This is a genomic window from Amycolatopsis sp. NPDC031561, assembly GCF_055580625.1.
Window position 1 is genome coordinate 136,397 of sequence record NZ_JBVILA010000019.1, and the last position, 55,206, is coordinate 191,602.

A 55,206-nucleotide genomic window follows, 5' to 3' on the forward strand; every position below is an offset into this window, starting at 1 on the left:
GAGTGGGGAAGACCTCTCTTTCTTTCTTCCAGATCGAAACTTCCCCTGAAACAACCCCCCCTTCAGACCCCCCACCCCCCAAGAGGTTTCCCCCCCCCACTCCCCGGGGAGGCCGGTGTGGTCTTCACGGTGGTGGGGATCGGCGGCTTGGTCGTGCGTGGCGATTCGGGTTATCAATTAGTCCTCTGAATGCGGTCGAGCGCATTCAGATCACCGCACGAGAATGTTGGAGAACTGCCAGGGGTCGTCGGGCGGGGTCAGTCCGAGGTAGTCGTCGAACGGGCCCGGTCCGGTCGCCTGGGGCGTCCAGTCGCTGCGCACCGAGGGGGTGGGGCCGAGATAGGGCGCGGCGATCGAGAGGATCTCGTGGTGGTCGAGGTCGTCGGGCCTGCACAGACCCCGGTCCGGATGGCGTACGGCGGAGAACACCGCCGCCAGTACCGAAGCCGCGACCTGCAGCGTGGTGGCGTTCTGCCCGGTCACCAGCTTCCGGGTCTCCTCGATGGTCAGCTGCGAGCCGGTCCACCAGGCCCCGAGGTCGTGACCGAGCAGAAGCACACCGAGCTCGTCGGCGCCGGTGAGGATCTCGTCGGTCATGATCCGCTGGCGCTCCTGGAGCCGGAACCCCCGCATTTTGCACTCGTGCACCGAGGCCAGCGCCGCGTCGGTGGGCAGGTACGCGTAGTGCACCGTCGGGCGGTAGACGACCGTTCCGTCGTCATCGGTGACGGTGAGATGGTCGCTGATCGTCACGGCCTCGCCGTGCCGGATCAACATCCCCTGGATCGGCCCCGACAAGGGCACCCACGAGCGCACCCAGGTGGCCATCCCCGGACGGGCGAGGCAGATCTGGTTGCCGGTGCCGTATTCCGGGACCACCGCGCCCGGCGGCAGCTCACATTCGTGGGTGCCCCACCCGAGTTCGGCGGGAGCGACGCCTTCCTCGTAGAAGCCCTCGACCGACCAGGTGTTGACGAACTCCTCTGGCTCTTTGGGCAGCGATCCGATCTGGGTGTCGCGCTCGGAGATGTGGATGGCCCGGGTGCCGGTCTCCATCGCCATCCGCGCGTGGTCGGCCTCGCCCAGCGCCCGCTCGATCCGGGCCCGGCGGTCCGGGTCCTCGACGCCTTCCTCGAGCATGGCCGTGGCGACGTCCTCGAGCCCGACCTTGGCCCAGTGGCTCACCAGGCCCGGATTGGCGCCGTGCTCGATGATCGCGGTCGGCCCGCGGCCGCCCCAGTCGCGGCTCAGGCGCCGCAACGAGTGGTGGCGGGCGTAGAGGGTCTTGTCGGTCGGGTGCCGGGCGTTCATGTCGGCGTAGGGATCCCACTGCTCGACCGAAGTGTCGACGTAGAGCACGCCGTTGTCTCGGCACCAGCCGATGATGTCCTCGGTCCCGATGTTCCAGGTCAGGTTCACCAGCAGATCGCCGGGACCGACCAACTCGGCGAGGGTCTCGGCGAGGTTCTCGGGAGTCAGCCGCCGCTGGACGAACCGGCATCCGGCCTCGAGCGTTTCCGGGATCTCCGGGCGCCGGTCGGTCATGTCCAGCACGGTCAGCCGGTCGTGGGGCATGTCCAGGTGGGCGAGCAGCAGCGGCTGCAGGCACTGGGACACCGACCCGCAGCCGAGGACCAGCACCCGTCCCTGGACGGAAAGGCGTTTGTGTTCGGTCATGATCCGCCTCCGATGCAATGTGTCGGCAACGGCGGGAAACCGTTGAAGCCGATCGAGGAATAGCTCGCGGTGTAGGCGCCGGCACTGAGAAAGTCGACCCTGTCACCGATCTGGAGTTCTTTGGGCAACGCGTAGGCGGCGTCGCGGTAGATCACGTCGATGCTGTCGCAGGTCGGCCCGGCCATGATCACCGGCTGCGTCGGCCCGCCGCGCTCGGTCTCGACCTGGTACTGGATCGCCTCACCCTCGGTCTCGGCGAGCCCGCCGAAGCGGCCCGCGTCCAAGTAGACCCAGCGTTCGGCTCCCTCGAACGGTTCTCGCACCGAGACCACCTGGGTGCGCAGCACGCCGGCCTCGGCACTGATCGAACGGCCGGGCTCGGTCACGATTCGCGGGCGCCGGGTACCGGGGAACCACCGGTCGATCGCCTGCTCTATCGCTTGTCCGAAATGGATGATCGGGGGGACGGGTTCGGCGTAGCGGGCCGGAAAGCCGCCGCCGAGGTTGAGCATCTCGAGTTCCACGTCGTTGGCGCGCAGCTTTTCGAACGCCTCGGCCGCGGCGGCGATATTGGGCTCCCACCGCGCCGGCTCGAGTTGCTGGGAGCCGACGTGGAAGGACAAACCGTAGGGACGCAGACCCAGCTGCGCCGCCTGTGTCATCAACTCGACGGCGTACTCGAGTGAACAGCCGAAGTTGTCGCCAAGCCGCCACCGCGCCCCGGCGCTCTCGCTGAGCAACCGGCAGAACACCGCCGCCCCAGGGGCCGCTTCGGCGATCTTTTCGAGCTCGCGCACGTTGTCGAACACGAACATCGACACACCCCGCTCGTGGGCATAGGCGATATCCGCGCTCTTCTTGATGGTGTTGCCGTAGGACAGCGAGCCGGCATCGGCTCCGTTGGCGAGACACAGGTCGATCTCGGCCCGGCTCGCGACGTCGAAGCAGGCGCCCAGCTTCACGAGCAGGGCGATCACCGCCGGTTGCGGGTTCGCCTTCACCGCGTAGTACGGGGTCGCGTACGGCAACGCGGCCTGTTGTTCGTGGTAGCGCCGGGCCACCACGTCGAGGTCGAGCACCAGGCAGGGGGTGGACGGATCGTGGTCGTGGAGCCACCGCGCGATGCGGGGGCTGAACGCGGCCACCGTCATCCGACCACCTCCGCGGTGAAGGGAGCCGCCGCTCGGTCCAGTTCCACGTCGAGGGCCAGGGTCAGGCACCGGCAGCCGCCGCCGGCCTTGCCGAACTCGGAGACATCGCACACCGCCGGCTCGAAGCCGCGGCGCTCGAGTTCGCGGCCCAGCCGCGGTGTGCAGTGCGGCATCACCACGGTGCGCCCGGCCACCACGGCGTTCGCGCAGAACGCCGCTCCTTCTTCCGGCGTCAGAACCACTGGATCCTCGACGAGCTCGGCCAGTTCTGCCCGACCGGCGGTGGTGAAGGCCTCCGGCAGCACCATCGCCGTCCGGTCGTCGAGCGGGCAGAATCCCAAATCGACGTGGTAGTAGCGGGGATCGGTGAGCTCGAGCGCGGTCACCGCCCAGCCGCGGCGTGCCCGCAGGCCGTCGTAGGCCGACTCGGCGGACCGGGGGCCGTAGCCCGCCACGAGCCCGCCGCCGAACGCCACCGCGTCGCCCGCGCCTTCCTGCGGCGCGGCGGGTGGCGGCTCGATCGTCCAGCCCAGTTCCTCGAACCGGCCGCAGACGTGCTCGATCTCGGGGGCGCGTTCCGGGTTGCTCATCCGGGCAGGCGTGACCGTCGTGCCGTCGACGATGCCGGCATTGGCCGTGAAGACCATGTCCGGCAACCCCGGTTCGGCGGGCACGGTCCGGACCTCGGTACCGGCGGCCTCCAATGTGGACACTAGGTCGTCCCACTGCCGCCACGCCCGATCGGAATCCACTCGCACGTCCGGGTCCATCCAGACGTTGATGGAATAGGTGACGTCGAAGTGCTCGGGCGAACACATCAGAACGCCGCGGCCCCATCCGGGACCACCTTCTATTGCCTCCTCAGGTGCCTTGGAAGTCGGTGTCATTGCCATCCTTTCCTGTCGGTTCGGCGTCGTCAGCTCAGTACTCGAAGAGCTCCTCGTTGTGTGCCACGCGCGGGGGCCACGGGTTGTGGTACCGGGCGCACTCCTCGATGGGATGTCCGTGGAACAGTCCATAGTTGACGTGGTCGGGCGGGAACTCCTCGGTGGAGATGTAGTCGAGGATCAGATACGGCCAGACCTCCGCGTCGACCTCGTCGAAGGATTCGTGCACCGTTCGCGAGTCACTGGTGACGTCGGTGGGCACGAGGACGTCGGTGTGATAGACGGCGGAGTAGCGGGTCGGGTCGAAGTTGTCCGGGATGTAGTGCGGCCGCTTGCGTTCGGCCACGTCGCGGTGACCGTCGGAGCTCTCGTTGTGCCAGCTCGCGCTGGGCACGTGCGGGCATCCGATGCCGCCGTTGCCGATCGACCGGAACGCCGTCTCGCGGACGAACTCGGTCGCGTCCTCGAACGAGTCCTGCAGCCCCCGTTTGGCCAGGGAGTTGGCGTAGTGACCCGGCGAGTTCATCGAGAACATCAGTCCGCCGGGGATGCGCCGATCGTGATTGACCGTGCGGTGAGCGCCGGAGTAGAAGATGTTGCAACCGGCCTTGAACACGGTCAGCACCCCGTCGGGACGGCGGAACGGGACCGCTTCGGTGTAGATCACGTCCTGCTCGATGGGCGCGTGTTCGACCAGGTAGAGATTGGACAGCTCCACGCAGACGTCGACGAGTTCCTTGCCTGGCCGGGCGTAGGCCAAGTCCCTGCTGTTGACCATGATCAGGAACCCGCTGCTCTCGCCGCGTTCGGCGCGGTCCTTCCATTCGCGGCGCTCTCGCTGGATCTTCGCCGCGACGTGATCACGACCCGCGTCGAGGTCGCCCTCGCTGATCCAGCACACGTTGGCGCCGAGTCCTTTGGGGCCGTCGGATCCCTGCATCGCCAGGCGTCCGAACAGGCACGGTTGCTTCTGGCCGAGCCACTTGAACAGCGCGGCGCGTTTGTCCATTTCGGACACTTCGGGTGCCAGCAGTGTTTCGTGTGCCAGCGCGATGTCGTCGCCGAGATCGACATCCGGGCTCATCTGCGGGAGCCGGGCTATCGCCTCTCTCAATGACCTTGTGGCGGCTGGAGTTTCTCGCGTACCGGCCAATGTCGTCATCAGACTTGTCATGGTGAATCCATCCTCTCGTCGCCTCGGTGTTCCATCGACGTTCCCCGCATGCAGGGGGTTGCATCCCCCAACCGACACCGTAGTGGGCAAATACGTCACTCGCTGACGTGGATACGACAGGCAATTTCTTGTTGATACCGCCAGTAGAGTGGAGTGCCCTGGGTGAAAAGACCGGTACCCGAAATCATGATCAGGCGGCGAATTCGGCTCCACAGCAAGGAAAACTCAGGTGACAACGGGTGAGCGAACACGCTCCGAAGTCGACGGACTTGACAGGGTCGGGCATGGTGGAGGCATCGTCTCTAGCCGATTCCCAGCAGGATGCGGAGGAGCTTCACCATGATCACCGAAACCGCCTCGCAGAAAGCTCAGGCTTATTACGAGCAGGCCGAAGCCATGTACGTCAGCCTGTACGGGCCGAACTTCCACCACGGCTACTGGCCCCGTCCCGACGACGGCACGACCTACGAACAAGCGCTGGAAAACCTGACCGGGCAGATCATCGACCGGGTCGGGGCGAGCCCTCGCGACCGGGTGCTCGACGTCGGCTGTGGTATCGGCGGACCGGCCATCCGGCTGGCCCGCACGACGGGCGCGCACGTGGTCGGTATCTCGAACGTCGCCACGCAGGTCGAGCAGGCCACCGCCAGGGCGGGCGCCGAGAACATGGCCGGACAGGCCAGGTTCGAGCAGGCCGACGCGCTGGAGTTGCCGTTCCCCGACGATTCGTTCGACGCGGCCATCGCCATCGAGTCGCTGATCCACATGGATCGCGACCCGGCGTTGCGTGAGATCGCCCGCGTTCTCCGCCCCGGCGGTGTCCTCGTCGCCGCTGACTTCTGCCTCAACGCCGTCGTCACCCCCGAGCGCCAGCGGGTGCTCGACCGGTACCGCGATCTCGATTCACTCAGCTCGTTTCACCGGCTCGACGAGTTCCCGCCGATGCTCCGCCGCGCCGGCCTGGAGCCCGTCGAACTCCTCGATGCCAGCAGTCACGTCGAGAAGTCCGTCAAGATGTGGTGGGAGCGAACCGAGGCCGACCTCGAAAACCTGACGAACCAGTACGGAAAACAGGAGCTGGACGACTTCATCGGGCTCTTCGACGACGTCATCAACCACGGTGGACCCGAGTACCTGATCTTCACCGCCCGCAAGCCCCTCGGCCCGCCGCGGGACTGACCTGCCCGATTGTCCACAAAAGACACTCGGGTAGTTCGGTGCTCGTAGTGCGTCTGCGCGGGAACGAGCGCCCGCAACACTTTCCCCGCTCGCACACGCCAAGAGAATGACGGTGTCCCCGACGCCATTTCCGGGGACACCGTCATCCACGCATTTCCGGGGTTTCGGCCCGGGAGGCCAAGTGGTTCTCGAGTCCGATTTCTGGCAGGCACGCGCTAAACGGGATACGGCCCAAGGCGTTTGTTTCCCGAATCGAGCGGCTGCGGCGGCGTCGTGTCCTCGCGCCGAGCACGCACAGGACCACCAGGATCAACCCGAGATGCAACGCGAATCCCAGCATGAGGTTCGCCACGAGCCGCCCGAGCAAGCCGCCCACCGACGTCACCGCGATCAACGCGACCAGCAAGGGCCAGCGGTACAACGGATATGGCCACGCGTCCCGCAGCAACGATCTCATTTCGGCCATCCCCGCTCCGCGGACGTCCCCGGATGCGCGACGGCGCGAACCGGGTGTGGTGATCCGAAGACCATGGAAACATTACATCAGACCTGCCCGCGCCTGTCGCCCGACGCGAGTGCCGGAAGACAGGGGTATCGCACGTTCGGCCAGGGCCAGGATTTCGGTCGCGGCGCCACCTTTCTCCGGTGAGTAAAACCGGATGACCTTGTTCGGCCCGGCCAGTAATCTCCGGTGGACGGCAGAACAGGGGAGTGATCGTGTCCAGCCACTTCGAGGCGATCGGAATCGGTGTCACCGGCCAGGACGAGTTCGGGGAGAAGGTCGTCTCTCTGATCGGTGCGGGCACAGCCCGGCAGATCACCGCGAAGATCAGCGAACATGTGTGGACCGATCCCTCGGGCGCCCGTCTGGTCGCGCAGATCCGCAACCGCGAGATCGAGTTCCTTCTGCCGTGCCTGGCCGGCACGACACCCGCGGTACCGGTGCGAGAAGTTCGCCTCGTCGATGACGAGACCGCGATGCTCGAACTCCTCGACGGCGTCGACGGGGAGATGGTCTGCCCCATCGCGGTGGAGCTCGAAGACCGAGCGGTCCTCGCCCATTCCGGCGGGCGGCTCGAGATCGGATCCCTGGTGCTGGCGGCTCTGGCCGAAGAGGTCACCGTGCACGCCGATGCCGAGGCTTACTTCGCCTCGCAGGACGATGACGGGCCGAAGTTCGCCGCCGACTTCTTCATCCCTTCCGGGACGTTCTCGCTCGCGGAGCGCTCGCCCAACCAGACGCCCTCCGCGCACGCGCTGTTCGCCGGCGAGGTCATCGAGGTCGATACTCCGGTGAACACCTTTACCGATAAGGCTTTTCATCGGATCCGGGCCCGCACCATCGCCTCGATCGAGCTCGATGTCGCCATCGCGACCAGCGGCCTCGATCAGCCACCCGCGCGCGGCAACATCGTGACCGGGACCTTCTTCCTGACTGGAAGTTTGGGACTGGAGCCGACCGAACCCGCGGAAAGCTCGCCGAAGCGACGGCGCTGGTTCAGGCGATAGTCTCTACCGCAGGTGGAGTCCTTGTCGCCGCGGCAGGGCCACTTCTCCTGGGTGTCCTCCACGACACGACCGGCAGCTGGACGGCGCGCTTCTTCTCCTCGCCGGGAGCCCTGATGCCGAACGCCGTGCCGATCCCGCACCGGCCCCGGCCGGCACCGCGCGGGCGCCAGAGGCTCCGGTCGTTCGTCACGATTGTCGTGGAGGGCTTGGCCCTGGTGGGCTACGCGATGACCGGATTCCAGCCGATACCGCCTCCGCCGGAGGGAGCCATCCCGCGGCAAAGGACGGGATCGGACTGAGCGGCCCGGTCCCCGTATCCTCTCGGCGTGGCGACACTTGATGATCTGGTCCGGTTGGTCACGCCGCCGGAGAACCCGGTCGGTTTCGGCGGAGACTGGCAGGCGGTCGAGGTCGAGCTCGGGCTTGTTCTGCCGTCTGACTTCAAGGAACTGGCTGCTCGCTATGGGGAGGGAGTTTTCGATGACATCTCCCTGCTGAGCCCCGATGATCTCCTCACGAGCGCGCGTGATTTCCTCCCGATGGCCGGAGGCTTTCGAGATGAGTTTCCGGAAGCAGTGCCGTTCCCGCTGTGGCCGGAACCCGGGGGTGTGCTGGAGTGGGCTCGCACCGGCAACGCCGACTCGCTGTGCTGGCTCACCGGCGGCGAGCCTGACGACTGGACGACCGTGGTCTGGAACCCGCGGGACAGCGCGGATCGCTACGAGTTGAGTGCGGTGGCGTTTCTTTGCGCCTACTTCGGCGGGGAGCTCGACGTGCCCTTGCTCGGATCACCGCCGCCGGTGCCGTGGTTCGACCCCCATCGCGATCGATCCCACGTCCTTGTCGGTCTTTCCGGCGGCGAGCAGTCGTATGAGCAGAGGCTCCGGATCTTGCGCGACGCTGTGAGACCCACCGCCGACCGAGGCGCGTTCGACGGAGGAGAAAGTGGCCGCCAGGATCATTTCAAGGCCGTCGACCGAGACTGGTTGCTGACCTACGAAAACGCTTACGGGCACGGGATACGGGTCGCGTACCCGCCGGAAGACGACGAGGAGGCACGCACCGTGATCCTGGACGCCGTCGACGCGATGGGCTGTCAGGTGCGGTCGATCACGACGTACGAGGGAGAACCCACCTGGTCACGAGGCGAGTGACACGTCGGCTGGGTATCGGCCCGACGAACGAAAAGCCCGCGCCTGGGAGCGGGCTTTTCGTTGGCCTCACGGAACTAGACGACCTCCAGCCCGATCACGTAGCCGTCCGGGTCGAACAGGTTGCGGTCCGGCGCATACGGGCTCGGGCCACCGTTCTGGCTCGCCCACGGCGTGAACTTCGCATCTCCGTCGCCTTCACCGACGTCGCGCGCGAAGATCATGAACCGGAAATCGTTGAACCCCGCGCCCGGTGGCAGCGGCCGGGTCTCGAGGAACAACTGGTACTCGTCGGGATCGAAGGCGTTGGAGTCGGTGATCATCGCGTCGGTGTTCCCGCCGCCGTCGCTTGCCCAGGGCGTGTAGACGATGGCGCCGAGTTCCCTGCCGTTGTTGTCTCGTGCCCGGCCGCCGATGCGGAAGTCGATATCGCCCCTGAGCAACCCGCCGCCGAACGCGGGGTTGAGGAAGATGCGGGCGCAGTCCGGATCGAACCTGTTGGTGTCACTGACCCACGGGGTGGCGCTTATGCCGCCGAAGTTGGCGAATCTGGTGAACCCCGGGGTGCCGAACTCGGTGCGGCAGCCACCATCGCTCAGCTGGAGACCCACCGAGAAGTTCGGTAGAGGCGCCGCGCTCGCCGATGGTGCCAGTGCCACCGCCGCCGCCGCACCGGCCACGAGCAGTGCGGCGATCTTCCCTTTCATGGTACGCATAGCTTCTCCTTTGCGAGTTGAATCCGTAGCACCACGGTTTCAAGAACCGGACGGCACTCGCTATGTGGCCGGAGGTGAATCTCGGCCGGAGAAGCAAGATCGAGTTGTCACTTTCACGGTTTCGGAGTCCTCTGCCACAGACCTGACGTGCTGCTGCCCGGACCAGGTGCACCAGAATCAAGCAGGTGAGCCGGTCATCCCGCACCGCCATCGAGTAGCCAGTGGTACCGCAGCCGCAGCGCTCGTTCCGTGCTGGCCAGCGCCGTGACGACCCCGACCGCGATGTTGAGCCACACCGGAAGGTCCACAGGTGAGGTGAAGGTCCCGATATGCGCGGCGATCGGCGCCGGCTGGGTCAGCTTCTCCAGCAGCTGCATGATCAGGACGGCCAAGGAGACGAGGAGCACGACCGAGGAGAAGAACCTGATCCCGCGGCTGAGCGAGGGGTGGGCGTGGTCGAAATGGGCGCGGCGCCCTTCGGCCGAGGCGCGATCCGGGTAGAGCTGGCGCTCGGCTCCGTCGGCGGTGACGTAGTGACATCGTTTGAGCCCGAAGGCGCTCTGCTTCACTTCGATCGTGCCGCCCCGGACGGGGAAGGCGGCCGGGAGCCGGGATCGGGCGTGATGCCTCCCGTCGAGGTACAGATCGGCGTTGGCGTAACCGGAGGAGTCGGTCCGTCCTTGCCGGACGTCGACGGCGTAGACGGTTTCCCCGCCGTCGTCGTCGGCCAGCCGGAGGTAGAACAGTGCGCGGCCGACCTGCTGCCACCAGCGGAACCGAGGCAGCGCGTGCCCGTCGCCGGGCTTGACCCGCCGGGCGATCTGGCGGCTTCGCACCTTCTTGAACATGACTGGCCTCCCGAAGGACGTTCCCGGCTTTCTGGTTCGGCGACGAGTCTGTCCATTCAGCTTCGGGAGCACATCGGGCCGGCGGCTGGACCGCATTAGACCGGGGTCGAGTGCGGTGGTGCGACCTTGGTCGGAGGAACGCCGCACTGCGCCGATCAGGCGAAGATCGGTCCCACTTGCGGGTATGCGTCGATCAGCTCGGTGCGGAGCGCGCTGAGCCTGGAAGGGGCCGCTTCGCCGGGACGTGCTTGGTAGCCGGTGTCGAGCAACATGGGTTTGCCCCACGCGAACAGGCTCTCGAAGTCGTCAGCCGCGTCGTGGCCGACAAGCCGGTGTACGAGGTCGTGGTGTCCGTAAGCGATGTCGCCGCCGATCATCACGAGCTGAACGTGGGACGGGTCGGCCGTCGCGACGTTCTCCCACGGGTCGTCGTGGTGTCGTTCGAACACGGCCAGATCGGCCGGACGGCCCGCGGCGATGGTGCCGAGCATGTCCTCGAGACCGGCGATCCGTGCGGCGTCGCGGGTGACCATGTCGACGAGTTTGCGGGCTCCTGGATCGTGCCCGGTTTGGGTGGCGAGGGATCGCCGGGCGACTTTCATTTCGGCGAGCAGGCTGCTCGATCCCGAGGGGAGCCAGTCGGCGCCCAGCCCTACCGGCATTCCCAGCCGCACGGCGTGCGCGGCCCGGGTGGTTTCGCCGTAGAGGCGCAGATTCGATTGCGGGGACCACACCAGCTTCGCACCCGCGTCGTGCGCGTCGCCGAGTTGGGCTTCCGAGAGGGCGGTGCCGTGGATGACGACGGTGGCGGGAGTGAGGCCGCCGAGTTCGACCAGGGTGTCGAACTCGGTCGCTGACCGCGCGTTGGACGGCTTTCCTTCGGCCAGGTGCAGATAGAACGCCTTCACCGTGCCCGCGGAGATGCCTCTGAGGATGCTGGTGAGACCGTCCGCGCCTCGCGTACCGGACGGCAGGTCGATCATCGCGCGGCCCACTTGCCCGCCGAAGATCCATTTGTCGACGTTGCGGACGAGGGCTTCGTCCTGATAGCGGGAGGCTTGCTGCCCGGCTCCTTGGATCGCGGTCACCCCGCCGACGAGCGCGCGGATCTCGGCGTACCGCAGCTGGGTCCACGGCGACAGTTTCTCCATGAGCAGATTTTGTGGCCCACGAACCAGTTTCGCGTAGAGGTCGCTGCCTCGCCAGGCGTACCGGTTGACGTACAGCTGCGGCGGTTCCCACGCGGCGAACACGTTGAACTCGGGATGGCCGTGCAGGTCGATCAACCCGGGAACGAGCACACCGCCGGTGTCGATCACTTCCACTGCCTCGGGCGCGACAGGCTCGACGGCCCGGACGACCCCGTCTTCGATCACCACGTAGCCGGGATCGATCGCCCTGTCCGGCGTCAGCACACATCCGCCGAGCGCGATCGCCGCCGTTGGCGCTCGCCGTAGCCTCAGTTCGCGACCTGGCCGCTCCTGCGCCACCGGCTCCGGTGGCAGTGCCTCGGACACGGCCGCCGTGTAGGCGTGCTCGAACAGGTCCGGAGTACCCATGGCCACCTCGCGCTCCACCCGTCACCCGGGCTGCGTCAGGTAGTCGCCGGGACCGAGCGCGCCGTTACGGACCTCGAGGCAGGCGAGTCACCTTCGCTGCAAGTCCTCTCGCATCGCTGACTGCACGGACTCCAAGGTGTGCCTGTCCTTGCGCGCCTGCACTCCCAGTGAGGTTCCCATGGCGATGGACGCTCCGACGAGCGTGGCGAGAAGCGTCGTCCACTGCATTCGTCACAGGTTACGACCGAGACCTCGGACCGCTCAATTGTTGGGGCGCGGCGTCGGTTTCTGGCGAATTGCGGCCGAATTCAGAACAAGACCAAGCTGATCGTCCGCCCAGCACGAAAACCGGGTGTCCGCGTAGTAGAGCCTCGTCCGCCGACGGCCACGGCCCGGTGGGCGGGTACGCCCGTCGTTGTGCGCAGGCAGGACACGGGCGGGAAGGAGATCGCTCGTGTTCGGCAAGCGTTATGCCGCGTCGATGATCAATCGCAGTGCGGAGAACGAACAGGATCGCCGCCGTTTCCTGCGTGCCGCGGGGGTGACCGGGCTGGGTGTCGTCGGAGCGGGCGCTCTCGGCGGACTGGGTGGCTCCGCCGCGTCCGCTGCCCCGCGTCCGGCCGTCGCACAGGCCGCGACCGAGGGGGTCAGCGACGGCGCGGTGCTCAATTTCGCGCTCAACCTCGAGTACCTCGAAGCCGAGTTCTACCTGCACGCCGTCACCGGAAAGGGGCTCGCCGACTCGCTGACCACCGGTACCGGGACCCGGGGCGGGGTCAGCGGTGGCCGTGCGGTGAAGTTCAAGACGAAGGCCACGAAGCAGTACGCCCAGGAGATCGCCGGGGACGAGAAGGCGCACGTCGAATTCCTGCGCACCGCGCTCGGAGCCGCGGCGGTGAGCCGCCCGGCGATCGACCTGCAGGCCAGCTTCACCGCGGCCGCGCAGGCGGCGGGGCTGGTCCGGAAAGGGCAGAGTTTCGACGCGTTCGCCTGCGAGGAGAACTTCCTCCTGGCGGCGTACCTGTTCGAAGACGTCGGCGTCACCGCCTACAAGGGCGCCGCGCCGCTGATCAGCAACAAGACCTACCTCGAAGCCGCGGCCGGGATCCTCGCCGTCGAGGCCTATCACGCCGCGAACATCCGCACCGCGCTCTACCAGCACACAGGCGGCCTCCTCGGCCTCGGCCTGCTCGGCCGGGACCTCCGCGAAGCCAGCGTCAAACTCTCCAACGCCCGAGACAGCCTCGACGGCACCACCGACCTCGACCAAGGTGTCGTCGACAAGAACGGCCGGGCCAACATCGTGCCCACCGACGGAAACGGCATCGCCTACAGCCGTTCTCCCGGGCAGGTCCTCAACATCGTCTACCTGACGCCCAAGGCCGCCACCTCCGGCGGGTTCTTCCCCAAGGGCGTCAACGGTGACGTCAACACCAGCGCCGCCAACGGCTGACCGGGAAGGCGCCGGACACTCGTCCGGCGCCTTTCGCGCGGCCACGCCACCGTAGGTCCATTTTGGACACTGCGATGTCGCCTTCGCCGGGAGTCCGATGAGGAGCGATCAAGTGTCCGTGGCTCGACGGCGCCGGTACTGCTCACGCGCTTGCCGGCAACGCCACTACCGGTTGAAGGCGCAGGTCACGTCGCGGCTATAACGGCTTTTCGGGTATCTGTCCCGGTGTTCCCAATGTCGCATTCGTGTCGCTGAGCGTCTCGAATGCGACATTGGGAACACCGGCCACCGACCTTTGAACCCGGTAACGGCGCGTGCCGGTCCGGCGACTCCGAGTCTGACGGGTTTCCGCACCGGCACTATCCCGAGGAGGGGTCGTCGAAATGCCGTCCCGGTCACCACATGGCTGATGACGCGACGCGAAGGCCGAGAGATGCGCTGCTGCGGGCAGCGGTGTCAGGGGACGAGACGGCCGCCAGGAAGGCCGCGCTGGCGGGCCTGGACGCGGGGCTGGGGGCCGAGACCGTCCTGCTGGAGATCATCGGCGGGGCGCAGCGCCGGATAGGCGAACAGTGGGCCACGAACCGGCTCACGGTCGCCCAGGAGCACGCCGCGACGGCGATCAACGAGCGGGTCATCGTCAGCCTCGGCACCGCTGTCGGCCGTCCCCGGCCGCATCTGCCTCGCGTCGTGGTGGCGTGTGTGGATGGGGAATGGCACGTACTGGCGGCCCGGTTGCTGGCCGAAGTGCTGATATTGCGTGGTTTCCAGGTCGACTTTCTCGGCGGGCAAGTGCCACCGCCGCATTTGATCGCGCACGTGAGGGCCACCAAGCCGCAGATAGTGGCGCTGTCCGGTTCTCTGGCGCCTCGTCTGCCGACAGCGCATACGACCGTTTGCGCCTGCCACGGCGCCGGAACCGCCGTCGTGATCGGCGGCAGCGCGTTCGGCCCGGACGGGCGTTACGCGTCCATGCTCGGCGCGGACCTGTGGGCGCCGGGCCCGCGCGAGGCCGCGATCGAGCTGGCGCGGGCACTTCCGGTGAGTCCCCGTGACCTTCATCGGCCGATCGAGGACTTGCCCCATTTGGCGGACCAGGAGTACACGCTCGTGATGCGGCTCCGTCCGCGGCTGGTGCGCGCGATGCGAACCGTGCTCGACGTCTTCCCCCGCGGACACGATGACCGCGCCTGGTTTCGCGACAGCTTGACGCAGATCGTCGACTTCCTCGGCGCGGCGGTCTACGTCGGCGAATCCCGGCCGTTCGCCGAACATCTCGAATGGCTCGAAGGGTTTCTGGCGGCGCGGGGGATCACCGACGGGTTTCTGAGCCCGGTGCTGGACACCTTGGCCGAGGAACTACGGGACTTTCCCCGCACTCTTCGTATCCTGTCGGAGGTACGTCGTGTGGTGCCCGGCCGGTAGGCCGGTGTGGCGCGGCCGGGACCAGTGGCTCCTCAGCCGAATTTCCCTTTACGAGCCGATCAGTGCGGAAAGGCTTGTCCCGGCCGCAGGAGCACGGTGTCGCGGTGGTCCGTGATGGCCCGCGCCACGTCGAGCATGGTTTCGGTGTCCCGCAGCCTGTCGAGGTAGCCCACGGACGCGGCGAGCGTGCTCAGGTCGACGGTGAAGTACATGCCCATCAGCGGGTTCACGAACAGTTCGTTGCCCGCCGTGCGTGAAGTGAACGCCACGTTCCCGAACTCTCCTCGCAGGGCCGCCGCGATCTGCCCGTTCACGATGCTCGGCCGGATCGGGGTGGCCGCTTGCGCGTGCGCGACGGCATCCAGGTAGGCCTGTGCTTCCGGTGACGCGGAGGGGATCGACAGCGCTCCCAGGTAGCCACCGGCCCGGTCGAGCGCGGCCAGGTTCTCCAGCACGTGGGAGTGGCACACGCCGTGATAGGCGTCGATCCCGAAACCCAGGCACGCCACGAGCCTGTCGACGTCCTCGATCGCGGAGACGGCGGCAAGGCTGGTCATGTCCTCTTCGGGCGTCCCGAGCCCGGACTCGTCGCCGCGCATGAGGATGTCCGTGCCGCCGTCCACCAGCACGATCGCGTCCACGCCCAGATGCCGCACGAGCGCGCGATAGGCCGTCCGCAGCCGCCGGACCCCGGTGCGAGGGAACGCGTGCACCGTCGATGGCAGGCCCTGATCGCGTAGCCACCGGGCGAGCGTGCGTTCGGGGAAGTAGTCGTCGCTGCCCACGCTGCCGGCCCCGACGGCCGCGACGTCCGGTGCCACCCAGTCGTCTAGATCGAGTCGCGCGAGTTCGCTGAACGACAGGTTCGCCAGGTGCACCCGCTTGCCCTGGGCTCGTAACGCGAAGGCCAGCGGCAGAGCCGCGTAGACGTCGAATCCGCCGCCTGCCCCGGCCAGAAGGACATTCGACGCTGATTTCAACCGGGTGAACAACGGCGGCTCCGTCAAAGAGAACACCTCCCCATCGTAGAGAGTGCCGCCGCGGCCGGTGTGCTCTTCGGGGCTGGCCGTCACCCCTTGGTCAGGACGGCGGCGCTCTGGAAGCCGCCGAATCCGCTGCCCACGCTCAGCACCACGTCCATCCGGTGATCCCTCGCCGTGTTCGGCACGTAGTCGAGGTCGCATTCGGGGTCGGCGTTGTGCAGGTTCGCGGTCGGCGGAACGACCTGGCGGTCCAGCGCCAGCGCGCAGGCCGCCAGTTCGAGGGAGCCGATGGCGCCGAGGGAGTGGCCGATCATCGACTTGATCGAGCTCACCGGGACACGGTAGGCGTGCGCGCCGAGACTGCGCTTGAACGCGGCGGTCTCGTGGCGGTCGTTCTGTTTCGTGCCGGATCCGTGCGCGTTGACATAGCCGACGTCGGTGGGGTCGATTTCCGCCTGCCGCAGCGCGTGGGTGATCGCCTCGGCCATCTCGGCACCGTCGGGTTTCAGGCCGGTCATGTGGAAAGCGTTGCTGCGGCTGGCGAAACCCGATACCTCGGCGTAGATCCGCGCTCCGCGGCGGCGAGCCGCGGCCTTGTCCTCGAGAACCAGCACGGCGGCTCCCTCGCCGAGGACGAAGCCGTCCCGATGCGCGTCGAAGGGGCGTGAAGCGTGCGCCGGATCCTCGTTGTTCGCCGAGGTGGCACGGATCGCGTCGAAGCAGGCGGACGTGATCGGCGAAAGCGGAGCGTCCGTGGCGCCCGCGAGCACCACGTCCGCCGAGCCTTCCCGGATCAACGCCGCCCCGTGCCCGACGGCGTCGAGGCCCGAGGTGCACCCGGTCGAGATCAGGGCCACCGGCCCCTCGGCGGCGACGTCCCGCGCGACCTCGACGGCCAGCGTGCTCGGAACCATGTAGCCGTACAGATGGGGGACGCCGTAGGTGTGGTCGACGAGCCACCGTTTGCCGTCGTCGGCCAGTACGGCGTACTCCTCCTCCAAGCCCATCGTGCAGCCGACCGCGCTGCCGAGGGCGACCGCCACCCGCTCCGGCTCGATCGCGTCGAAGGCCAGCCCGCTGTCGGCCACCGCTTCCCTCGCCGAAACGACCGCGAACTGGGCGGCGCGGTCCATCCGCCGGATCTCCCGGGCGGACAGTCCGGCCGCGGCCGGGTCGAAGTCCGCCTCGGCGGCGATCCTGGACCGGAACCGGCCGGCGTCGAACAGGGTGATCGGGCGGGTGGCCGTCCGTCCTTCGGACAGGAGGTCCCAGAACGCCGTGCTGCCCAGCGCACCGGGCGCCACCACGCCGATCCCGGTGATGACGGCCGTTCTCGTCATCGCGCCGCTCCGACGTCGGGGCCGGACTGGTCCGGATGTGCCGGGGTCTCGGTGTCCACGTGGCCGAGATCGGGCCTGGGGGCCAACGGCGACAGGTGGAACACCACCTGCGCGGGCACTTCGCCCCGGTTGACCAGCCGATGGCGGACGCCGATCGGGACGAGGAGCGATTCCCCCGCGGCGAGCCACACCGCCTCGCCGTCCAGCGTCATCTCCAGATCTCCGGTGATGACGTGCAGGAACTCCTCGGAGTGGGGGTGGTAGTGCTCGGTGACGAACTCGCCGGGCGCCAGCCACAGCACGCCGCCGAAACCGGAGGTGGATCCCACGGTCTTCGGGCTCAGGGTGACCCGGATGTCACCGCCGCGTTTGCGATTGGACGCGACGTCCTCGGCTCGTACCTTCGGCGGCTGGATCGTCGTCACGTCGTTCGTCCCTTCTCTGCGGTCCACACGTAGAGCGGGTCGGCCATCGCGTCCTTCGGTTCCTTCCAGCCGGGGTCGTACGGCGAGACCAGTTCGGCGAGTGTCGTGTTGAGCTTCTGGTACAGCGGGTGCTCGCGGGCCCGGTACAGGCCGGGCGAGATGTCCTCGTCGGCCTCGACGAGATGGAAGTACAGGTCGTGGAAGGTGAACAGCGTTCGTCGTGACACGCCGATCATCCGAGGCAGTTCGGTCGCATCGGATTCGGCGAAGGCGTCGGCGATCTGCTGAGGCTTGTCGGTCCGCAGCTTCGCGACGATCAAGGTGCGGTGCACGGTCGTCCCTTCTGAACGGATTCGGCTGGGCAGGCCGATGATTTCCGGCGATGGTGGGGAACAGCTGAAATCGCGCTCGACAACTGCACGGCTACCAGGGGGCGGGCCGTCGGTCCCGCAGGAGCACCCCGGACGGTCCGTCGTCGGAAAGTGTTGCGGCGTGGACGATGTCGTTCGCGGACTCGTGCACGGGCCGCCGCGCCGCCGGCATCATCCTGGTCCGGGTCGGCCCCGGGTTCACCGCGTTCACCAGTACCCCGGTGCCCTTCGTGTGCGCGGCCAGCATCGTGGTCAGTCCGTTGAGTGCCGTCTTCGACACCGAATAGCCGGGGGCGCCGGTGAAGAGTCCTCCGTCGAAGGTCCCGGTGCCGCTGGACACGAAGACCACCCGGCCCCAGCCTCGGCTGATCATCCCCGGGACGAACAGCTGCGCCACCCGCCAGCCGCCCAGCAGGTTCACCGCCAGGGTGCGTTCGACGAGGTCCAGCGGCACCGACAGCGGATCGGTGCCGCCGTCGAGCAGCACGCCCGCGTTGCAGATCAGCACATCGACCGCGCCGACCTGCTCGGCGGCTTTCCGTACGCTGTCGGCGTCGGTGACATCGAGTACGCGCGCCCCGACCGCTTTCCGCGCGGTGGGCACGACCCGCAGTCCCCGCCGGGACAGCTCGGCGGCGACCGCCTGCCCGAGCCCCCGGTTGGCTCCGGTGACCAGGGCGGTGCGTTGTCCGGCCATGTGCTCCTCATTCTCCGAACGAAGGCCCGGAAACCTCTTCCGGACTCGCGCCGACACCATGGCCCGGACGGGTGAGACCCGGATGGGGCCGCGGTGGAGCCGGGCGAAGGGCGGATCAGGAACCCAGGGATTCCCCAGACCGCGCCGGTATCCCTTTCTCCGCATGGCTTCCGGCGGAGGGACAGGGTGTGGACGACGCGGCGGGGCCCGCCACTCGGGCCGAGCACGGGAGGCGGGGCGACGGTCCGGTTCGCGGAGCGAAGATGCCGCGCTGGTACGTGACGCTGTTCGCCAGCGACGCGATGGAACGCTTCGGTTTCTATGGCCTGCAAGCGATTCTCGTGCTGTACGCGGCGGCTCCGGCGGAACGCGGCGGTCTCGGTCTCGCCATGACGGACGCGGCGGCCCTTTTCGGGGCGTGGATCGGGTTGATGTTCATGCTGTCGCTGGTGGGCGGCTGGGTGGGGGACCGCTGGCTCGGCAACCGCACCGCGTTGCTCGCGGGCAGCGCGGTCAACGTCGCCGGTTATCTCCTGCTGTCCGTTCCGGCCGGATGGACGGCAGCCGTGGCGTTGCCGCTGCTGGCGATCGGCGGCGCCGTCTACAAGCCGAACCACCAGGCGATGATCAACAGGATGTTCGGCGGCAGCCGGAGCCGGGAAGCGGGCATCTCGCTGATGTACGTCGCCTCCCAGATTTCCGCTCTGCTCGCGCCGTTGATCGCCGGTTACCTCGGGGAGCGGGTCAGCTGGCATCTCGCCTTCCTGACCATCGCCTTGGTGCTGCTGGCCACCACGATCCAGCTACGGCTGACCTCGGGGCAGTTCGGCGGTGTCGGTACCACGGCGATCCGGCCACTCGACACGGCGGAGCGCCGGGCGACGGTGCGGCGCCTGGTCCTGTCGTGCGTGGTGATCGTGGTGGTACTGGCGGGACTCGCGATCGCCGGTCTGCTCAACGCCACCGTCGCGATCGGAGCGATCGGGCTGCTCAGCGTGGTGACGCCGATCGTCTGCTACGTCCGGCTGCGGGGCGATCCGGCGCTGGGGCCGGACGACCGCAGGCGGCTGGCCTTCTTCCTGTTCGTGTACCTGGGTTCCGCGTTGTTCTGGATGATCGTCGCGCACGCCGCCTCCCTGCTGAACCTCTTCGCGAGGGATCACGTCGACCTCGACGTGCTCGGGTTCGTCCTGCCCGCGAGCTGGTTGCAGGCGGCGACTCCGCTGTTCATCCTCCTGCTGGCGCCGGTGATCGCTTCGGTGCTGCCGCGCTGGGGCGGACGGAACAACGTCGGCACCAAGTTCAGCGCCGGTCTGTTCCTGGTGGGGTCCGGCTTCCTGGTCATGTCGGTGGCCACTTCACTGGTGACCGACGGCGGCGACAAGATCTCGCCCTGGTGGATGGTGGTCGTCTATCTGACCCACGCGTGCGGGGAAGTGATCATCGCGGCGGTGACGATCTCCGCGGCGGCGGACGTGCTGCCCGCCGGATTCCTGGGACGGACACTGGGGATGCTGTGGCTGTTCGCCGGTCTTGGCGGCGGTATCGGCAGCGGCGTGGTCCGGCTCAACACGGTCATGCCGGAACCGCTCTACTACTCGCTCCTCGGTTCGGTCGCGATCCTGTGCGGGCTCGCGTTCTGGGCGGGGCGCCGCGCGCTCACCCGCGGACTGTCCTGATGCGACTCATCGCGAATTCGTGAACCTCTACGCAAGGAGAATGACGGTGGATCAAGGACTGTCGGGAAAACGGGTGCTGCTGACCGGAGGCAGCAAAGGAATCGGCCGGGTCACCGCGCTGGCGTTCGCCGACGCGGGCGCGACGGTCGTCGCGGGCCATCGCACCGACGACGAGGACGCGCAGAGCTTGAACCGGGAACTCAAGGAGCGCGGATCCGGGCACCGGGTGGTCCGCGCCGACGTCACCACGCGAACGGGGGTGACCTCCCTGGCTTCGGCCGCGGCGGACGCGCTCGGCGGGCTCGACGTACTGGTGAACAACGTCGGGGTGGACGGGGCGGCGGCTTTCGGCGAGCTCCCGGAAGAGGAATGGCACCGCGTCTTCGAGCACAACGTCACCGCCGCGTATCTGGTGACCCAGGCCGTACTCGGTCTGCTGGGAACCGGCGCCTCGGTCGTGAACATCGGATCCTCGGTGGCCCTTCGGGGCCGGGCCAACGGTGTGCACTACTCCGCTTCCAAGTCCGCGTTGACGGGATTCACCCGCGCTCTCGCGAAAGACCTCGGCCCGCGGCGTATCCGCGTGAACATGGTCGCCCCCGGGCTGACCGAGACCGAACCGGGCGCCGGCCTGCCCGCGCCCGTGGTGGACCGCATCACGGGGATGACCCCGCTCGGCAGGCTGTGCGATCCGGCCGATGTCGCCGGTGCGGTGCTCTTCTTCAGTGGTGACACGTCCCGCTACATCAGCGGGGCGACGTTGAACGTGGATGGAGGAATCTGATGTACGCCGCTATCACCTACCGGGTCAAGCCGGGCCATGAAGCCGAAATCGCCGAGATCTTCGCCGCTTTCCAGCGCGTGGACGACTCTCGGTTCCGGGACGACGAGGACAAGCCCGCCGGGCGCCTGCTCGGCACCGCCGTGTTCATCAAGGACGACGTCATGGTCCGGGTGATCCACTACGAAGGCGACTTCTCCGCGATCGCCAAGCACATGGCCGGGCAGCGTGGTGTCCATTTGATCGAGGAGAAGCTGGCGCCCTATCTCGAGACGCCGCGGGACACGAGTACCGGCGCCGCTTTCGGCGCCTACTTCCGTGACGCCACCATGCAGGTCATCTCCCAGTTCTCCGTGGAGACGCATTCCGCGACGGGCTGAGGCCGCCCGTCCAGCGGGCTTGGAGGGACTTTCCAGGCGGGGCGGCCAGTCTTTGAGAAGACCATGGAGAACACGGGCGACCGATATTCGGAAAGGTCTTTCGATGAACGCATCTGGTGCGGCCACCGCCCCGGTCGTGACGGGTATTGGTGTGGTGGCGCCGACGGGTATCGGCGTCGCGGAACATTGGCAGTCGGTTCTGGCTGGCAAATCCGGGATCAGCCGGATCATCCGGTTCGACCCCTCGGGTTATCCGGTCCGCTATGCCGGGCAGCTGCCGAATTTCCTTGCCGAGGAACGCATTCCCGGCAGGCTGATCCCGCAGACGGACCGCTGGACGCATCTGGGCCTCGCCGCGACCGAAGCGGCCTTGGCGGACGCCGGCGTGCGTCCGGCGGACCTGCCCGACTACGAGATGGCCGTCGTCACCGCGGGTTCGTCCGGCGGGACCGAGTTCGGCCAGCACGAAATGGAACGCCTGTATCTGGACGGACCGACGGGCGTCGGGGCTTATCAGTCGATCGCCTGGTTCTACGCGGCGACCACGGGGCAGATCTCCATCCGCTTCGGCATGCGTGGTCCCAGCGGCGTGCTGTGCTGTGAACAGGCCGGTGGCCTGGATGTGGTGAACCAGGCCCGCAGGCTCACGCTGAGCGGTTCCCGGTTGGTGGTCAGCGGGGGCACCGACGCCTCTCTGTGCCCCTATGGCCTGGTCGCCCAGCTTTCGAACGGGAATCTTTCCACTGTGGACGATCAGGACCGCGCCTACCTCCCGTTCGATGCGGAGGCGAGCGGCTATCTGCCGGGCGAGGGTGGCGCGATCCTGATCGTGGAAAGCGCGCGGAGCGCCCAGGAACGCGACGGTGGATACGGTGTGATCGCGGGCTACGCCGCCGGTTTCGACCCACCGCCGGGGTCGACACGGCCGCCCGCGCTACGGCGCACCATCGAGCGGGCACTGGCGGACGCGCGGATCGGCCCGGACGACGTGGACGTCGTCTTCGCGGACGCCTCGGGTGTCCCGGCGGACGACCTCGCCGAAGCCCAGGCCATCAGCGCGATCTTCGGCTCGCGCGGCGTACCGGTGACAGCGCCGAAGACCTTGACCGGACGGCTTTACGGCGGGGGCGCTCCGTTGGACGTGGCGACAGCGCTTCTCTCGATCAGGGACGGCGTGATCCCGCATACGGTCGGCCCCGTCCGGCAGGCGCCCGGCTGCGATCTCGATCTGGTGACCAAACAGCCCCGGGACGGGAAAGTGCGGACCGCGCTGGTCCTCGCGCGCGGTTACGGCGGCTTCAACGCGGCACTCGTACTCGGGGCCATGACGCAATGAGCAGGGAAAGGGACGTGGAGATGACGGACAGGTTCACCTTCGAGGAATTGAAAGAGATCCTGCGGGCGAGCGCGGGAGTCGACGACGACGTCGATCTGAACGGTGACATCGCCGACGTCGAGTTCGGCGACCTCGGCTACGACTCGCTGGCCGTCCTGGAGTTCACCAGGCAGGTGGAGCGCCGCTACGGCGTGGCGATCCCGGATTCCGCGATCGCCGAGATGCCCACGCCCGCGAAGGCCGTCGAGTTCGTCAACGCCCAGTTCGTGGAGGCGAGGATCTGAAATGGCGGGACACACCGAGAACGAGATCGTCATCGACGCACCCATGGACCTGGTCTGGGAAATGACCAACGACATCGAATCCTGGACGCGGCTGTTCAGCGAGTACTCGGAGGCGACGATCCTGGAACGCCGCGACGAGACCGTCGTCTTCCGGCTCGCGTTGCATCCGGACGAGAACGGGAAGGTGTGGAGCTGGGTGTCGGCGAGGACACCGGACGCGGCGACCAGGACCGTGCGCTCCCAGCGGGTGGAAACGGGCCCCTTCAAGTACATGTGGATCTTCTGGGAGTACTCGCAGACCGAGCGGGGTGTGCGCATGCGCTGGGTGCAGGACTTCGAAATGAAACCGCAGGCGCCGATCGGCGACGAGGCCATGCGCGAGCGGCTGGACCGCAACACCCCGGTCCAGATGCTGCTGATCAAGGACAAGGTCGAAGCGGCCGCACGCGACAGTGCCGCCGTCGGCTGATCCGACCACACCGGCTGGAGGTGCGCGGTGCCCGAGATCGTGATCCCGCTGGTCCTGCTCGCGAACGGGCTGGCGGCCGGAGTGCTGATGGGAACGCAGCTCGGTGGCTGGCCACTGCTGGACACCCTGCCGGCTCCGCGCTACGTACAGGCGCACGGGTTCTTCTCGACCCGCTACGACCCGTTCATGCCCCTTTGCTTTCTCGCCACGGTGCTCGGCGACGGGGTGCTCACGCTGGTGGCGGAGAAGACGGGCGCCCAGGTGCTTTTCGGTACGGCGGGCCTGCTGGCGGCGGGCACGATCACCATCTCGCTGGTGAAGAACGTCCCCGTCAACAAATGGATCCGCACGCTGGACCCGGAAAACCTGCCGGACGACTTCGCGGAGCGGGACCCGCGACGGCACTGGGGCGGCTGGAATCGCGCGCGGACCGCGTCGGCGACGTCGGCGTTGCTGGCCAACTGCGCCGCGGTGGGACTGCTGTTGTGAAAGATCATCGATCCGAACAGGACGCGGAGGGAAAATGGACCTCGGTTTGAAAGGCAAGAAGGCACTCGTCACCGGAGGGACCCGGGGAGTGGGCCGCGGCATCGTGCTGGCCCTCGCCAGGGACGGTGTCGAGGTGGTCACCTGTTTCCGGCAGGACAAGGAAGCGGCCGCGGCGCTCGAACGCGAGCTCGAGGAGATCGGCGGCACGCATCACGTGCTGCCCGCCGACCTCGCCGATCCCGCGCAGGTCGTGGATCTCCTCGGCGAATGCAAGTCCAGGCTGGGCAAGCTGGACATCGTGGTCAACAACGCCGCCGCGATCAGCCACGTCCCCTACCGGGAACTGGAAATCGCCGAATGGCAGCGCATCGTCGACACCAACCTGACCGCGGTGCACCTGGTCGTCCAGCAGGCACTGCCCCTGCTCTCCGACGGCGGCTCGGTGATCGGGATCAGTTCGAAGTCCGTCGAGGTCGGAATCCCGTTGCGTGCGCACTACACCGCCACCAAGGCCGCGCTGCACGGCCTGAACCGCACGCTGGCGCGGGAGTTCGGTCCACAGGGGATCCGGTTCAACGTGCTCTCGCTGGGCATGATCCACACCGAGGCGTTGGAAGCCTTGCCGGAGGAGCAGCGCGACGCGATGATCACGCGCTACTCGGAGAAGACCTCGCTCGGCAAGCTCGGGTCCCCCGAAGAGGTCGCTGACGTGGTCCGGTTCCTGGCCAGTGATCTGGCCCGGTACGTCACCGGTGGCGTCATCCCGGTGGACGGGGGGATCTCCTGATGGGCGAGTCCGCGTTCCGCGTGATGTTGCGGATGCAGATCAAACCCGGCGCCGAGGACGACTTCGAGCGGGTTTGGCTGGAGATAGGCGATTCCGTGACGTCGCACCCCGCCAATCTCGGCCAGTGGCTCTCCCGCGCGGATGAGGAGGGCGTCTACTACATCGTCAGCGATTGGGTGAGCGAACCGCTGTTCCGCGAATTCGAGACCAGCGAGCGGCATCTGGAGCACCGGCAGAAGCTGCACCCGTTCCGCTCCGGCGGCTCGATGTCCACCATGAGCGTGGTGGCGTACCTGCCGGGCGTGGCGAGCACGGAATCCCATCGTGACTGGGAACGAGCCAGGTGAGCGGCGGGGTGCGGGTGCTGCTGTACCACGCGGCCGAGGAGCAGGACCGGATCGAGGCCGCCTACCACGAGTCCAGCACCCGGCTGGCCGGTGTCCCCGGCCTGCTCGGCAACGAGCTGCTGCGGTCCACTTCGGACCCGAGCGGGTTCGTGGTGGTCAGTTCGTGGAGCGACGTCGCCGCCTTCCAGGAATGGGAGCGCGGACCGGCGCACCGGGACCAGACCGCGCCGCTGCGCCCGTTCCGGGACACGCGGTTGTCCAGGCCGTTCGACATCTACCAGGTGCGCGCCACCTACTGAGCAGGAGAGGCCATGCGGTCGCCCGTACCCGAACACCACGAACAGGAACAGCGGCCCCGCCGGCCGTGGCGCACGGCGGGCGGGAAGCTGGTGTGGTCGCTGGGAATCCTGGGCGGCTGCATGGGCGGATTCGTACCACCGTCCGATGACGGCGAGCTCCCGCCATCGGCCCGGGTCAGGATGAAGGGGAGGACCCGATGACGGCGACCATCGACGCCGCCGACAGTGTGCGGCGAGAGCCGGAACCCGACTGGGTGTCCTGCGGACGGTGCCGGATGTTGTTGTACGGCAAGCGCTTCACCCGGTCGGCCAAGGTCTGTCCCGGCTGCGGCTGGCACAGCAGGCTGACCGTGCGCGAGCGGCTCGACGCGCTGCTGGATCCCGGATCGGCCAGGCCGGTGGAGCCCGCCGGGTCGGTCCGCGATCCGCTGGGGTTCGCCGATCTGGTGCCCTACACCGAACGGCTGGGCCGGGCCAGGCGCGAAACCGGGCTCGAGGACGCGGTCCAGGTGGTGTCGGCGACGCTGGGCGGACGCCCGGTCGTCGTGGCGGCGATGGACTTCCGGTTCCTGGGCGGCAGTCTCGGCTCGGCGGCGGGGGAGGCGATCGTGACCGCCGCGGAGACCGCGCTGGCCGGGCGGACGCCGCTGCTCGTGATCACGGCGTCCGGCGGGGCGCGGATGCAGGAAGGCGCGCTCTCGCTGATGCAGATGGCGAGGACCAGCAACGCCATGGCCGCGCTCGACGAAGCGGGTTTGCTGACCATCACCCTCGTCACCGATCCGACTTTCGGCGGGGTGGCGGCCTCCTTCGCGACCCTGTCGGACGTGATCGTCGCCGAACCTGGGGCACGCATGGGATTCGCCGGGCGCCGGGTCATCGAGCAGACCATCGGGGAGACCCTGCCCGAGTCGTTCCAGACCGCCGAGTTCCTGTTCGAGCACGGCCTGATCGACGGCATCTCACCCCGGAGTGAACTCCCGCAACTCCTGTCGACCCTGGTGGGCGCGGCCGCGACGCCGCCGGACGACTGGGCCGACAAGGTGGCCGACCCGGTCCTGCGGGACCCGGAAAGCCTGTCTCCCCCGGGAATCGAGGAGGTGGTCCGGCGTGCACGCGTCCTCGGCAGGCCGACCGCGCTCGACCACGTCGCGAACTGGACCGACGGCTTCGTCGAACTGCACGGGGACCGTGCCGGTTCCGACAGCCCGGCGATCGTGGGCGGGCTGGCCGAGCTCAACGGCCTGCCGGTGATGGTGATCGGCCACCAGAAGGGCCGCACCACCGAAGAGCTGGTGCGCCACGACTTCGGCATGCCGTCCCCGGCCGGCTACCGCAAGGCCGTCCGGTTGATGCGGCTGGCCGCCAAACTGGACATTCCGGTGGTGACCCTGGTCGACACCCCCGGCGCGCATCCAGGGCCGGAGGCCGAACGGACCGGGCAGTCGAACGCGATCGCGGACTGCCTGCGGGTACTGGGCGGGCTCCCGGTGCCGGTGGTCACCGTGATCACCGGGGAAGGCGGCAGCGGTGGCGCGCTGGCACTGGCCGTCGCGGACCGCGTCCTGCTGTGCGAGAACGCCACGTACTCGGTCATCAGCCCGGAGGGTTGTGCCGCCATCCTTTGGCGCAGCTCGGCCGCGTCCGCCGTGTCCGCCGCCGCGCAGGCACTGCGGGTGGGGGCGAAATCGTTGCTGTCACTGGGCGTGGCCGACGGCGTGGTACCCGAGCCGCCGGGTGGGGCGCATCGCGATCCCGCGGCCGCCAGCGCGCTCGTGCGTGACGCCGTGATCAGTGCGCTCCGCGAACTGCACGGGCGGGACGGCGAAGACCTGGTGGCGGCCAGACGTGCACGGTTCCGGCGATTCGGCTCGGCCGAAGCCAGCCCGAAGACCAGGGAGACGGTGAAATGATCGAAAGGCATCCCGAGTTCGCCACGAGCCGGGATCTGTCCGATGTACTGGGGATCGAGACCGAGATACTCAAGCTCGGCGCCGAGGACGCGATGGAGATCCTCTGCCGCAGCCTGGCCGAGGTCGTCACCACGACCGAGCGGGTACCGAAACGCGCGACGGTGCGGTTGGGCAGCGCGGCCATCGACGTGGAGTGGCCGGTCGCCGAAGCCGGGCGATCGGTTGCCCTCCCGGAGCCGGTGGCGCCCACGACGCAGGTGCCCGCCGTCGAAACGCCGGTGATCCGCACGCCGGTGGTCGGCACCTGCTACCTCGCCCCGGAGCCCGGTGCCAAGCCGTTCGTGGCCGTCGGCGACGTGGTCGAACCCGGCAGGCAGGTGGCGATCGTCGAGGCGATGAAGCTGATGAACCCGATCGTCGCGGACCGGGCGGGGCGGGTGACGCGGATCCTCGTCGCCGACGCCGAAGCGGTCGAGTACGACCAGCCCTTGATCGCCATCGAACCCGAGGCGCCGGAATGAGCCCGCGGACCGATCCTGTCTTCGACACCCTCCTGGTGGCCAACCGGGGCGAGATCGCCCTGCGCGTGGTCCGGACCTGCCGGGAGATGGGTATCCGCACGGTGGTCGCGTATTCCACTGTGGACCGGGAGTCGGCGGCGGTGCTCGCCGCCGACGAGGCCGTCCAGATCGGCCCGGGCCCGGCCAAGCAGAGCTATCTGTATCCACCCGCGCTGATCGAGGTCGCGTTGCGGACCGGCGCGCAAGCGGTCCATCCCGGCTACGGCTTTCTTTCCGAGGACCCGGATTTCGCGGAGATCTGCGTGAACAACGGCCTCGTCTTCGTCGGCCCGCGACCGGAGGTGATGGCCAGGCTGGGGGACAAGTCCTTGGCGAGGCGCCTGATGAGCGAGGCCGGACTGCCCCTGCTCCCCGGGACGACGGAACCGGTGAGCGGCACGGCCGAGGTCCTCGCGACGGCACGGCGGATCGGCCTGCCGTTGATCATCAAGGCGTCGGCGGGCGGGGGCGGTCGCGGGATGGCGATCGTCCGGGAGTGGGCGGAGCTGCTGCCGACCTACCGCTCGACCAAGGCGACCGCGCGGGCGGTGTTCGGCGACGAGCGGGTGTACCTGGAGCGTTACTGGGAGGACGCCCGGCACGTCGAGATCCAGCTGCTCGCCGACGAACACGGCAACGTGGTCTGCCTCGGCGAGCGTGACTGCTCGGTCCAGCGGCGCCACCAGAAGCTCATCGAGGAGAGCCCCGCACCCGGATTGGCCGCGGGGCTGGCCGGAAAACTCGCCGAGGCGACGGCGAGAGGCGCGCGAGCTGTCGGCTACACCGGCGCGGGCACCTTCGAGTTTCTGGTCTCCGGCGAGGAGGCGGCCTTCATGGAAGTCAACTCGCGCATCCAGGTCGAGCATCCGGTGACGGAGATGGTGACCGGGATCGATCTCGTCCGTGAACAGATCCTGGTCGCGGCGGGCCTGCCCCTTTCCCTGCGGCAGGAAGACGTGAGACCGCGTGGTGTCGCGGTGGAATGCCGGATCAACGCGGAGGATCCCAGCCGGAACTACGCCCCCTGTCCCGGGAAGCTCGTCGAATTCTCCCCGCCCGCCGGTCCGTTCGTCCGGGTCGACACGCACGCCTACCCCGGCTGGCGCGTTCCGCCGGACTACGACTCCTTGCTGGCCAAGGTGATCGTCTGGGCGCCGGACCGGGAACAGGCACTCGCCAGGATGGACCGCGCGCTGGCCGAGTTCCGGATCGAGGGTCCCGGTATCCGCACCACCAGGGACGTGCTCCGCGAGATCATCCGGACCCCGGCGTTCCGCGAAGGCACTCACGACACTTCGCTGCTGGAACGAATGGCCGGCATTTCCGTGAAGTCGGCGAGCTGACCCCCCGAACGAAGGAGCGCGCAATGCCCATCACCGCCATCAGATACGGGATCAAGGCAGGCTGCGAAGACGAGATCGCCGAGATCTTCGCCGGCTTCAAACGCACCGGCTCGCCGTCGGTGCTCGACGCCGACGGCAACGAGGTCGGGCGCATCCTGTCCACCGCGGTGTTCATCGAGAACGACATCATGGTCCGGTTCGTCGAGTACGAGGGCGACCTGGCCGACATCGCGCGGTTCATGGCGACCCAGCCCGGGGTGCGCGAGGTCGAGCGCAGGCTCAAGCCATATCTCGCCCGGCCGAGGGACACGGGATCGGTCGAAGGGTTCACCAAGACCTTCGCAAAGAGCACCATGCGCTGCATCTCCCAGCTCTCGGCCGACAAGCCCGACACCCCCTGATGAGCACCGCGGTGGCCGACCTGATCGGCGTGCTGGCCCTGACGGGCAGCGGAACGGTGGCCGGGGTGCTGTTCGCGGTCGCCCTGAGCACCTTGCCCGCGTTGATCGCCATGCCACCCGGCCGCTACGTCTACGCGCAGAAACTGCTCGGGCGCAACTGGGATCCCACCATGCCGGTGGTGGTGCTGAGCTCGACCCTGGCCGAAATCGTGCTCGCGGTGTCGACGCCGAGGATCGCCGCCACCCTGCTTTTCGGCGGCGCCGCCGTCGCGCTGCTCGGCGTGTCCGTGGTCTCCCATTGGTGCAACGTGCCGATCAACCGGCAGACCAGGGAACTGGATCCGGATCGGCTGCCCGAGGACTGGCACGATCCGAGACCCCTGTGGCGGCGATGGCATTTCCTGCGCACCGCGCTGGCGATGCTCGCGCTGGTCTGCACCGCCGTCGCCGTCACCATCACCTGATCGTCACCGTCGCGTTTGGAGGAAGCCCGATGAAGCTCGGGGTGAACATCGCGCCGCACGGCGCACCCGCCGTGGCCCTGGCCGCGGAACGGCTCGGCTACGACGTCGCGTTCGTTCCCGAGGGCTACCGGACGGACGCGATCAGCGTGCTCGGGACGCTGGCCGGGCGGACCGAACGGATCGGGCTCGCCACCGGCGTGCTCCAGATCCCCGCGCGTTCGGCGGTGATGACCGCGATGACGGCGGCAACCCTGGAGACCTTGGCCCCCGGACGTGTCCGGCTGGGACTCGGGGTCTCCAACGCGCAGATCTCCGAAGGCTGGCACGGGGTCCGGTTCGACCGCCCGCTGCGCCGTGCCAGGGAGTACGTCGAGATCGTGCGGCTCGCACTGGACGACAAACCCGTGCGCTACCGGGGCGAGCTCACCGAACTGCCGCTTCCGGGCGCGCGAGCCGAACCTTTCCACCAGTTCGGCGCGCCACTCGGCGCGGCCATCCCGATCTACCTGGCGGCCATCGGGCCGCGCAGTCTCGAACTCGCGGGTGAGGTCGCCGACGGCTGGTTCGGGGTGTTCTGTTCGCCGGGGCGGATCGCCGAAGCGCTTCCGCACCTCCGCCTCGGCCGGGACAAGGCGGGCTTGCGGCACAAGGGGTTCGAGGTCATCCCTTCGGTACCCGTCGTCGTCGGCCGGTCGCCGGAAGAGGCGGCGGGCGCCGTCCGGCCCTACATCGCCCGCTTCGTCAGCCTCGGTCCCAAGGAACACAGTTTCTACCACGCCCTGATGACGACCATGGGGTATCCGGACGAGGCCGACGAGGTGCACGACCGGTACGGATCCGGTGATCACGCCGGCGCCGCCGCAGCCGTGCCTTTCGGCTTCATCGACGCGACTGCGCTGCTCGGTCCCCTCGAACGGATCGCGGAAAAGATGGCCGCGTACGCCGAGGCGGGAGTGACCACTTTGGCCTTGTCGCCGTTCGCGCGCACGACCGAAGAACAGCAGTCCATCTTGCGCGCCGCCTCGGAAGCGCTGGACCTCGCAGGGCTCGCCTGATCGTCTTCGCAAAGGAGTGCGCCATGTCCACGGAAACCACGGGGCTCACCTTCCCGTTCCCGCAGCCGCCCGAGTTCACCCTGCCCGAGGAGTTCGCCGAGTTACGCGCACGGCAGCCGGTCGCCGAGGTGACCCTGCCGTCCGGGGACCGGGCCTGGCTGGTCACCCGGTACGCGGACGTCCGCGCGATCCTGGCGGACGCCAGGTTCAGCCGGGCCGCCGCCGAACGGCCGGGCAGCCCGCGGATGGGGAACACCAGTCCCGGCCCGGAAACCATCCTCGGGATGGATCCGCCCGATCACACCCGGTTGCGACGGCTGGTCGCGCCCGCCTTCACCACCCGCCGCATCGAGGCGCTGCGGCCGCGGGTCGAAGATCTCGCGAACGAGCTGATGCGTGACGTGGTGACCGGCGATCGGTCCGCGGACCTGCTCGCGCAGTTCACCGCGGCGCTGCCGAGCAAGGTCATCTTCGAGCTGCTCGGTGTGCCCTATGCGGACTTCGGGACCCTGCACGGCTGGACGGACGTGATCTTCAGCCTGTCCGCGCACACCCGCGACGAGGTGCTGACGGCGCGCACCAACATCGAACGGTTCCTCGTCGAGCTGGTCGCGGAGAAGCGCGCCCGTCCGGCCGACGACCTGCTCAGCGTGCTGATCGCGGCTCGCGACGAGCAGGACAAGCTTTCGGAGACCGAGTTGGTCAGCTTCGCGCTCATCCTGATCACCGTCGGCCACATGAGCACCGCCAGCACGCTGAGTACCGCGCTGTTCACCCTGCTCCGCCTGCCCGAACTGCTGGCGCGGTTGTACGCCCGGCCGGGCCTCGTCCCGAGCGCCATCGAAGAACTGCTGCGGCACAACACCTTCGCGTTGACCGGTACCCAGCTGAGAGTGGCACTCGAGGACGTCCGGCTGGGCGGTGTCACGATCCGTGCCGGGGACGCCGTGCTGGGCGCGCTCGGCTCGGCCAACCACGATTCCGAGGTGTTCGCCCGGCCGGACCGCGTCGAATTGACCCGTGCGAGCAATCCTCATATGGCCTTCGGCTACGGAATCCACCATTGTCTCGGCGCGCAACTGGCGAGACTGGAGATGCAAGAGGCGCTTTACGCACTTTTACGGAATATCCCGGACACGCTCCGGCTGGCGGTGGCGCCCGCGGAGATCGAACTCAAAACCGGGCTGACCGCCCGCGCGCTGGCGAGCTTGCCGGTGCGGTGGTGAACTGACCCGGTGGTGAATTGACGCCGTGAACCGAATATCCCGCTCCTCAGCGCTGGTGCCGAGTTCCTGAAAAAACCCTGAAAAGCACGACCGACTCGTCGGTGTCTTGCTAAATTGGGCCATAAGGGGGCACGAAACCATTACCACCAGCGATCCCGGAGGGGGATATGGCCACTCAAGAAGAGGATCTGGCGCCTGCCGCCGATCTGAGAACCCGTCCGCAGAGTCCTGAAGGGACTTGGGCGGTGCGGGTCACCTTCGCGGACGGCACGCGGAACGAACGCGGCTTGTTCGCTTTCACCGGCGAAGGTCTGCTGATCCAGACCAACACCGGCAGTCAGACCACCGGTATCGGAAGGTGGCGGCGGACCAGGAACGGGTTCCGCTTCACCTTCCGCGAACAGGCCTTCGACGATGACGGCAAGTTCGCTTTCGACGTGCACGTGGACCACGAAGGAAGCCTGACGACGGGGGACACGTTCACTTCACAGGGAACCGGTACGGCGGTGGACGCCGATGGACAGATAGTGCGCGTCTCGGTGACGACGGTGACCGCCGAGCGCTATTGATCCGGTCGCTTTCCGGACGGGCGAGAGAACGCCCGTCCGGAAAGCGGTGCCACTATCCGTTTCCCTGGCCGAAGAACGACTCGGCGCGAGCCACCGATTCCCGCTCGCCGTCCGGCACGTCGGTCTCGAAGAAAATGGCCTCCACCGGACATTCCGGCACGCAGGCACCGCAGTCGATGCATTCCACCGGGTCGATCACCATCTGCGAACCCGAGTCGCGGATGCAGTCGACCGGGCACACGTCCACACACGACCGGTCTTTGACGTCGGTGCACAGACTGGTAATCACATAAGTCACTGGACCGCTCCTCAGCTGTTTCGGTTCGCGCCGTCAGTCGACGGTGATCGCGCGTATCACGTTCACCCGCGCCGCCCGGCGGGCCGGCCAGGCTGCCGCCAGCAACCCGCCCAGCGAGATCCCGAGCAGCGCCAGCAGGATCGTCGGCGGCACCACGAGGTCGAAGACCCCTCGCGACAGGATGAAGTTCTGCATCATGGCGCCGAGCACGACGCCGACCACGACCCCGGTCACCCCGCCCAGCGCGGCGATCAGCACGGATTCGACGCGGATGAGCCCGCGGATCTGCCGCCGGGTCATCCCGGTCGCGCGGAGCAGGCCCAGTTCCCGGCCGCGTTCCAGCACCGAGAGGGACAAGGTGTTGATGATGCCCAGGAAGGCGATCAACACGGACAGCCCCAGCAGCCCGGTGACGGCACCGAGGTACACGTCGACTTCGCTGATGCGGCTGCGCACGTACTCCGGCGCACTCATCACGGCGAGATCGGTGCGGCCGGCGAGTGCCTGCCGCAAGGCCGCTTCCGCGGTGGCCCCGTCGGTGCCCGGCGCGGTCGCGACGACCATCGGGTTGCCGTCACCCGGCCGGAAATGCGCGTCGGCGAGCGCGGGCGGCACGACGACCTGGCCGAGGACCGTCGCTTCGGTGAAGATCCCGGTGATCTCGACCGGCGTGGCGCCACCACCGGGCGAACTCAGTTCCACCCGCCGTCCCAGCGTCCAGCCCCGTTCCTCGGCGACCGCCTTCGCGACGAACACACCCCGCGCCAGATCCGCGGTGTTGCCTTGTTCGAGCTTCACTTCGACGGTCCGGCCGAGGGCGGACACGTCGGTGCTGCCCGCACGGATCTCCTTACCGTCGATGAGGACCTGGTCGGTGCGCAAGGTGCTGACCGCGGTCACGGACGGCACCGCCTCCGCCAGCCGCCGGGTGTCCTCGCCGATCTGACCGCCCGCCACGTTGGTGACCACGATCCCGCCGGCGAAGGCGCCGCCGAGATCGCGTTCGCTGATCGTGGAAATGGTCGTGGAGAAGATGGTGATGCCGATGGCGATGGCCACGCCGATCGTCAGCGCGGTCGCGGTCGCCGCCGTACGCCGGGGATTGCGCAGCGTGTTGCGGACCGCCATCCCGCCGAGCATCCCGCGGCGCAGCGGCCTGCCGAGCAGGCCGATCACCGGTCCGCTCAGCCAGCGGGCGCAGATCACCGCGCCCAGCAGCAGCCCCAGTGCCCCGAGCATGCCGGACGCCCGGCCGGGGGTGCCCTCGCTGACCGTCGCGACGATCAGCAGGAGCACCGACAGGACCACCACCGCGAGCCCGGTCCTCAACAGCCACCGAGAGCCCTTTTCCTCCTCGAGCCGTTCGCCGCCGAGTGCCGCCACCGGCGATACCGACGCCGCCCGGCGCGCGGGCAGCCAGGCGGCTACCACCGTGGTGCCGGTACCGACCAGGAGCGTCCCCACTATCGCGGGGAGGCCGATCACCACACCGCCGTCGAGGGCGGGGTTCAGCTCCGCCGCGTACGTCACCACGGGAAGGGCCAGCAAGCTGCCGATGGCCAGGCCGGTCACCGAACCGAGCACTCCCACCAGGGCGGCTTCCAGCAGGACCGATCGCCGGACCTGCCGCCTGGTCGCGCCGACCGCGCGCAACAGCGCCAGCTCGCGTCCGCGACGGGCCACCAGCATCGAGAAGGTGTTCACGATCAGCGTGATCCCGACGACCAGCGCGATCCCGGTGAAGGCCAGCACGGTGGCGGACAACGCCGAGGAGATCTCCGAGGTCGCCGCGCGCAGGGTGGCGCTGAGCCCGGCCCGGTCCACGGTGGTGAAACCGGCGGGGGTGGCCGCCGCGACGGCTCCGGTCAGCCGGCTTTCCGGCGTTCCCGGCGACGCGGTGATCTCCACGCTGGTGAAGCTCCCCGGGCGCAGCAACAGCCGTTGGGCGGTCGCGGTGTCGAACGCGACGGTGGGGGAGGAGCCCGCCTCCCGGCCATGGGGCCGGTAGTCGTAGACGCCCACCACCGCGGCCTGGAGCTTTCCGCCGCCGTAGAGCACGGTCGCCGTGTCGCCGACGGTGATCCCGCCATCGGCGGCGACGGACCCGGCGAGGGCGACCTCGGTCGGCCCGGCCGGGGCGCGACCGGTGACCAGCGACATCCGGTCCGTGCCGGTCCAGTTGCTTCCGGTCATCCTGACCTCGAAGCCCTGGGACACCAGCACCTTGCCGTCCGCGCCCGCCACCGCGGCGTACCCCTCGACGACCCCGGTCGCGGCGGCGACGCCGGGAATCCCCGCGAGCCCGGCACGCTGCGCCTCGTCCAGCGGTACCCGGTTCTGCCCGCCCTGGCTGAGCTGTGCCTCGTCTTCGCCGACGCCACGCCCGAGCGGCGTGACCAAGACGTCCAGGCCGTCCCGCAACGGTTCCTGCCCCTCGGACAGGCTCGTGCTGACGACCAGCGCGCCGGACACGAAGGTCGCGCCCAAGAGCACCGTGATGAACGTGAGTACCAGGCGCGACCAGTTTCCCCGCACCGTCGCCATTACGGTTCGCCACATGGTCAGAACGCCCTGATCGCCCGGGCGACGGACGACGCGGCGCCCGTCCCGGTCGCGTGGTCGAACTGGAGCATCCGCGCGTGGACCCGCTCGGCCGTCGGCGCCTCCAGCCGGTCGAGCAGGACACCGTCGGCGAGGAAGATGACCTGGTCGGCGTAGGCGGCGGCGAGCGGGTCGTGCGTGACCATCACGACCGTCTGGCCGAATTCGTCGACCGCGCTCCGCAGGAATCGCAGGATCTGCCCGCTGCTGCGGGAATCCAGGTTGCCGGTGGGCTCGTCGGCGAAGATCACCTTCGGCCGGGTGATCAACGCACGCGCGCAGGCCACCCGCTGTTGCTGGCCGCCGGAGAGCTGCCCCGGCCGGTGATCGAGCCGTTCGGAGAGCCCGAAGGCCGCGACGAGATTGCCGAAGTGGACGGGATCCGCCTTCCGCCCCGCGATCGTCAAGGGCAACACGATGTTCTCGCGCGCCGACAAGGTGGGCACCAGGTTGAAGGCCTGGAAGATGAACCCGAGTTGCGTGCGGCGCAGCACGGTGAGCCGGTCGTCGTCGAGGCCGGTCAGTTCGGTGTCGCCCACGAAGACCTGGCCGCCGGTCGGGACGTCCAGGCCGGCGAGGCAGTGCATCAACGTGGACTTGCCGGAGCCCGAAGGCCCCATGATCGCGGTGAATCTCCCGGCCGGGATGTCCAGGTCCACCTCGTTCAGCGCGGTCACGCCGGCGCTGCCCTGGCCGTAGATCTTCACCAGCGCGCGGGCTCGCGCGGCGGGTGGTTTCGTTTCCCCCATCAGTTCTTTCCTCCTTGAGAGTGCTCGGCGGCGGCGTGATCCTGACCGCCGACACGCTGCCCGGGAACTCCCCGTTCCCCGGCCGCGCGCCCTGTCTTGCCCGCTCGTGCGGCGCGTTCGCGTTCGGTGTTCTTGGCGCCCCACCGGGTTTTGCCGCCGGGCTTGAAGACGGACAGGTAGGTCGCCGTCCACAACGCGGCCGAGAAGGCGATCATGCAGATCATCAGCGTCAGTCCGGTGCCACCGGGTTCGGCGGCCGGGTCGGCGGTCCGTTCGGCGAGGTCCTGCACCCATTGGCTTTCCACGATCGCGACCGCCGGGATGGCCAGCGCGATCAGGAGCTTGAGCAGTACCCACCAGTGCTTGACCAGACCCCATTTGCTGCCGAGCGAGACCACCAGGCCGGTGAGAATGGACAGCATCATCGTCGGAATGACGATGAACAGATCGAAGACGTGCATCAATTCGTAGGAGGCGTGCCGTAATCCGGCGCTTTCCGTGGTGTATCCCACGGTGCTGAGTACCACCATGGCCACCGCGATACCGAGCCAGCTCACCGACAGCCCGACATGCAGCATCACCCACAGTTTCCGTTTACCGGGCGAAAGCCTCGGAAAGGTCGGCCGCAAGAGCCCGAGAATCACCGCGGAGAACGCCATCCCGGCGAGCGGGAGCGGGCCGGGGAAGCTGAACAGGAACTGCACCGGGATGAACAGCAGATGGAAGACGATGGCGGTCCGGCGGGCCCGTGCGGTTCCCCATCGCAGCGCGCAATAGACCGAAATCGCGGCGGCGAGAAGATAGCCCGCGAATCCCAGGGTCTGGATGAGCGGGAGGATGGCGTTCTCGCCGGGGAAGATCACCACGGCGTTGAGGGCCGAGAACGCGGCGAACGCCCATTGCGTCCGCGCCTGCCGGATGGCCGGTCCCGATGGCCCGTCCGGGGCGATCGCCGTCCGTACCGGGACTTCGGCGCCCGTCCTGTCCGCGGGATCCATGCTGGTCACCTCTCCTGTTCTCGGCTCAGGCGCACGTCGTTTCGTGGTCCATCTCGCCTGTGGATCCGAATCTAGGAGCAGGACGGCGCCGTCCGCGTCGCACGAAGTGATCTCGCCGGTGGGCCGGAAGTCTCGGGAATACCGCCACCGGCTACATCGATCGATTGACATCCGGTTCGAGCGATGGGGTGCGGACGCGGGGAAGCCACACGGGCAGCAGCGCCACCGCCAGCGCGGTCACCGCGAGATAGCCCGTCAGGGCGATCACCAGATGGTCGCCGGCGGTCAAGTCCGGGGTCGCCTTGTCCGGTGCCAGCAGCCAGTAGGCGGGCACCACCCACCACAGGCTCACCAGCGACAACACCGCCTTCGGCAACGCGGACCCCGCTCGCCAGATCGCGACCGAGAGCCAGGCCAGCACGGGCACGATCCAGATCGCGTGGTGGGGCCACGAGATCGGTGCCACCGCCAGCCCGGTGAACGCCGCCACCAGCAGGCCGGCCAGATCGTGACCCAGCCCGTGCGCCCGTCTCGCGGCGAGCAGGCCGAGCAGGACGACCACCAGGCAGACCGGCAACCACCAGCCGGGGGCCGTGGTGGTGCCTGCCAACCGGGCGAAAAGGCCGGGCAAGGACTGGTTCACCACCGCGCTGATGTCGGTCACCCTGCCGGTGTCCAGCAGCAGGCCCCGCAGCCAGTACGCGCTGGATTCCCCGGGCAGGACCAGGAATCCGACGGCGATCGTGCCGCCGAAAGCGGCCGTGGCGCGCAGGGCGTCCCTCCGCCGGCCGGTGCACAGCAGATAGGCCACGAAGATCAAGGGGGTGAGCTTCACCCCGGCGGCGATCCCGATCAGCAGACCCCGCCATCTGGACGGCATCAGCGGCGAGAAGTCGAGCAGGACGAGCAGGACGACGAAGATGTTGACCTGTCCCAGCATCAGGTTCATCAGTACCGGCGTGAGCAGGGGCGCGACCACCATGCCCAGTACCGTCAGGCGGAGCCGCCGGGTCCGGGCGGTGACTCCCGCGAGGCCGAGCGAAACCCACAGGATCACGCCCAGGCTCAGCAGGGAGGCGTACGTCCAGAGCACCGCCCCGAAGCCGGCGGGCAGCCAGGACAAAGGCGTGAACACCACCGCGGCGAAAGGTGGATAGGTGAACGCGATTCCCGCCAAAGCCGTGGTGTCGACTTTCAGCTCGTACAGCGGAACGCCGTCGAATACCGCTTTCGCGACGCCGTGATAGAGCTGGAAGTCGGCCATCCAGAGCGGCGCTCCCCGTAACAACGGCACGACCAGGGCTGTCATCACCAGAGCGGTGAGTGCGATGATCGCGCCCGCCTTCGCCCGCGCGGGAATTCTCACCCTTTCGACGGGATCCGCAACCATGTTCCCCTCCTGATGGATTTCCGTGCCGCCGGGTCCGGGCAGGGTCTTCCCCCGGAATCACGGAACACTGGGAATTCACTCCAGACGCGACCGATCCGGTACGTCCGGACCACATGCGGCGGCTTCACTTGATCATTCCTCTAGACTCGGGGAATGACCTCGCCGAGCTCCACCCCGCGGTGGTGGGCGTGGAAACCATCGGAACGCCGTCACGTGATCATCGATTCGGCGGTGGCGCTGGCGTGCGTGATCGGCACTTTCGTCTGGTCGGGGCCACAGCAGTTCGCCCCCGACTTCGGTTTTCCCCTCCTCGGCAGCGACAATCGGCTGATCGCCTCGATCCCGCTCGCCCTGCTGACCGGCGCCGCCGCGATGGTGCGCAGGCGCAAGCCGATCTTCCTGGTGGTCGCGAGCCTCGTGAGCTGGACGATGCTTTCGGCGATCATCGGTGTGGTCTTCGGCTTGTACGCGCTGGCGGCTTTCGAGAAATCGCGACGGTTGATGGCCGTCACCGCCGCGATCGCGCTGGTGATCGTCGGATTCCCCTTCTGGCGCCTCGGCGGTTTCGACGCGAGCGTTCCGATCAGTACGGCGCTCTGCCTGGCACCGACGTTGCTCGGCCTGTGGAGCTTCACCCACCGCGAACTGGTGGACAATCTGCTCGAACGCGCCTCCCGGCTGGAGCGCGAACGCGATCTGCTCGCCGAACAGGCCCGTGCCGAGGAACGCACCCGCATCGCCCGCGACATGCACGACGTGGTCGCGCACCGGGTCAGCCTGATCGTGCTGCACGCCGCGACCGCCGAGGTCTCGGGGGACAGCGAAAGACTCCAGCTGACCAAGAAGATCCGGTCCATCGGCCGGGACGCGCTCAGCGAACTCCGGCAAGTGCTGGAGGTGCTGCGGGTCGGTGACGCGCCACTGTCGCCGCAGCCCCGCATCGAGGACATCGCCGGACTCGCCGCCCAGTCCCGGGCCGTGGGCGCCCGGGTCGAAGTGGAGACCCTCGGTGAGATCCGTCCGCTGCCGTCCATCGTGGAACAGGCAAGTTACCGTGTCGCCCAGGAGGCACTGACCAACGTGCACAAGCATGCGAAGAACGCCGACACCCGGATCCGTATGGTCTACGGTCCCGAAGAGTTCCGGCTGGCCATCACCAATCAGCGGCCCGCGTCGGTTCCGGCGCCGGACACGCTGCCCAGTGGCGGCTTCGGGATCATCGGCCTGCAGGAACGGATCAGGCTGATCGGTGGCACGCTCAGCTGCGGGGCGACCTTCAACGGCGGGTTCGAGGTCGAAGCGGTCATCCCGCTGCCGTCGACGGGATCCGGCTCGTGATCCGGGTGATGGTGGTCGACGACGAATGGATGGTGCGGTCCATGCTGCGCACCATCCTGGAGGCGGCCGGTGACATGTCGGTGGTGGCCGAGGCACCCGACGGGATCTCCGCCGTCGAAGAGGCCGAACGGCACCAGCCGGACGTCGCGCTGGTCGACATCCGGATGCCGGAGTCCGACGGGCTCGCCGCGACCGCGCGGCTGCAATCCCTGCCGCGGCCGCCGAGGGTCATCGTCCTGACCACGTTCGATCTCGACGAGTACGTGCAGACCGCGCTCCGCAACGGGGCCGTCGGGTTCCTGCTCAAGGATTCCGCGGGCGACGACATGATCACCGCGATCAGGGCGGTCGCCGCGGGCGACGCCATGCTCGCGCCGAGCATCACCCGCCGTCTGCTGCACACCTTCACCGAACGCGAACCGTCCCGTCAGGCCAAGGCGCTGGAACAGCTGGACGTGCTGACCGAAAAGGAACGCGAGGTCCTGGTCGCCTTGGCGGAGGGGCTGGCCAACGCCGACGTCGCGAGCCGGTTGTACCTGAGCGAGGCGACCGTCAAGACCCACGTGAGCCGCATCCTGAGCAAGCTGAAGCTGACCAACCGGGTGCAGGCCGCGATCCTCGCGCACCGCGCCGGTCTGATCAGCTGACACCGGGCGTGGTCCACCGAGGTTCCAGCACGATCCCAGGCCCTCCCCTGAGCATCGGTCAGCACGCTGACGCCTCAGGAAAGTCGGCCGATGACTCCCTTGGACCTCCGCACCACCCCTGAAATCCATCATCCGCGGCGCTGGGCGGCTTTGGTCGCCGCCCTACTCGCCTGCTACATGGACCTGCTCGACGCGACCATCGTCACGGTCGCGCTGCCCGCGTTCGAGAAAGACCTCGGCGCGGGTCCGGCGACACTGCAATGGACCTCCGCCGGCTACACCCTGGCGTTCGCCGTCCTGCTGATCACCGGCGGCAGGGTCGGTGACATCTTCGGCCGGAAGCGGACCTTTCTCGCCGGAATGAGTGCCTTTCTGCTCACTTCGGCGCTGTGCGGGCTCGCGAGAGACCCGGAAACGCTGGTGGCTTCCCGTGTCCTGCAAGGGGCCGCGGCCGCGATGATGATCCCGCAGGTGCTCAGCTTCATCCAGGTCGAGTTCCCTTCGGTGGAGCGGCCACGGGCGCTGGCGATGTACGGGATCTCACTGGCGCTGGGCGGGATGACCGGTCCGGTCCTCGGCGGCCTGCTGATCCAGGCCGACATCGCCGGGCTCGGCTGGCGCGCCGTGTTCCTGATCAACCTCCCGGTCGGCGTGGTCGCCCTGGCCGGCGCGATCCGGCTGATGCCGGAATCGCGGTCCGAGTCGGCGCCGAAGCTGGACCTGGCCGGTGTGCTGCTGGTGACGGCGGCCCTGGTGGCGGTGATGTACCCGCTGGTGCGCGGACACGAGATCGGATGGCCACCGTGGACCTTCCTCTGTCTGGCCTCGGCGCTGCCGATCCTCCTGCTTTTCCTGTGGCATCAGCGATTACGTGAACGCGGCGGGGGAACTCCGCTCATCCCGCCGCGGATCCTGCGTCATCGCAGCCTCCGCGCGGGTCTCCCGCTCGCGCTGGTCTTCTTCGCCGGAACCGGCCACACCTTCGTGTTTTCGCTTTACCTGCAACAAGGTCTCGGCTATTCGCCGTGGCTGACCGGGCTCACGCTGTTCCCGTCCTCACTCGGCATCGTCGCGGGATCGATGCTGTCCATCCGGCTGGCCCCGCGCCTGGGCCGGAAGGTGGTGTCGATCGCGGCGCTGGTCAAGATCGCCGGGGTGGCCGGCGTGATCTACCCGATCCACGTCCTGGGCCCGGCGTTGTCGCCGTGGGCGCTCGTGCCGGGCGCGATCGTCATCGGGGTGGGAATGGCCATGGTCAGCGCGACCCTGGTGAACATCGTGCTGAGCAAGGTGCCCGTGCGGGACGCCGGCGCGGCGTCCGGCCTGATGACCACCGCGCTGCAGGTCGGTTCGGCGATCAGTGTCGCGGTGCTCGGCACGGTCTTCTTCGGTTCGCTCGCCGCCACCGGGGACCACCGGCGGGCGATCGAGGCGGGCCTCTGGGTCTGCGTGGCGTTGTTCTTCGCCAGTTTCGTGATGAGTTTCCTGCTCCCGCCCGGTGGCGTGCCCGCCACCGCGGCCGATGATCCCGCACCGTCCACTGAGGACGATGTCATCCGACGAACGATCCCGAGGTGATGATCATGCTCGACGCAGAACGGAAGACCGGACCGGCGACCGCTTTCGAAGGCGCTCCCGTACTCGGCACACCGCCCGTCCAGAACGTGATGGAGCTGGCCTGGGGCATGTGGGCGAGCGGCGTGATCCAGGCCGCGGCGAAACTGGGGATCGCGGATTCCGTCGGCGACGAACCGGTGCACGTCGACGAGCTGGCGGACGAGATCGGGGCCGATGCGGGCGCGCTGTCGAGATTGATGCGCGCGCTTTCCGCCTACGGCGTCTATCGCCAGCTCGGACCAGGACGCTACGAGCACACGGAGGCGTCCCGGGCCATGCGCTCCGACGCGCCGGTGCGCATCGGGGACGTGATCCAGACCGGCTCGTACTGGGGCTGGCAGATGTGGGCGAAGCTCGACGAGAGCGTCCGCACCGGTGAGTGCGCGTTCCGTGCCACCTATGGCAAGGACCTCTTCAGTTACTTCGCCGAGGACGACAACGAGGCGGGCGCGGCCACCTTGCGCGGTTACGCCGCGCAGTCCGTCGCGATGCATCCGGCGCTGGTCGGCGGGCTCGATCTCTCCGGGGCGCGCACGGTCGTCGACGTCGGCGGCGGACACGGCTCACTGTTGCGCGCGCTGCTGGAGGCGAACCCGGATCTGCGCGGAATCCTCTTCGACCGGGCGCACACCGTCGAGCGAGCGGATCCGGTGCTGAGCACCGGCGCGCTCGCGGACCGGTGCGCACTCGAGGCGGGCGACTGCCTGGTGGAGGTGCCGAAGGCCGACGTCTACCTGTTCCGGCAGGTCCTGCACATGTGGGAGGACGAAATGTGCGTGCAGGCGCTGGGCAACGTGGCGAAGGCGGCCGAACCGGGCAGCCGGGTCATCCTGCTGGAACAGCTGATCTCCGACCCGCCCGCCAACCCCTGGGACGCCCTGATGGACCTGCACATGTTGCTGGTCATGGACGGCAGGGAACGGACGGCGGAGGAATACGCCGAACTGTTCGAACGTGCCGGGCTGCGGTACCGGGGAGTCACCGAGACCGGGACCCCGCTTCGCCTGATCGAAGCGACCGCGGGGGACTGAGCGCATGCGGATCCTGTTCTGTACCTGGGCATGGCCGTCCCATCTCTTTCCCATGGTCCCGCTCGCCTGGGCCTGCCGGGCCGCCGGGCACGAGGTGCGGGTCGCGAGCCAGCCCGGCCTGACGCCGGTGATCCGGCAGGCGGGCCTGGACGCGGTTTCCGTCGGACACGACGTCGACGTGCCGAAGTTCGTCCGGGAGTACGTGCTGCGGCCGGGCGGGCGGCCCGCCGCTCGACGGCACGGCAGGCCGAGAGCGCTGGACATGCTGGTCGAACTCGCCGATTCCATGGTGGACGATCTGGCCGGGCAGGCGAAGCGGTGGCGGCCGGACGTGATCGTCCACGAGCTGACGACGTGGGCAGGTCCGCTCGCGGCCGCCGCCATCGGAGTGCCCGCGGTGCGCGTGCTCTACGGCGTCGACCTCTTGGAGCGGGCGGGGGACTTCCTGCCGGACGCGGTCAGTCCGCTCGCCGATCGGCTCGGTCTGTCCGAAGTGGACGTTCGTGGCGCGCTGACCGTGGATCCCTGCCCGCCGCGGTTGCAGGTCCCGACCGGGTACCGCCCGCAGCCGATCCGCTATGTCCCGTACAACGGTCCCGGCACGGTCCCCGATCCCGCGCCGCCCAAGGGGACCAGGCCGCGGATCTGCGTCACGTGGGGGACCACGATGGCCAAGCTCGAATCGGGGCGGATGCTCGCGGGGCGGATGGCGGATGCCGTGGCGGGCTTGGACGCGGAGATCGTCGTCGCGGTCGCCGAGGAGCACACGGAGCTGCTCGCCGGGCTGCCCGGTGACGTACGGGTCCTGACCGGCGTACCGCTGGATCTGGTGCTGCCGTCCTGCGATTTGGTGCTGCACCACGGGGGCGCTGGGACGACGCTCACCGCGATGATCCACGGCGTGCCCCAGCTGGTGATCCCGCAGTTGCCCGATCACGCGCTGCACGGCAGGCAACTGGCGGCCACCGGTGCCGGACGGGTCATCGCCAAGGAGGAGGCCGATCCCGGGGCGGTCCGTGAGGCGGCCGCCGGGCTGCTGGCGGACGTGGGCCACCGTGACTCGGCCGCCGCACTCGCCGCCGAGTCACGGCTCCGGCCGCCGCCCGCGGACGTGGTGGGCGTACTGGAGAAGCTCGTCGCCGAACGTGAGTGACGAAGGAGGCCGTGTGGCGGGTTTCCCCCGTCACACGGCCTCCGACGTCAGTGCCCGCCCGCGACGTTGACCACGCTGCCGGTCACGTGGCGGTTCGCGTCGGACCCCAGGAACGCCACCACTCTCGCCACGTCCTCGGGGAGACCGAACCGCAGCTGCGGGATCCGGTCGTTGAGCACCTGCTGGATCTCCGCCGGGCTCAGGCCTGCCAAGGTGGCCCGGATCTCCGGCGGGACCTTCGGCAGCAGATTGGCCGTCACGGTCGGCCCCGGTGCCACGGCGTTGCTGAGGACGCCGTGTCCCACCAGTTCGGTGGCCAGCGTCCGGTTCAGCCCGTGCAGGGCCGCCTTGCTCGCCACGTACGCTTCTTCGCCGCGCATCCCGCGGTTGACGATGCTGGCCGACATCAGCACGATCCGGCCCCAGCCGCGGGCCTTCATCCCCGGCACCACCGCCTGGACGGTGTGGAACGCGCCTTCGACCTCTTCGCGCAACTGCGCACGCCAGGTCCCGACGGGCACCGTCTCGAAAGGACCGCGGTGTTCGTCGGGGCCCCGCGCCGGCGACGCGTTGACCACCAGGACGTCGATCCCGCCCCATTCCGCGGTCACGGCGTCCACCGCCGACCTGATCGACTGTTCGTCGCCGAGGTCGTACGGCAGGGCCAGGGCCTGGCCGCCGTCCTTCTCCACGGCCTCGGCCACCTCCGACGCGGCACTCCTGTTGCGGTGGTAGGTCAGCGCCACGTTGGCCCCTTCGGCGGCGAAGACCCGCGCCATCGGCCCGCCGAGACCGCCACTGCCGCCGGTGATGAAGACCGACCTGCCTTCGAGTCCGAGATCCATTCGTGTCCCCCTTTACCGTCCGAGATGGACTTCACCAGGCGAGCGGGAGCTCGTCCGGCCTGCTGAAAGCCAGTCCCTTGCTCCAGCCGAGTTCGTCCTCCGTCACCGCGAGGCGGACATCCGGGAACCGCGCCAGCAGCGAACCGAGGGCGACCTCCAGTTCGATCCGCCCGAGCTGGGCGCCGAGGCAATGGTGGATGCCGTGTCCGAAGGCGACATGGGGATTCCGGGGGCGCGACAGCCGAACCTCGTCGGGGTCGGGGAACACCGAGTCGTCGCGGTTCGCGGCGTTGATCGAGGGCAGGACGGCTTCGCCCGCCTGGATCACCACGTCACCGATCCGTACGTCCTCCGTCGCGATCCGCAACGCGCCGATGCCGCCGCCCGCCTGGGAAAGCCGGAGCAGCTCCTCCACCGCGCCGGGCAGCAGAGCGGGATCGCGGCGCAGCTCGTCCAGCCGTGCCGGATTCCTCAGCAGGGTCAGCAAGGAGTGCACGATGCTCGCGGTCGTCGCGTGATACCCGGCGCCGAGCAGCGTGTAGCCGAACGCCACCAGTTCTTCCTCGCTGAGCCTGTCTCCCTCGTCCTGCGCGGAGATCAGCACCATCAGCAGGTCTTCGGTCGGGTGCCGCCGTTTCTCCTTGATCAGCTCGGTCAGGTACTCGGAGAGCTTGTCCTTCGCGGCCAGCACTTCCGCCTGCCGGTCGGGGGTGAAGCCGAGCATGATGTCGGTCCACGCCCGGAACTGCCCGACGTCGGCCAGCGGCACCCCCAGCATTTCGCAGATCACCGTGATCGGCAGAGGCTGGGCGAGGGAGGCGACCAGATCGGCGGGTGGCCCCGCTTCGGCCATCGTGTCGAGGAAACCGTTCGTGAGGTCTTCGATCCGCGGCCGCAGCGCCTCGATCCGGCGGGGGCTGAACGCCCTCGACACGAGTTTGCGCAACCTGCTGTGCTCCGGCGGGTCCATCACGAAGATCGACCGCGAGCCCCGCGCGATCGGCAGGATCCGCGGCGCGCCGGGCGCGGTGATCGCCTCGCGGCTGAACCTGGCGTCCGCGAGGACGTTCCGCACGTCTTCGTGCCGGAGCAGCAGCCAGGCGAGGTCGCCGGTCGGCAGCGTCACCCGGCAGACCGGCCGTTCGGCGCGGAGTTTCCGGTACTCGGCCGGTGGAAGTACCGGATCGGCCGCACGGAAGGGAAAGGACGGTGCCGGTTCGGCAGACATGGGTTCTCCTCATCGGGTTCCGCGACGGACGGCGAAGGCCACACGATGCGCGCGGGCGTTGTAGGGCGGATGGAAGCTCGCTGGGCACCCGGTGGGCTCCGGCGGTTCAACGGCGCACCAGCGTGTTTGGAGGACGGGCCGCGAACCTTCGATCCGAGACCGCACCGGATCGACGGACGGAGGCATCCGATGTCAGAGGCCACCAGCGGGCCGGGATCCCGGCGGCACAGGCCCGGGGAGGTCGCCGTCGTCGGCTTGGGCGCCATGGGCGCCGCGATGGCACACCGCCTGCTCGAGGCCGGGTTCCCGTTGACGGTCCACAACCGCACGGCGGGGAAGGCGGCGCCACTGGTCGCCGCGGGCGCGGTGCTCGCCGAGTCGGCCGAAACCGTCGCCAAGGCCGAGAGAATCCTGCTCAGCCTGAGCGACGAAACCGCTGTCGACGCGGTGCTCTTCGACGACCTGCTGCCCCGGCTGCGGAGCGGAACGACCGTGATCGACACCTCCGCGGTGTCGCCGGGATACGCCCGTCGCGCGGCCCGGCGGCTGGCGGCCGCGGGGGTGCGGCGGGTGGAGGCCAGTGTGGTCGGCAATCCCGGGATGGCCCGCTCCGGCGGGCTGCGGGTCTTCACCGCGGGGGAGCGCGACGACGTCGAGTCCGCCCGCGACGTCCTGGACGCGCTGAGCCGCGACGGCTTCGTCCATCTCGGACAGTCCGGTCAGGCCAGCGCGCTCAAACTGGCCTTCAACCTGATGCTCGGCGCGCAGACGGTCGCACTGGCCGAAGCGATCGCTTTCGCCGCCGTCGCCGGGCTGGACCGCGAGACCTTCCTCGACACCGTGCTGAGCAGCGGGGTCCGGTCGCCGGTCCTGGCGTTCCGGGCCGAATTCATGCGCACCGGAAACTACGAACCCGCCGCGTTCCGGGCCCGGTTGATGGAGAAGGACGTCCGGCTCCTGCTGACCGAGGCACAGGACGCGGGAGTGGCCCTCCCGCTGGCCGGAACGCTCGCCCACCGCTACGCCGGCGTCGTCGCGGCGGGCGACGGCGACAAGGACGCGGCCGTCGTCCTGGCGACCCACGACGCCGACGCCGCAGGCACGATTCCCCGAATCAAGGAGGAACACCAGCAATGACCACACAAGCACCGAGCATCGACGGCGCGGGCCCGAGTGTCGTCTTCGAACTCGGTACCGCCTTCTGCACCGCCAAATGCCTTTTGACGGCGCTCGAACTGAGCCTGTTCACCGTGCTCGGCGACGACGAGCTGACCGCCGAAGAACTGCGGGTGAAGCTGGACCTGCACCCGCGCGGAACGCGCGACTTCCTCAACGTGCTCGCCGCTCTCGGCCTTCTCGAGAACAACGGCGGGAGGTACCGCAACAGCGCGCTGGCCGGACGTCACCTGGTGCGGAGCAACGACGGGTACGTCGGCGGCTTCCTCGAACGGGCGAACCACATGCTCTATCCGGCGTGGGGCCGGTTCGGGGAGATGCTGCGGAACGGGAAGCCCACCGCCGAGGCCGACTACATGGAGATGATCAAGGAGCCGAACCGGCTCCGCAGCTTCCTCGGCATGATGGACGCGCTCACCAGCCTGATCGTGCCGGAGCTGGCCAAGGCCCTCGACTGGACCGCCTACCGTTCGGTGGTCGACGTCGGCGGCGCGCGCGGCAATCTCACCGGCGGTCTGGTCAAGGCCCATCCGCATCTCGCGGGCACCGTGTTCGACCTGCCGGAGATGCGGTCGCCGTTCGAAGAGCACATGCGCACACTCGGTGTGGAAGGAAGTGCCACCTTCCACGCGGGCGACTTCTTCACCGATCCGATCCCGCCCGCCGACGTGGTGGTCATCGGTCACGTCCTGCACGACTGGTCACCCGACGAGTGCAGGATGCTGGTGCGCAAGGCGTTCGACGCGGTGCGGCCCGGCGGGAAGCTCGTCGTGTACGACCGGATGGTGGACGAAGACGGCACCGATCTGACCAACCTGATCATCAGTCTCGACATGATGCTGACGACGCCGGGCGGAGCGGAGTACCCGGCCTCGGAGTACCAGAGCTGGTTCACCGAAGCCGGATTCAGCACGACGGAGGTCGCTCCGCTCGGCGAGAACGACACCGTCGTGATCGGCCACAAGGCGGGTTGACCGGGTGGAGATCGGAGTCGGCCTCCCCGCGGCGGTGTGCGGCGTGGCGGGCGAGCAGCTCTTGGGCTGGGCCCGGTACGCCGACGAGGCCGGGTTCAGCTCGCTCGCGACGCTGGACAGGCTCGTGTACGGCAACTGCGAATCGTTGATCGCCTTGGCCGCCTCGGCCGGTGTCACGCGGCGGATCCGCCTCGCCGCGACCGTTCTGCTCGCGCCGTATCGAGGCAATCCGGCACTCCTCGCGAAGCAGCTCGCCACCCTCGACAGGATCAGCGAGGGAAGGTTGGTGGCCGGTCTCGCCGCGGGCGGCAGGGAGGACGACTTCGTCGCCGCGGACCTGCCCTACGCGCGGCGAGGCCGCACCCTCGACACGGCGGTGGAACGCATGACGTCGATCTGGGCGGGTGCGGAATCCGGCGGCCGGATCGGTCCTTCGCCGTATCGGGGGAGCCCGCCACTGATCTTCGGCGGGCATACGGAGATCGCGATCCGACGGGCGGCCCGGTACGGGCAGGGCTGGATCTCCGGCGGCAGTTCGGCCAGCGGGTACCGGGAGCTCGCCGAACGCGCCCGGCGCGGCTGGGCGGCCGAAGGCAGGCAGGATCAGCCGCGGCTGCTGGCGCTGGCCTATTTCGCGCTCGGCCCCCAAGGCGCGGAAGTGGCCCGGCGTTACGTCGGCGAGTACTACGCGTTCCTCGGGGAGAAGGCGACCGACCGGATCACCCAGGGCGTCCTCACCGATCCGGCGCGGTTGCGCGAAACCGTGGCGGCCTACGCCGACGCGGGCTGTACCGAACTGATCCTCATGCCGTGCGCCGCCGAGCGATCACAGCTGGAACTGCTCGACGGAGTGGTGCACTGAAGGTCTCGTGCCCGTTCACAGACCGCGTTTGCTGATGGCCAGCATGGCATCGAGATCCGACACCTTGCTGCGATCCCGGCCCTGCGCCTGTCCCCGGTTGATCTCGTAGGAGTCCAGGCGCAGCCAGTCCGACCAGCTCACGAACTCCGTGCCGCGGCGGCGTAACAGCCGCGGCACGGAGTTCGGATCCGACGACCGGGAGCGGTGGCCCTCCGCGAGATCCTCGATGACACACCGTGCGGTCTCCACGGCGTCCGCCTTGTTGGTGCCGATCACCCCGGACGGGCCCCGTTTGAGCCAGCCCGCCACGTAGCAGCCCGCGACCGGCCGCTCTCCGCCGTCGACGATCCGCCCCTTGCGATGCGGCAAGGTCCCGGTGCGTGCGTCGAAAGGCAACCCCGGCAACGGATCCGCGCGATAACCCACGGCACGGAGCACACCCTGGACCGGCAGCACCTCTTCACCTTCGCTGTCGCCGGGGCGGGTGCGTGCCAGCCGTAGACCGCTCACCGCGCCGTCGCCCTCGATCGCCGTCGCGCCCCGCCAGAACACCAGATGGATCCGCCGGGTGGCGCCGGTCGCGGGGCGCTCCGCCCACTCTCGCAGGAGATCGACGTTGGCCCGCGTCTGCCGGTTGGTTTCGAGCAGCCGTTCGTCCGCCTCGTCCAACCGCAGATCCTCGGGCCGCACCAGGACGTCGACCCCGCGCAGCAGACCGAGTTCCCGGAGTTCGACGGTGGTGAACTTGGCCTGGGCGGGCCCGCGCCTGGCCACCAGGTACACGTCGGCGACGCTGCTGCACCGCAAGCCGTCGAGGACGTGATCCGGCACGTCGGTGTTCGCCAGCTCGCGGGGGTCCTTGACCAGCAACCGGGTCACGTCCAGTGCGACATTGCCCGCACCGAGCACGGCGACCTTGCTCGCGTGCAAGGGAAAATCGACGAGCGCGTCCGGATGGCCGTTGTACCAGGAGACGAATTCGCCCGCGGGCCAGCTGCCGCGCAGCTCCTCGCCGGGCACCCCGAGCCCGCGATGCCCGGGAGCCCCGGTCGCGAAGATCACGGCCTCGTAGTGGGCGAGCAGATCGTCCAGGCCGAGGTCCACGCCGAACGTCACGTTGCCGAAGAACCGGACGGCGGGATTCTCCAGCACCCGCCGCAGGACGGCGCTCACCGACTTGATCCTCGGGTGATCGGGTGCCACGCCGTACCGGACGAGGCCGTACGGGGCGGGTAAGCGGTCGAAGACGTCGATGGCCGGACCCCGCTCCGATTTCAGCAGAGCTTCCGCGGTGAACACCCCCGCCGGCCCCGAACCGACGATCGCTATCCGTGGCACGCGACCTGACAGCACGGCGATTCCCCCTCCTCCAGCATGATCCTTGCCGCCCACGTTAGGCGCGCCGTCAGGAGCCGACATCGGCCTTCGGTCGCCCGTTTCCGTACAGAAAGTCTCGCGGCGCGGGAACCCGGCTACATCGATCGGATGACCCTCGGGTGAGCGGATCGAATCCGGACGGCCGCGGACGAGTGTTCGATTTCCGCGCCGTCCGGCGGATAAGTGCTGGTCATCGCGCCGCCGGCCACGTCCGGTCGCCGGCTCGGACGCGGCTTTGGTCAGCCGGTAACCACATCAGGATCGCTGTAGTAAGCCACAACCGATCTTCAAGGGTGGGGGTCGCACCAGCCGATAGATTGTAAGGACTCACAAAGGACGCCCGAAAGAAATCGATATCCGCACTGCGCGTACGGGTCATCGAGTCACCGGCAAACTGGGGGAGCGTGCTGACGATGGAGGTCAATCTACTGGGGCCGCTCGAAGTCTTCCGCGATGGAGTGGTGATCACTCCGTCCGCGCCGAAACTTCGGCGGATGTTCAGTCTTCTGGCACTACAGGCGAACAATCTCGTCCGGACCGATCAGATCATCGACGAACTCTGGGAGGACAGGCCGACGGCCAGCGCCGCCACGACCTTGCAGACCTACATCTACCAACTGCGGAAGCTGCTGCAGCTGTCACCGGCGCAAGGCGTGCGCTCTTCGCGCCCCGCGGGTGCCGGTGATGCCGCGTTGCACACCCTCACGAACGGTTATGTGCTCGCGCTGCCGTCGAACGCGCTCGATTCGCACCGCTTCGAGCAACTGGCGAAACGCAGCCGGGCCGAATTGGAAATGGGGGCGGTCGGCACCGCGTCCGAATCGCTCGCGGAAGCGCTGCGGCTCTGGCGTGGGCTCGCGCTCGCGGACGTCAGCACGGGACCGGTCCTGGAGGCCGAAACGCGACGTCTGGAGGAACTCCGGAAAGGCGTCCTCGAACAGCGGATCGACGTGGATCTCCAGCTGGGCAAGCACAACGAGCTGCTCGGCGAGCTCACCATGCTGGGGGCGCAGTACCCGACCCATGAAGGTTTCCAGGCGAAATTGATGCTGGCGCTCTATCGGGCGGGCAGACAGGCCGAGGCGCTCCACGTGTACCACCGCACCAGGGAGGCACTGGCGAACGAACTCGGCCTCGATCCCACCGATTCGCTGCAACGGTTGCAGCGGGCCGTACTGAGGGCGGACCAAAGCCTGTCCTCACCGGCCTCCGCCGCGGGGCCGGTCGTCACCCGCCGGTCCAGGCCTCCGCGGCAGCTCCCGCCCGACGGCGCGGTCCTGATCGGGAGGCGGGCCGAGAGCGCCGCGGCACTCGAGGCGTTGTGCACCGGGCGGGGCCGGGCCGCGACGGTCGTCGTCATCGTCGGTGCTCCCGGCGTCGGCAAGACGGCACTGTGCAACCACGTCGCGCATCAGGTCGTGGACCGGTATCCGGACGGGCAGTTCTACGCCAGGCTGCTCGGCGACGACGGCAGGCCGGTCGAACCGGGCGAGGTGCTCGCCGGGTTCCTGCGTGCGGCAGGAGTGACCGACGACCGGATCCCGGCGTCGACGGACGAACGCAGCAGGATGTTCCGCACCTGGACCACGGAACACCGCGTGCTCCTCGCGCTGGACGACGCGGTCAGTCCCGAACAGTTGCTGCCGCTGCTTCCGTCGAGCCCGGACTGCGGGGTGCTGGTGACCAGCCGCCGCCGTCTCTTCGTCGCGGCGACGAGCATGACCGTGGAACTGCGGCCGCTCACCGAGTCCGAAGGGGTTCAGCTGCTGACCGGGGTCCTCGGCAGTGACCGGGTTTCCCAGGACGAGCAGGCCGCCAGGGAACTGGTGAGACTGTGCGACGGGCTTCCGCTGTCGCTGCATTCGGTCGCCGGGATGCTGCGGGTCCGGCCGCACTGGGCGATCGCCAGATCGGTCCACCGGCTCAGCACGGTGATCGACGGTCCCTTGGTCTGCACCGATCTCCACGGCCTGCAGGCGAGTGTCGAACGGAGCTGTTCGCTGGCTCGCCCGGACGCGCAGGACGCCTTCCGCAGGCTGACGAAGCTGGAGGACGGGAGCGTTTCGGCGGCTCAGGCGGCGGGGACACTGGAGGTGGACGAGCAGCACGCCGAGTCGTTGCTGGAGGATCTGGCCGAGCTGCGGCTGATCGAGGTGGCCGCTTTCGACGACCGGATCGGGCATACCCGGTATTCGTTCTTTCCCAGCCTGCGGGCGATCGGCCGCAGACTGGGGGAGCGGAAGGAACTCTGCCTGCTGAGCTGAAACGACGACGGCCCGGCGCTCAGCCGGGCCGTCGTCGCCGCTGCCTCATCATGGTCCGGGGCCGGTGCGCGCAGAACCGCGCCCGGCGTGGCCGGGTCAGCTGACGGCGCCGGGCGACATCCTCGACGAGTTCTTCGGCGTAGCAGCGGATCAGTGGATGAAATTCGTAGCTCACCGCCGAAATCGCTTCTCCGGATATCCGGAGAAGCCCGTGATCGACGAGGGTGAGCAGGATCCTGCCGGTCTCCAGCCGGTCGTAACCGAGCAGCGCGGCCGCCTCGGCATCGGCCAGCGTGGGCTTCCCCGTGGCGGCGAACTTCCGGAACGCGAACTGAGCCCGCCTCGGCATGACGTGGTAGCTGCCCGCGATCCGCCCGCGTACGTCCAGATCGTGAAAGGACAACGCGTCGAGCCTGCGCGCGTCGTTTTCGAGCTCTCGGAGCACGGTCCGGATCGGCCAGCCGGGAACGGAACCGAGCTGGGCGCCGACCGCGCGCACGGCGAGGGGCAGACCGCCGAGCAACTGGACTATCCGGTCGACGTGCTCACGTTCGACGGCGACCCGTTCCGTGCCGATCATCGCGGACAGCAGCCCGGCGCTCTCGGCCGGTTCGAGCGGGTCGAGACCGACCAGCCGTGATCCGGCCGCCGGATGGAGGCCGCGCCGGGCGGTGACCACCACCGCACAACGCGGTCCGGCGGGCATCAGCGGCCGCACCTGCTCCGCGGAACCGACGTCGTCGAGCACGACGAGCACCCGCTTCATCGACGTCCACGTGCGAAAGAGCGCGGCCCTGTCTTCCAGGCCGGCGGGCAACCGCTCCGCGGGAAACCCCGCGGCCCGGAGAAAACCGTCGAGAACGTCCGCCGGATCCCTGGCTTCGCCGCTCGCGCCGAGGCAGGCGTAGAACTGCCCGCCCTCGAACCGGGATCGCACCCGTTGCGCGACGCGCACCGCGAAGGCGGTCTTGCCGACGCCCGGCATACCGTGCACCGACAGCACCCTCGGCGCGAGGTCCGCGAGCCCGGCCGAGGTCAGCCACTGGACCGCGTCTTCGATGAGGCCACCGCGGCCCACGAAGTCCGCGCTGTCGCCCGGCAGTTGAGCGGGGCGCTCGGACGCGACGGTGACCTGGGGTTTCGGCGGGGCGGTACTCGGGACCGGTTCGCCCGCCAGGACGGCCTGATGTGCCTGCTGCAGGAGTTGCGAAGGTTCGAGACCCATTTCCTCGACCATTTCGCGCCGGAATCGCTGGTAGACCCCCAACGCCTCGTCACGCCGGTGACAGCGATGCAGCGCGAGCATCAGGTGAGCGTGGAACACCTCGCTGCGCGGATACGTGATCACTAGTTCTTTCAGCTCGCTCACGAGTTCACGATGCCGCCCCAGTTGAAGATCCGCTCCGATGCGGAGTTCGAGGGCGCGGAGCCTGCTCTCCTCGAGGCCGGTGACGTGCGCGGCCAGCAGCGCACCGGTCTCCATGGCGCTCATCACCGGCTCTCGCCACAGGCCGAGGGCCTCACGCAGCGATTCCGTGGCCAGGCGTGGTTCACCACGCTCCAGCGCGCCCTCGCCGCGCCGTACCAGCTGTTCGAACCGGTGCAGGTCGAGACAGGGTGGTGGCATTTCGAGGAAGTAGCTCTGCTGTTTGGTGTGCAACGCGAAACCGCGCTTCGGCAGATTTGCCGGGAAAAGCAGGGAACGAAGTTTGTGGATGTAGGTGTGCACCG

54 protein-coding genes are annotated in these 55,206 nt (G+C 68.6%); 32 read left to right on the forward strand and 22 right to left on the reverse strand.

Going from position 1 to position 55,206, the window contains the following annotated elements:
- Positions 1-210: 210 nt before the first annotated feature.
- From ACZ5IK_RS31015 to ACZ5IK_RS31030, 4 genes are all read right to left on the reverse strand, one after another.
- Positions 211-1,677: a saccharopine dehydrogenase NADP-binding domain-containing protein gene (locus tag ACZ5IK_RS31015; RefSeq protein WP_465490949.1), complete on the reverse strand. Its 1,467-nt coding sequence runs from the start codon at positions 1,675-1,677 to the stop codon at positions 211-213.
- On the reverse strand, positions 1,674-2,828 hold the full coding sequence (locus ACZ5IK_RS31020) for a type III PLP-dependent enzyme (RefSeq protein ID WP_465490950.1): 1,155 nt from the start codon (positions 2,826-2,828) through the stop codon (positions 1,674-1,676). Before ACZ5IK_RS31020 ends, ACZ5IK_RS31015 begins: the two co-directional genes overlap by 4 nt.
- On the reverse strand, positions 2,825-3,646 hold the full coding sequence (locus ACZ5IK_RS31025) for a dimethylarginine dimethylaminohydrolase family protein (RefSeq protein ID WP_465490951.1): 822 nt from the start codon (positions 3,644-3,646) through the stop codon (positions 2,825-2,827). The genes ACZ5IK_RS31020 and ACZ5IK_RS31025 overlap by 4 nt, the downstream gene beginning before the upstream one ends.
- A gap of 103 nt (positions 3,647-3,749) precedes the next feature.
- On the reverse strand, positions 3,750-4,799 hold the full coding sequence (locus tag ACZ5IK_RS31030; protein ID WP_465490952.1) for a hypothetical protein: 1,050 nt from the start codon (positions 4,797-4,799) through the stop codon (positions 3,750-3,752).
- Between the two features lie 429 nt (positions 4,800-5,228).
- Between ACZ5IK_RS31030 and ACZ5IK_RS31035 the strand changes: the two genes are divergently transcribed.
- Positions 5,229-6,068: a methyltransferase domain-containing protein gene (locus tag ACZ5IK_RS31035; RefSeq protein ID WP_465490953.1), complete on the forward strand. Its 840-nt coding sequence runs from the start codon at positions 5,229-5,231 to the stop codon at positions 6,066-6,068.
- Positions 6,069-6,210: 142 nt separating this feature from the next.
- Here ACZ5IK_RS31035 and ACZ5IK_RS31040 read toward each other — a convergent pair whose 3' ends face one another.
- A complete protein-coding gene (locus ACZ5IK_RS31040) occupies positions 6,211-6,534 on the reverse strand; it encodes a hypothetical protein (protein WP_465490954.1) in 324 nt (107 codons plus the stop codon).
- Positions 6,535-6,785: 251 nt separating this feature from the next.
- Between ACZ5IK_RS31040 and ACZ5IK_RS31045 the strand changes: the two genes are divergently transcribed.
- Positions 6,786-7,577 (forward strand): hypothetical protein, encoded by a 792-nt coding sequence (locus tag ACZ5IK_RS31045; RefSeq protein WP_465490955.1) that lies wholly within the window; start codon positions 6,786-6,788, stop codon positions 7,575-7,577.
- A gap of 353 nt (positions 7,578-7,930) precedes the next feature.
- Positions 7,931-8,731, forward strand: coding sequence for an SMI1/KNR4 family protein (locus tag ACZ5IK_RS31050; protein WP_465490956.1), 801 nt, complete (start codon positions 7,931-7,933; stop codon positions 8,729-8,731).
- A 74-nt stretch (positions 8,732-8,805) separates the two neighbouring features.
- Here ACZ5IK_RS31050 and ACZ5IK_RS31055 read toward each other — a convergent pair whose 3' ends face one another.
- The 3 genes from ACZ5IK_RS31055 to ACZ5IK_RS31065 all read right to left on the reverse strand — a co-directional run bounded on the left by ACZ5IK_RS31055 (position 8,806) and on the right by ACZ5IK_RS31065 (position 11,851).
- Complete coding sequence (locus ACZ5IK_RS31055; RefSeq protein WP_465490957.1) at positions 8,806-9,444, reverse strand: hypothetical protein; 639 nt, start codon at positions 9,442-9,444, stop codon at positions 8,806-8,808.
- Positions 9,445-9,638: 194 nt separating this feature from the next.
- The gene (locus ACZ5IK_RS31060; protein ID WP_465490958.1) at positions 9,639-10,292 is read right to left on the reverse strand and encodes a hypothetical protein; all 654 of its coding nucleotides are present in this window, start codon (positions 10,290-10,292) and stop codon (positions 9,639-9,641) included.
- A 155-nt stretch (positions 10,293-10,447) separates the two neighbouring features.
- Positions 10,448-11,851, reverse strand: coding sequence for an amidohydrolase family protein (locus ACZ5IK_RS31065; RefSeq protein ID WP_465490959.1), 1,404 nt, complete (start codon positions 11,849-11,851; stop codon positions 10,448-10,450).
- Positions 11,852-12,305: 454 nt separating this feature from the next.
- Here ACZ5IK_RS31065 and ACZ5IK_RS31070 point away from each other — a divergent pair, with 454 nt between their 5' ends.
- On the forward strand, positions 12,306-13,304 hold the full coding sequence (locus ACZ5IK_RS31070) for a ferritin-like domain-containing protein (RefSeq protein ID WP_465490960.1): 999 nt from the start codon (positions 12,306-12,308) through the stop codon (positions 13,302-13,304).
- A 402-nt stretch (positions 13,305-13,706) separates the two neighbouring features.
- Complete coding sequence (locus ACZ5IK_RS31075) at positions 13,707-14,729, forward strand: cobalamin B12-binding domain-containing protein (protein ID WP_465490961.1); 1,023 nt, start codon at positions 13,707-13,709, stop codon at positions 14,727-14,729.
- A 59-nt stretch (positions 14,730-14,788) separates the two neighbouring features.
- Here ACZ5IK_RS31075 and ACZ5IK_RS31080 read toward each other — a convergent pair whose 3' ends face one another.
- The 5 genes from ACZ5IK_RS31080 to ACZ5IK_RS31100 all read right to left on the reverse strand — a co-directional run bounded on the left by ACZ5IK_RS31080 (position 14,789) and on the right by ACZ5IK_RS31100 (position 18,545).
- Positions 14,789-15,745: a DUF1152 domain-containing protein gene (locus ACZ5IK_RS31080; protein ID WP_465490962.1), complete on the reverse strand. Its 957-nt coding sequence runs from the start codon at positions 15,743-15,745 to the stop codon at positions 14,789-14,791.
- 53 nt (positions 15,746-15,798) lie between these two features.
- Positions 15,799-17,052, reverse strand: coding sequence for a beta-ketoacyl-[acyl-carrier-protein] synthase family protein (locus tag ACZ5IK_RS31085; protein WP_465490963.1), 1,254 nt, complete (start codon positions 17,050-17,052; stop codon positions 15,799-15,801).
- Positions 17,049-17,477: a cupin domain-containing protein gene (locus ACZ5IK_RS31090; RefSeq protein ID WP_465490964.1), complete on the reverse strand. Its 429-nt coding sequence runs from the start codon at positions 17,475-17,477 to the stop codon at positions 17,049-17,051. Before ACZ5IK_RS31090 ends, ACZ5IK_RS31085 begins: the two co-directional genes overlap by 4 nt.
- Positions 17,474-17,809, reverse strand: a complete 336-nt coding sequence (locus ACZ5IK_RS31095; RefSeq protein ID WP_465490965.1) for a TcmI family type II polyketide cyclase — start codon at positions 17,807-17,809, stop codon at positions 17,474-17,476. Before ACZ5IK_RS31095 ends, ACZ5IK_RS31090 begins: the two co-directional genes overlap by 4 nt.
- A gap of 91 nt (positions 17,810-17,900) precedes the next feature.
- On the reverse strand, positions 17,901-18,545 hold the full coding sequence (locus ACZ5IK_RS31100; protein WP_465490966.1) for an SDR family NAD(P)-dependent oxidoreductase: 645 nt from the start codon (positions 18,543-18,545) through the stop codon (positions 17,901-17,903).
- 263 nt (positions 18,546-18,808) lie between these two features.
- On the opposite strand from ACZ5IK_RS31100, the gene ACZ5IK_RS31105 reads away from it, so the two are divergent.
- From ACZ5IK_RS31105 to ACZ5IK_RS31190, 18 genes are all read left to right on the forward strand, one after another.
- Positions 18,809-20,224, forward strand: a complete 1,416-nt coding sequence (locus ACZ5IK_RS31105) for a peptide MFS transporter (protein ID WP_465490967.1) — start codon at positions 18,809-18,811, stop codon at positions 20,222-20,224.
- A 40-nt stretch (positions 20,225-20,264) separates the two neighbouring features.
- Positions 20,265-21,008: an SDR family NAD(P)-dependent oxidoreductase gene (locus ACZ5IK_RS31110; RefSeq protein WP_465490968.1), complete on the forward strand. Its 744-nt coding sequence runs from the start codon at positions 20,265-20,267 to the stop codon at positions 21,006-21,008.
- Positions 21,008-21,385 carry a SchA/CurD-like domain-containing protein gene (locus ACZ5IK_RS31115; protein WP_465490969.1) on the forward strand — a complete coding sequence of 126 codons (378 nt, stop codon included), beginning with the start codon at positions 21,008-21,010 and terminating at the stop codon, positions 21,383-21,385. Before ACZ5IK_RS31110 ends, ACZ5IK_RS31115 begins: the two co-directional genes overlap by 1 nt.
- 103 nt (positions 21,386-21,488) lie before the next feature.
- Positions 21,489-22,721, forward strand: coding sequence for a ketosynthase chain-length factor (locus ACZ5IK_RS31120; protein WP_465490970.1), 1,233 nt, complete (start codon positions 21,489-21,491; stop codon positions 22,719-22,721).
- 20 nt (positions 22,722-22,741) lie between these two features.
- Entirely contained in the window at positions 22,742-23,005 is a 264-nt protein-coding gene (locus tag ACZ5IK_RS31125; protein ID WP_465490971.1) for an acyl carrier protein, read from the forward strand.
- A 1-nt stretch (position 23,006) separates the two neighbouring features.
- On the forward strand, positions 23,007-23,474 hold the full coding sequence (locus tag ACZ5IK_RS31130) for an SRPBCC family protein (RefSeq protein WP_465490972.1): 468 nt from the start codon (positions 23,007-23,009) through the stop codon (positions 23,472-23,474).
- 27 nt (positions 23,475-23,501) lie between these two features.
- The gene (locus ACZ5IK_RS31135; RefSeq protein ID WP_465490973.1) at positions 23,502-23,963 is read left to right on the forward strand and encodes an anthrone oxygenase family protein; all 462 of its coding nucleotides are present in this window, start codon (positions 23,502-23,504) and stop codon (positions 23,961-23,963) included.
- 34 nt (positions 23,964-23,997) lie between these two features.
- Positions 23,998-24,750 carry an SDR family NAD(P)-dependent oxidoreductase gene (locus ACZ5IK_RS31140; RefSeq protein ID WP_410663316.1) on the forward strand — a complete coding sequence of 251 codons (753 nt, stop codon included), beginning with the start codon at positions 23,998-24,000 and terminating at the stop codon, positions 24,748-24,750.
- Positions 24,750-25,097, forward strand: a complete 348-nt coding sequence (locus ACZ5IK_RS31145; protein ID WP_465490974.1) for an antibiotic biosynthesis monooxygenase family protein — start codon at positions 24,750-24,752, stop codon at positions 25,095-25,097. The genes ACZ5IK_RS31140 and ACZ5IK_RS31145 overlap by 1 nt, the downstream gene beginning before the upstream one ends.
- Positions 25,094-25,396, forward strand: coding sequence for an antibiotic biosynthesis monooxygenase family protein (locus ACZ5IK_RS31150; RefSeq protein WP_410663314.1), 303 nt, complete (start codon positions 25,094-25,096; stop codon positions 25,394-25,396). Before ACZ5IK_RS31145 ends, ACZ5IK_RS31150 begins: the two co-directional genes overlap by 4 nt.
- 197 nt (positions 25,397-25,593) lie before the next feature.
- A complete protein-coding gene (accD, locus tag ACZ5IK_RS31155) occupies positions 25,594-27,309 on the forward strand; it encodes an acetyl-CoA carboxylase, carboxyltransferase subunit beta (protein WP_465490975.1) in 1,716 nt (571 codons plus the stop codon).
- Positions 27,306-27,830, forward strand: coding sequence for an acetyl-CoA carboxylase biotin carboxyl carrier protein (locus ACZ5IK_RS31160; protein ID WP_465490976.1), 525 nt, complete (start codon positions 27,306-27,308; stop codon positions 27,828-27,830). The genes accD and ACZ5IK_RS31160 overlap by 4 nt, the downstream gene beginning before the upstream one ends.
- The gene (locus tag ACZ5IK_RS31165) at positions 27,827-29,212 is read left to right on the forward strand and encodes an acetyl-CoA carboxylase biotin carboxylase subunit (protein ID WP_465490977.1); all 1,386 of its coding nucleotides are present in this window, start codon (positions 27,827-27,829) and stop codon (positions 29,210-29,212) included. Before ACZ5IK_RS31160 ends, ACZ5IK_RS31165 begins: the two co-directional genes overlap by 4 nt.
- 23 nt (positions 29,213-29,235) lie before the next feature.
- Complete coding sequence (locus tag ACZ5IK_RS31170) at positions 29,236-29,613, forward strand: SchA/CurD-like domain-containing protein (protein WP_410663310.1); 378 nt, start codon at positions 29,236-29,238, stop codon at positions 29,611-29,613.
- The gene (locus ACZ5IK_RS31175; RefSeq protein WP_465490978.1) at positions 29,613-30,077 is read left to right on the forward strand and encodes an anthrone oxygenase family protein; all 465 of its coding nucleotides are present in this window, start codon (positions 29,613-29,615) and stop codon (positions 30,075-30,077) included. Before ACZ5IK_RS31170 ends, ACZ5IK_RS31175 begins: the two co-directional genes overlap by 1 nt.
- Positions 30,078-30,106: 29 nt before the next feature.
- The gene (locus ACZ5IK_RS31180; RefSeq protein ID WP_465490979.1) at positions 30,107-31,132 is read left to right on the forward strand and encodes an LLM class flavin-dependent oxidoreductase; all 1,026 of its coding nucleotides are present in this window, start codon (positions 30,107-30,109) and stop codon (positions 31,130-31,132) included.
- 23 nt (positions 31,133-31,155) lie between these two features.
- On the forward strand, positions 31,156-32,358 hold the full coding sequence (locus ACZ5IK_RS31185; RefSeq protein WP_465490980.1) for a cytochrome P450: 1,203 nt from the start codon (positions 31,156-31,158) through the stop codon (positions 32,356-32,358).
- 167 nt (positions 32,359-32,525) lie between these two features.
- Positions 32,526-32,927 (forward strand): hypothetical protein, encoded by a 402-nt coding sequence (locus ACZ5IK_RS31190; RefSeq protein WP_465490981.1) that lies wholly within the window; start codon positions 32,526-32,528, stop codon positions 32,925-32,927.
- 52 nt (positions 32,928-32,979) lie between these two features.
- Here the strand turns inward: ACZ5IK_RS31190 and ACZ5IK_RS31195 are convergent, their stop codons facing one another.
- The 5 genes from ACZ5IK_RS31195 to ACZ5IK_RS31215 all read right to left on the reverse strand — a co-directional run bounded on the left by ACZ5IK_RS31195 (position 32,980) and on the right by ACZ5IK_RS31215 (position 38,963).
- The gene (locus ACZ5IK_RS31195; protein WP_465490982.1) at positions 32,980-33,225 is read right to left on the reverse strand and encodes an indolepyruvate ferredoxin oxidoreductase subunit alpha; all 246 of its coding nucleotides are present in this window, start codon (positions 33,223-33,225) and stop codon (positions 32,980-32,982) included.
- A gap of 33 nt (positions 33,226-33,258) precedes the next feature.
- The gene (locus ACZ5IK_RS31200) at positions 33,259-35,784 is read right to left on the reverse strand and encodes an FtsX-like permease family protein (RefSeq protein ID WP_465490983.1); all 2,526 of its coding nucleotides are present in this window, start codon (positions 35,782-35,784) and stop codon (positions 33,259-33,261) included.
- Positions 35,785-35,786: 2 nt separating this feature from the next.
- Positions 35,787-36,575, reverse strand: a complete 789-nt coding sequence (locus tag ACZ5IK_RS31205) for an ABC transporter ATP-binding protein (RefSeq protein ID WP_465490984.1) — start codon at positions 36,573-36,575, stop codon at positions 35,787-35,789.
- Positions 36,575-37,573, reverse strand: a complete 999-nt coding sequence (locus ACZ5IK_RS31210; protein ID WP_465490985.1) for a hypothetical protein — start codon at positions 37,571-37,573, stop codon at positions 36,575-36,577. Before ACZ5IK_RS31210 ends, ACZ5IK_RS31205 begins: the two co-directional genes overlap by 1 nt.
- A 151-nt stretch (positions 37,574-37,724) precedes the next feature.
- The gene (locus ACZ5IK_RS31215) at positions 37,725-38,963 is read right to left on the reverse strand and encodes a glycosyltransferase 87 family protein (protein ID WP_465490986.1); all 1,239 of its coding nucleotides are present in this window, start codon (positions 38,961-38,963) and stop codon (positions 37,725-37,727) included.
- 153 nt (positions 38,964-39,116) lie between these two features.
- On the opposite strand from ACZ5IK_RS31215, the gene ACZ5IK_RS31220 reads away from it, so the two are divergent.
- The 5 genes from ACZ5IK_RS31220 (at position 39,117) to ACZ5IK_RS31240 (ending at position 44,749) form a co-directional block, all read left to right on the forward strand.
- Positions 39,117-40,301 (forward strand): sensor histidine kinase, encoded by a 1,185-nt coding sequence (locus ACZ5IK_RS31220; RefSeq protein ID WP_465490987.1) that lies wholly within the window; start codon positions 39,117-39,119, stop codon positions 40,299-40,301.
- Entirely contained in the window at positions 40,298-40,948 is a 651-nt protein-coding gene (locus ACZ5IK_RS31225; RefSeq protein WP_465490988.1) for a response regulator, read from the forward strand. The genes ACZ5IK_RS31220 and ACZ5IK_RS31225 overlap by 4 nt, the downstream gene beginning before the upstream one ends.
- A 90-nt stretch (positions 40,949-41,038) precedes the next feature.
- The gene (locus tag ACZ5IK_RS31230; protein ID WP_465490989.1) at positions 41,039-42,526 is read left to right on the forward strand and encodes an MFS transporter; all 1,488 of its coding nucleotides are present in this window, start codon (positions 41,039-41,041) and stop codon (positions 42,524-42,526) included.
- 5 nt (positions 42,527-42,531) lie between these two features.
- A complete protein-coding gene (locus ACZ5IK_RS31235; RefSeq protein WP_465490990.1) occupies positions 42,532-43,596 on the forward strand; it encodes a methyltransferase in 1,065 nt (354 codons plus the stop codon).
- Positions 43,597-43,600: 4 nt separating this feature from the next.
- Positions 43,601-44,749 (forward strand): nucleotide disphospho-sugar-binding domain-containing protein, encoded by a 1,149-nt coding sequence (locus tag ACZ5IK_RS31240; protein WP_465490991.1) that lies wholly within the window; start codon positions 43,601-43,603, stop codon positions 44,747-44,749.
- Positions 44,750-44,796: 47 nt separating this feature from the next.
- Here ACZ5IK_RS31240 and ACZ5IK_RS31245 read toward each other — a convergent pair whose 3' ends face one another.
- The gene (locus ACZ5IK_RS31245; protein WP_465490992.1) at positions 44,797-45,594 is read right to left on the reverse strand and encodes an SDR family NAD(P)-dependent oxidoreductase; all 798 of its coding nucleotides are present in this window, start codon (positions 45,592-45,594) and stop codon (positions 44,797-44,799) included.
- Positions 45,595-45,625: 31 nt separating this feature from the next.
- Complete coding sequence (locus ACZ5IK_RS31250; protein ID WP_465490993.1) at positions 45,626-46,822, reverse strand: cytochrome P450; 1,197 nt, start codon at positions 46,820-46,822, stop codon at positions 45,626-45,628.
- A gap of 189 nt (positions 46,823-47,011) precedes the next feature.
- Here ACZ5IK_RS31250 and ACZ5IK_RS31255 point away from each other — a divergent pair, with 189 nt between their 5' ends.
- From ACZ5IK_RS31255 to ACZ5IK_RS31265, 3 genes are read left to right on the forward strand one after another with little or no spacing between them, the layout of a single operon-like run.
- Entirely contained in the window at positions 47,012-47,959 is a 948-nt protein-coding gene (locus ACZ5IK_RS31255) for an NAD(P)-dependent oxidoreductase (protein WP_465490994.1), read from the forward strand.
- Entirely contained in the window at positions 47,956-48,972 is a 1,017-nt protein-coding gene (locus tag ACZ5IK_RS31260) for a methyltransferase (RefSeq protein WP_465490995.1), read from the forward strand. Before ACZ5IK_RS31255 ends, ACZ5IK_RS31260 begins: the two co-directional genes overlap by 4 nt.
- Positions 48,973-48,976: 4 nt before the next feature.
- The gene (locus tag ACZ5IK_RS31265; RefSeq protein ID WP_465490996.1) at positions 48,977-49,834 is read left to right on the forward strand and encodes an LLM class flavin-dependent oxidoreductase; all 858 of its coding nucleotides are present in this window, start codon (positions 48,977-48,979) and stop codon (positions 49,832-49,834) included.
- 15 nt (positions 49,835-49,849) lie between these two features.
- Here ACZ5IK_RS31265 and ACZ5IK_RS31270 read toward each other — a convergent pair whose 3' ends face one another.
- Positions 49,850-51,187: an FAD-dependent oxidoreductase gene (locus ACZ5IK_RS31270; RefSeq protein ID WP_465490997.1), complete on the reverse strand. Its 1,338-nt coding sequence runs from the start codon at positions 51,185-51,187 to the stop codon at positions 49,850-49,852.
- Between the two features lie 437 nt (positions 51,188-51,624).
- Here ACZ5IK_RS31270 and ACZ5IK_RS31275 point away from each other — a divergent pair, with 437 nt between their 5' ends.
- Complete coding sequence (locus tag ACZ5IK_RS31275; protein ID WP_465490998.1) at positions 51,625-53,475, forward strand: AfsR/SARP family transcriptional regulator; 1,851 nt, start codon at positions 51,625-51,627, stop codon at positions 53,473-53,475.
- Between the two features lie 19 nt (positions 53,476-53,494).
- Here ACZ5IK_RS31275 and ACZ5IK_RS31280 read toward each other — a convergent pair whose 3' ends face one another.
- Positions 53,495-55,135 (reverse strand): BTAD domain-containing putative transcriptional regulator, encoded by a 1,641-nt coding sequence (locus ACZ5IK_RS31280; protein ID WP_465490999.1) that lies wholly within the window; start codon positions 55,133-55,135, stop codon positions 53,495-53,497.
- Positions 55,136-55,206 lie beyond the last annotated feature (71 nt).

What these genes read in the sequence shown, in the direction of transcription:
- ACZ5IK_RS31015 (WP_465490949.1), bottom strand. Translation starts at nt 1,677, where the DNA reads ATGACCGAACACAAACGCCTTTCCGTCCAGGGACGGGTGCTGGTCCTC.
- ACZ5IK_RS31020 (WP_465490950.1), bottom strand. Translation starts at nt 2,828, where the DNA reads ATGACGGTGGCCGCGTTCAGCCCCCGCATCGCGCGGTGGCTCCACGAC.
- ACZ5IK_RS31025 (WP_465490951.1), bottom strand. Translation starts at nt 3,646, where the DNA reads ATGTGTTCGCCCGAGCACTTCGACGTCACCTATTCCATCAACGTCTGG.
- ACZ5IK_RS31030 (WP_465490952.1), bottom strand. Translation starts at nt 4,799, where the DNA reads ATGAGCCCGGATGTCGATCTCGGCGACGACATCGCGCTGGCACACGAA.
- ACZ5IK_RS31035 (WP_465490953.1), top strand. Translation starts at nt 5,229, where the DNA reads ATGATCACCGAAACCGCCTCGCAGAAAGCTCAGGCTTATTACGAGCAG.
- ACZ5IK_RS31040 (WP_465490954.1), bottom strand. Translation starts at nt 6,534, where the DNA reads ATGGCCGAAATGAGATCGTTGCTGCGGGACGCGTGGCCATATCCGTTG.
- ACZ5IK_RS31055 (WP_465490957.1), bottom strand. Translation starts at nt 9,444, where the DNA reads ATGCGTACCATGAAAGGGAAGATCGCCGCACTGCTCGTGGCCGGTGCG.
- ACZ5IK_RS31060 (WP_465490958.1), bottom strand. Translation starts at nt 10,292, where the DNA reads ATGTTCAAGAAGGTGCGAAGCCGCCAGATCGCCCGGCGGGTCAAGCCC.
- ACZ5IK_RS31065 (WP_465490959.1), bottom strand. Translation starts at nt 11,851, where the DNA reads ATGGGTACTCCGGACCTGTTCGAGCACGCCTACACGGCGGCCGTGTCC.
- ACZ5IK_RS31075 (WP_465490961.1), top strand. Translation starts at nt 13,707, where the DNA reads ATGGCTGATGACGCGACGCGAAGGCCGAGAGATGCGCTGCTGCGGGCA.
- ACZ5IK_RS31085 (WP_465490963.1), bottom strand. Translation starts at nt 17,052, where the DNA reads ATGACGAGAACGGCCGTCATCACCGGGATCGGCGTGGTGGCGCCCGGT.
- ACZ5IK_RS31100 (WP_465490966.1), bottom strand. Translation starts at nt 18,545, where the DNA reads ATGGCCGGACAACGCACCGCCCTGGTCACCGGAGCCAACCGGGGGCTC.
- ACZ5IK_RS31105 (WP_465490967.1), top strand. Translation starts at nt 18,809, where the DNA reads ATGCCGCGCTGGTACGTGACGCTGTTCGCCAGCGACGCGATGGAACGC.
- ACZ5IK_RS31110 (WP_465490968.1), top strand. Translation starts at nt 20,265, where the DNA reads ATGACGGTGGATCAAGGACTGTCGGGAAAACGGGTGCTGCTGACCGGA.
- ACZ5IK_RS31115 (WP_465490969.1), top strand. Translation starts at nt 21,008, where the DNA reads ATGTACGCCGCTATCACCTACCGGGTCAAGCCGGGCCATGAAGCCGAA.
- ACZ5IK_RS31120 (WP_465490970.1), top strand. Translation starts at nt 21,489, where the DNA reads ATGAACGCATCTGGTGCGGCCACCGCCCCGGTCGTGACGGGTATTGGT.
- ACZ5IK_RS31125 (WP_465490971.1), top strand. Translation starts at nt 22,742, where the DNA reads ATGACGGACAGGTTCACCTTCGAGGAATTGAAAGAGATCCTGCGGGCG.
- ACZ5IK_RS31130 (WP_465490972.1), top strand. Translation starts at nt 23,007, where the DNA reads ATGGCGGGACACACCGAGAACGAGATCGTCATCGACGCACCCATGGAC.
- ACZ5IK_RS31140 (WP_410663316.1), top strand. Translation starts at nt 23,998, where the DNA reads ATGGACCTCGGTTTGAAAGGCAAGAAGGCACTCGTCACCGGAGGGACC.
- ACZ5IK_RS31145 (WP_465490974.1), top strand. Translation starts at nt 24,750, where the DNA reads ATGGGCGAGTCCGCGTTCCGCGTGATGTTGCGGATGCAGATCAAACCC.
- accD (WP_465490975.1), top strand. Translation starts at nt 25,594, where the DNA reads ATGACGGCGACCATCGACGCCGCCGACAGTGTGCGGCGAGAGCCGGAA.
- ACZ5IK_RS31160 (WP_465490976.1), top strand. Translation starts at nt 27,306, where the DNA reads ATGATCGAAAGGCATCCCGAGTTCGCCACGAGCCGGGATCTGTCCGAT.
- ACZ5IK_RS31165 (WP_465490977.1), top strand. Translation starts at nt 27,827, where the DNA reads ATGAGCCCGCGGACCGATCCTGTCTTCGACACCCTCCTGGTGGCCAAC.
- ACZ5IK_RS31170 (WP_410663310.1), top strand. Translation starts at nt 29,236, where the DNA reads ATGCCCATCACCGCCATCAGATACGGGATCAAGGCAGGCTGCGAAGAC.
- ACZ5IK_RS31175 (WP_465490978.1), top strand. Translation starts at nt 29,613, where the DNA reads ATGAGCACCGCGGTGGCCGACCTGATCGGCGTGCTGGCCCTGACGGGC.
- ACZ5IK_RS31180 (WP_465490979.1), top strand. Translation starts at nt 30,107, where the DNA reads ATGAAGCTCGGGGTGAACATCGCGCCGCACGGCGCACCCGCCGTGGCC.
- ACZ5IK_RS31185 (WP_465490980.1), top strand. Translation starts at nt 31,156, where the DNA reads ATGTCCACGGAAACCACGGGGCTCACCTTCCCGTTCCCGCAGCCGCCC.
- ACZ5IK_RS31190 (WP_465490981.1), top strand. Translation starts at nt 32,526, where the DNA reads ATGGCCACTCAAGAAGAGGATCTGGCGCCTGCCGCCGATCTGAGAACC.
- ACZ5IK_RS31200 (WP_465490983.1), bottom strand. Translation starts at nt 35,784, where the DNA reads ATGTGGCGAACCGTAATGGCGACGGTGCGGGGAAACTGGTCGCGCCTG.
- ACZ5IK_RS31205 (WP_465490984.1), bottom strand. Translation starts at nt 36,575, where the DNA reads ATGGGGGAAACGAAACCACCCGCCGCGCGAGCCCGCGCGCTGGTGAAG.
- ACZ5IK_RS31210 (WP_465490985.1), bottom strand. Translation starts at nt 37,573, where the DNA reads ATGGATCCCGCGGACAGGACGGGCGCCGAAGTCCCGGTACGGACGGCG.
- ACZ5IK_RS31215 (WP_465490986.1), bottom strand. Translation starts at nt 38,963, where the DNA reads ATGGTTGCGGATCCCGTCGAAAGGGTGAGAATTCCCGCGCGGGCGAAG.
- ACZ5IK_RS31220 (WP_465490987.1), top strand. Translation starts at nt 39,117, where the DNA reads ATGACCTCGCCGAGCTCCACCCCGCGGTGGTGGGCGTGGAAACCATCG.
- ACZ5IK_RS31230 (WP_465490989.1), top strand. Translation starts at nt 41,039, where the DNA reads ATGACTCCCTTGGACCTCCGCACCACCCCTGAAATCCATCATCCGCGG.
- ACZ5IK_RS31235 (WP_465490990.1), top strand. Translation starts at nt 42,532, where the DNA reads ATGCTCGACGCAGAACGGAAGACCGGACCGGCGACCGCTTTCGAAGGC.
- ACZ5IK_RS31240 (WP_465490991.1), top strand. Translation starts at nt 43,601, where the DNA reads ATGCGGATCCTGTTCTGTACCTGGGCATGGCCGTCCCATCTCTTTCCC.
- ACZ5IK_RS31245 (WP_465490992.1), bottom strand. Translation starts at nt 45,594, where the DNA reads ATGGATCTCGGACTCGAAGGCAGGTCGGTCTTCATCACCGGCGGCAGT.
- ACZ5IK_RS31250 (WP_465490993.1), bottom strand. Translation starts at nt 46,822, where the DNA reads ATGTCTGCCGAACCGGCACCGTCCTTTCCCTTCCGTGCGGCCGATCCG.
- ACZ5IK_RS31255 (WP_465490994.1), top strand. Translation starts at nt 47,012, where the DNA reads ATGTCAGAGGCCACCAGCGGGCCGGGATCCCGGCGGCACAGGCCCGGG.
- ACZ5IK_RS31260 (WP_465490995.1), top strand. Translation starts at nt 47,956, where the DNA reads ATGACCACACAAGCACCGAGCATCGACGGCGCGGGCCCGAGTGTCGTC.
- ACZ5IK_RS31275 (WP_465490998.1), top strand. Translation starts at nt 51,625, where the DNA reads ATGGAGGTCAATCTACTGGGGCCGCTCGAAGTCTTCCGCGATGGAGTG.